The sequence below is a fragment of the Pseudomonas sp. KCJK9111 genome, from assembly GCF_046231935.1.
GTDB classification, from domain to species: domain Bacteria; phylum Pseudomonadota; class Gammaproteobacteria; order Pseudomonadales; family Pseudomonadaceae; genus Aquipseudomonas; species Aquipseudomonas parafulva_B.
The window spans coordinates 1-56,209 of record NZ_JBJJMO010000020.1; the positions used below are offsets into that span (position 1 = coordinate 1).

The 56,209-nt window shown below is 62.1% G+C and carries 51 protein-coding genes and 3 pseudogenes (1 of these 54 cut by a window edge); 34 read left to right on the top strand and 20 right to left on the bottom strand.

The window, feature by feature from the left end:
* Window positions 1-337: pseudogene (locus ACK59L_RS09555) on the bottom strand (RHS repeat-associated core domain-containing protein); the annotation flags it as partial.
* Between the two features lie 392 nt (window positions 338-729).
* Window positions 730-2,037, bottom strand: coding sequence for a mechanosensitive ion channel family protein (locus ACK59L_RS09560; protein WP_100852026.1), 1,308 nt, complete (start codon window positions 2,035-2,037; stop codon window positions 730-732).
* A 140-nt stretch (window positions 2,038-2,177) separates the two neighbouring features.
* On the opposite strand from ACK59L_RS09560, the gene ACK59L_RS09565 reads away from it, so the two are divergent.
* Window positions 2,178-3,500 (top strand): DEAD/DEAH box helicase, encoded by a 1,323-nt coding sequence (locus tag ACK59L_RS09565; RefSeq protein ID WP_058605602.1) that lies wholly within the window; start codon window positions 2,178-2,180, stop codon window positions 3,498-3,500.
* Window positions 3,501-3,559: 59 nt separating this feature from the next.
* On the opposite strand, the gene ACK59L_RS09570 is transcribed toward ACK59L_RS09565, so the two are convergent.
* Entirely contained in the window at window positions 3,560-3,832 is a 273-nt protein-coding gene (locus ACK59L_RS09570; protein WP_409273225.1) for a hypothetical protein, read from the bottom strand.
* 200 nt (window positions 3,833-4,032) lie between these two features.
* Here ACK59L_RS09570 and ACK59L_RS09575 point away from each other — a divergent pair, with 200 nt between their 5' ends.
* From ACK59L_RS09575 to ACK59L_RS09600, 6 genes and pseudogenes are all read left to right on the top strand, one after another.
* Window positions 4,033-4,440 (top strand): transcriptional regulator, encoded by a 408-nt coding sequence (locus ACK59L_RS09575; RefSeq protein ID WP_409273227.1) that lies wholly within the window; start codon window positions 4,033-4,035, stop codon window positions 4,438-4,440.
* Window positions 4,441-4,535: 95 nt separating this feature from the next.
* Window positions 4,536-5,462, top strand: coding sequence for a DMT family transporter (locus ACK59L_RS09580; RefSeq protein ID WP_409273229.1), 927 nt, complete (start codon window positions 4,536-4,538; stop codon window positions 5,460-5,462).
* Between the two features lie 190 nt (window positions 5,463-5,652).
* The gene (locus tag ACK59L_RS09585) at window positions 5,653-5,781 is read left to right on the top strand and encodes a PA1414 family protein (protein ID WP_023533827.1); all 129 of its coding nucleotides are present in this window, start codon (window positions 5,653-5,655) and stop codon (window positions 5,779-5,781) included.
* A 347-nt stretch (window positions 5,782-6,128) separates the two neighbouring features.
* Window positions 6,129-6,410: pseudogene (locus ACK59L_RS09590) on the top strand (PAS domain-containing protein); the annotation flags it as partial.
* 309 nt (window positions 6,411-6,719) lie between these two features.
* Window positions 6,720-7,694: pseudogene (locus ACK59L_RS09595) on the top strand (methyl-accepting chemotaxis protein); the annotation flags it as partial.
* Window positions 7,695-7,784: 90 nt separating this feature from the next.
* The gene (locus ACK59L_RS09600) at window positions 7,785-8,396 is read left to right on the top strand and encodes a tRNA-uridine aminocarboxypropyltransferase (RefSeq protein ID WP_409273232.1); all 612 of its coding nucleotides are present in this window, start codon (window positions 7,785-7,787) and stop codon (window positions 8,394-8,396) included.
* 17 nt (window positions 8,397-8,413) lie between these two features.
* On the opposite strand, the gene ACK59L_RS09605 is transcribed toward ACK59L_RS09600, so the two are convergent.
* The 3 genes from ACK59L_RS09605 to ACK59L_RS09615 form a co-directional block, all read right to left on the bottom strand.
* The gene (locus ACK59L_RS09605; protein WP_023533803.1) at window positions 8,414-9,772 is read right to left on the bottom strand and encodes a TolC family outer membrane protein; all 1,359 of its coding nucleotides are present in this window, start codon (window positions 9,770-9,772) and stop codon (window positions 8,414-8,416) included.
* A 310-nt stretch (window positions 9,773-10,082) separates the two neighbouring features.
* On the bottom strand, window positions 10,083-10,448 hold the full coding sequence (locus ACK59L_RS09610; RefSeq protein ID WP_409273234.1) for a YbaN family protein: 366 nt from the start codon (window positions 10,446-10,448) through the stop codon (window positions 10,083-10,085).
* 7 nt (window positions 10,449-10,455) lie between these two features.
* A complete protein-coding gene (locus ACK59L_RS09615) occupies window positions 10,456-11,043 on the bottom strand; it encodes a UPF0149 family protein (RefSeq protein ID WP_027915890.1) in 588 nt (195 codons plus the stop codon).
* A gap of 241 nt (window positions 11,044-11,284) precedes the next feature.
* Here ACK59L_RS09615 and recQ point away from each other — a divergent pair, with 241 nt between their 5' ends.
* The 3 genes from recQ (at window position 11,285) to ACK59L_RS09630 (ending at window position 14,328) form a co-directional block, all read left to right on the top strand.
* Window positions 11,285-13,432 carry a DNA helicase RecQ gene (gene recQ, locus ACK59L_RS09620; RefSeq protein ID WP_409273238.1) on the top strand — a complete coding sequence of 716 codons (2,148 nt, stop codon included), beginning with the start codon at window positions 11,285-11,287 and terminating at the stop codon, window positions 13,430-13,432.
* A 151-nt stretch (window positions 13,433-13,583) separates the two neighbouring features.
* The gene (locus ACK59L_RS09625; protein WP_058605594.1) at window positions 13,584-14,021 is read left to right on the top strand and encodes a MarR family transcriptional regulator; all 438 of its coding nucleotides are present in this window, start codon (window positions 13,584-13,586) and stop codon (window positions 14,019-14,021) included.
* A 25-nt stretch (window positions 14,022-14,046) separates the two neighbouring features.
* A complete protein-coding gene (locus ACK59L_RS09630) occupies window positions 14,047-14,328 on the top strand; it encodes a SelT/SelW/SelH family protein (protein ID WP_409273241.1) in 282 nt (93 codons plus the stop codon).
* Between the two features lie 41 nt (window positions 14,329-14,369).
* Here ACK59L_RS09630 and ACK59L_RS09635 read toward each other — a convergent pair whose 3' ends face one another.
* Complete coding sequence (locus tag ACK59L_RS09635) at window positions 14,370-14,681, bottom strand: DUF962 domain-containing protein (protein WP_058605592.1); 312 nt, start codon at window positions 14,679-14,681, stop codon at window positions 14,370-14,372.
* 152 nt (window positions 14,682-14,833) lie between these two features.
* Here ACK59L_RS09635 and ACK59L_RS09640 point away from each other — a divergent pair, with 152 nt between their 5' ends.
* Window positions 14,834-15,895 carry an AraC family transcriptional regulator gene (locus tag ACK59L_RS09640; RefSeq protein ID WP_058605591.1) on the top strand — a complete coding sequence of 354 codons (1,062 nt, stop codon included), beginning with the start codon at window positions 14,834-14,836 and terminating at the stop codon, window positions 15,893-15,895.
* Here the strand turns inward: ACK59L_RS09640 and ACK59L_RS09645 are convergent.
* Complete coding sequence (locus ACK59L_RS09645; RefSeq protein WP_058605590.1) at window positions 15,852-17,306, bottom strand: TrkH family potassium uptake protein; 1,455 nt, start codon at window positions 17,304-17,306, stop codon at window positions 15,852-15,854. The genes ACK59L_RS09640 and ACK59L_RS09645 overlap by 44 nt on opposite strands.
* A gap of 167 nt (window positions 17,307-17,473) precedes the next feature.
* Here ACK59L_RS09645 and ACK59L_RS09650 point away from each other — a divergent pair, with 167 nt between their 5' ends.
* Window positions 17,474-18,034 carry a nitroreductase family protein gene (locus tag ACK59L_RS09650; RefSeq protein ID WP_409273244.1) on the top strand — a complete coding sequence of 187 codons (561 nt, stop codon included), beginning with the start codon at window positions 17,474-17,476 and terminating at the stop codon, window positions 18,032-18,034.
* A gap of 59 nt (window positions 18,035-18,093) precedes the next feature.
* Here ACK59L_RS09650 and ACK59L_RS09655 read toward each other — a convergent pair whose 3' ends face one another.
* The 5 genes from ACK59L_RS09655 to ACK59L_RS09675 form a co-directional block, all read right to left on the bottom strand.
* On the bottom strand, window positions 18,094-19,428 hold the full coding sequence (locus tag ACK59L_RS09655) for an ATP-binding protein (protein WP_409273246.1): 1,335 nt from the start codon (window positions 19,426-19,428) through the stop codon (window positions 18,094-18,096).
* A gap of 75 nt (window positions 19,429-19,503) precedes the next feature.
* Window positions 19,504-19,920 carry a Spy/CpxP family protein refolding chaperone gene (locus ACK59L_RS09660; protein WP_058637602.1) on the bottom strand — a complete coding sequence of 139 codons (417 nt, stop codon included), beginning with the start codon at window positions 19,918-19,920 and terminating at the stop codon, window positions 19,504-19,506.
* A 134-nt stretch (window positions 19,921-20,054) separates the two neighbouring features.
* On the bottom strand, window positions 20,055-20,732 hold the full coding sequence (locus ACK59L_RS09665) for a response regulator transcription factor (protein ID WP_144964669.1): 678 nt from the start codon (window positions 20,730-20,732) through the stop codon (window positions 20,055-20,057).
* A gap of 117 nt (window positions 20,733-20,849) precedes the next feature.
* Window positions 20,850-21,149: a YciI family protein gene (locus tag ACK59L_RS09670; RefSeq protein ID WP_058605586.1), complete on the bottom strand. Its 300-nt coding sequence runs from the start codon at window positions 21,147-21,149 to the stop codon at window positions 20,850-20,852.
* Window position 21,150: 1 nt separating this feature from the next.
* Window positions 21,151-21,744: a septation protein A gene (locus ACK59L_RS09675; protein WP_027915901.1), complete on the bottom strand. Its 594-nt coding sequence runs from the start codon at window positions 21,742-21,744 to the stop codon at window positions 21,151-21,153.
* A gap of 67 nt (window positions 21,745-21,811) precedes the next feature.
* Here ACK59L_RS09675 and ACK59L_RS09680 point away from each other — a divergent pair, with 67 nt between their 5' ends.
* The 6 genes from ACK59L_RS09680 (at window position 21,812) to ACK59L_RS09705 (ending at window position 28,420) form a co-directional block, all read left to right on the top strand.
* On the top strand, window positions 21,812-22,672 hold the full coding sequence (locus ACK59L_RS09680; RefSeq protein WP_409273250.1) for a PHP domain-containing protein: 861 nt from the start codon (window positions 21,812-21,814) through the stop codon (window positions 22,670-22,672).
* Between the two features lie 13 nt (window positions 22,673-22,685).
* Entirely contained in the window at window positions 22,686-23,315 is a 630-nt protein-coding gene (locus ACK59L_RS09685; RefSeq protein WP_145255481.1) for an L-threonylcarbamoyladenylate synthase, read from the top strand.
* Window positions 23,316-23,440: 125 nt separating this feature from the next.
* Entirely contained in the window at window positions 23,441-24,166 is a 726-nt protein-coding gene (locus tag ACK59L_RS09690) for a ScpA family protein (RefSeq protein ID WP_181405494.1), read from the top strand.
* Window positions 24,153-24,929: an SMC-Scp complex subunit ScpB gene (gene scpB, locus ACK59L_RS09695; RefSeq protein WP_196136230.1), complete on the top strand. Its 777-nt coding sequence runs from the start codon at window positions 24,153-24,155 to the stop codon at window positions 24,927-24,929. Before ACK59L_RS09690 ends, scpB begins: the two co-directional genes overlap by 14 nt.
* 193 nt (window positions 24,930-25,122) lie before the next feature.
* Window positions 25,123-26,190, top strand: a complete 1,068-nt coding sequence (rluB, locus tag ACK59L_RS09700) for a 23S rRNA pseudouridine(2605) synthase RluB (RefSeq protein ID WP_196136229.1) — start codon at window positions 25,123-25,125, stop codon at window positions 26,188-26,190.
* A gap of 811 nt (window positions 26,191-27,001) precedes the next feature.
* Window positions 27,002-28,420, top strand: a complete 1,419-nt coding sequence (locus ACK59L_RS09705) for an amino acid permease (RefSeq protein WP_058605640.1) — start codon at window positions 27,002-27,004, stop codon at window positions 28,418-28,420.
* Between the two features lie 64 nt (window positions 28,421-28,484).
* Here ACK59L_RS09705 and ACK59L_RS09710 read toward each other — a convergent pair whose 3' ends face one another.
* Window positions 28,485-29,369: a LysR substrate-binding domain-containing protein gene (locus ACK59L_RS09710; RefSeq protein ID WP_409273253.1), complete on the bottom strand. Its 885-nt coding sequence runs from the start codon at window positions 29,367-29,369 to the stop codon at window positions 28,485-28,487.
* Window positions 29,370-29,519: 150 nt separating this feature from the next.
* Here ACK59L_RS09710 and ACK59L_RS09715 point away from each other — a divergent pair, with 150 nt between their 5' ends.
* Complete coding sequence (locus tag ACK59L_RS09715) at window positions 29,520-32,540, top strand: FAD-binding and (Fe-S)-binding domain-containing protein (RefSeq protein WP_409273255.1); 3,021 nt, start codon at window positions 29,520-29,522, stop codon at window positions 32,538-32,540.
* 88 nt (window positions 32,541-32,628) lie between these two features.
* Here the strand turns inward: ACK59L_RS09715 and ACK59L_RS09720 are convergent, their stop codons facing one another.
* The 3 genes from ACK59L_RS09720 to phhA all read right to left on the bottom strand — a co-directional run bounded on the left by ACK59L_RS09720 (window position 32,629) and on the right by phhA (window position 34,233).
* The gene (locus tag ACK59L_RS09720; protein ID WP_255212317.1) at window positions 32,629-32,757 is read right to left on the bottom strand and encodes a hypothetical protein; all 129 of its coding nucleotides are present in this window, start codon (window positions 32,755-32,757) and stop codon (window positions 32,629-32,631) included.
* A gap of 290 nt (window positions 32,758-33,047) precedes the next feature.
* Window positions 33,048-33,404, bottom strand: coding sequence for a 4a-hydroxytetrahydrobiopterin dehydratase (locus ACK59L_RS09725; RefSeq protein ID WP_409273257.1), 357 nt, complete (start codon window positions 33,402-33,404; stop codon window positions 33,048-33,050).
* Window positions 33,405-33,444: 40 nt separating this feature from the next.
* On the bottom strand, window positions 33,445-34,233 hold the full coding sequence (gene phhA / locus ACK59L_RS09730; RefSeq protein ID WP_058605580.1) for a phenylalanine 4-monooxygenase: 789 nt from the start codon (window positions 34,231-34,233) through the stop codon (window positions 33,445-33,447).
* A 249-nt stretch (window positions 34,234-34,482) separates the two neighbouring features.
* Here phhA and ACK59L_RS09735 point away from each other — a divergent pair, with 249 nt between their 5' ends.
* On the top strand, window positions 34,483-36,045 hold the full coding sequence (locus ACK59L_RS09735) for a sigma-54-dependent transcriptional regulator (RefSeq protein WP_409273259.1): 1,563 nt from the start codon (window positions 34,483-34,485) through the stop codon (window positions 36,043-36,045).
* A 104-nt stretch (window positions 36,046-36,149) separates the two neighbouring features.
* Here ACK59L_RS09735 and ACK59L_RS09740 read toward each other — a convergent pair whose 3' ends face one another.
* The gene (locus tag ACK59L_RS09740) at window positions 36,150-36,404 is read right to left on the bottom strand and encodes a DUF2790 domain-containing protein (RefSeq protein ID WP_027915912.1); all 255 of its coding nucleotides are present in this window, start codon (window positions 36,402-36,404) and stop codon (window positions 36,150-36,152) included.
* Window positions 36,405-36,789: 385 nt separating this feature from the next.
* Between ACK59L_RS09740 and acs the strand changes: the two genes are divergently transcribed.
* The 13 genes from acs to astE all read left to right on the top strand — a co-directional run bounded on the left by acs (window position 36,790) and on the right by astE (window position 51,295).
* The gene (gene acs, locus ACK59L_RS09745; protein ID WP_058605578.1) at window positions 36,790-38,751 is read left to right on the top strand and encodes an acetate--CoA ligase; all 1,962 of its coding nucleotides are present in this window, start codon (window positions 36,790-36,792) and stop codon (window positions 38,749-38,751) included.
* Between the two features lie 556 nt (window positions 38,752-39,307).
* A complete protein-coding gene (locus tag ACK59L_RS09750; RefSeq protein ID WP_027915913.1) occupies window positions 39,308-40,093 on the top strand; it encodes an ABC transporter substrate-binding protein in 786 nt (261 codons plus the stop codon).
* Between the two features lie 88 nt (window positions 40,094-40,181).
* Window positions 40,182-40,871: an ABC transporter permease gene (locus ACK59L_RS09755; RefSeq protein ID WP_023533806.1), complete on the top strand. Its 690-nt coding sequence runs from the start codon at window positions 40,182-40,184 to the stop codon at window positions 40,869-40,871.
* The gene (locus tag ACK59L_RS09760; RefSeq protein WP_023533799.1) at window positions 40,868-41,566 is read left to right on the top strand and encodes an ABC transporter permease; all 699 of its coding nucleotides are present in this window, start codon (window positions 40,868-40,870) and stop codon (window positions 41,564-41,566) included. The genes ACK59L_RS09755 and ACK59L_RS09760 overlap by 4 nt, the downstream gene beginning before the upstream one ends.
* Window positions 41,567-41,588: 22 nt before the next feature.
* Window positions 41,589-42,353, top strand: a complete 765-nt coding sequence (locus ACK59L_RS09765; RefSeq protein WP_027915914.1) for an ABC transporter ATP-binding protein — start codon at window positions 41,589-41,591, stop codon at window positions 42,351-42,353.
* Between the two features lie 98 nt (window positions 42,354-42,451).
* A complete protein-coding gene (gene argR / locus ACK59L_RS09770; RefSeq protein WP_058637610.1) occupies window positions 42,452-43,432 on the top strand; it encodes a transcriptional regulator ArgR in 981 nt (326 codons plus the stop codon).
* 238 nt (window positions 43,433-43,670) lie between these two features.
* Window positions 43,671-44,891, top strand: coding sequence for an aspartate aminotransferase family protein (locus ACK59L_RS09775; RefSeq protein ID WP_196136224.1), 1,221 nt, complete (start codon window positions 43,671-43,673; stop codon window positions 44,889-44,891).
* A gap of 129 nt (window positions 44,892-45,020) precedes the next feature.
* Window positions 45,021-46,040 carry an arginine/ornithine succinyltransferase subunit alpha gene (gene aruF / locus ACK59L_RS09780; RefSeq protein ID WP_196136223.1) on the top strand — a complete coding sequence of 340 codons (1,020 nt, stop codon included), beginning with the start codon at window positions 45,021-45,023 and terminating at the stop codon, window positions 46,038-46,040.
* Window positions 46,041-46,109: 69 nt separating this feature from the next.
* A complete protein-coding gene (gene astA / locus ACK59L_RS09785) occupies window positions 46,110-47,138 on the top strand; it encodes an arginine N-succinyltransferase (protein ID WP_023533743.1) in 1,029 nt (342 codons plus the stop codon).
* The gene (gene astD / locus ACK59L_RS09790) at window positions 47,139-48,602 is read left to right on the top strand and encodes a succinylglutamate-semialdehyde dehydrogenase (protein WP_409273264.1); all 1,464 of its coding nucleotides are present in this window, start codon (window positions 47,139-47,141) and stop codon (window positions 48,600-48,602) included. It abuts the gene before it with no gap.
* A 20-nt stretch (window positions 48,603-48,622) separates the two neighbouring features.
* The gene (gene astB / locus ACK59L_RS09795; RefSeq protein ID WP_409273266.1) at window positions 48,623-49,972 is read left to right on the top strand and encodes an N-succinylarginine dihydrolase; all 1,350 of its coding nucleotides are present in this window, start codon (window positions 48,623-48,625) and stop codon (window positions 49,970-49,972) included.
* A gap of 13 nt (window positions 49,973-49,985) precedes the next feature.
* Complete coding sequence (locus tag ACK59L_RS09800; protein WP_023533754.1) at window positions 49,986-50,276, top strand: type IIA topoisomerase (DNA gyrase/topo II, topoisomerase IV), A subunit; 291 nt, start codon at window positions 49,986-49,988, stop codon at window positions 50,274-50,276.
* A gap of 11 nt (window positions 50,277-50,287) precedes the next feature.
* Window positions 50,288-51,295, top strand: coding sequence for a succinylglutamate desuccinylase (astE, locus tag ACK59L_RS09805; RefSeq protein WP_409273268.1), 1,008 nt, complete (start codon window positions 50,288-50,290; stop codon window positions 51,293-51,295).
* A gap of 3 nt (window positions 51,296-51,298) precedes the next feature.
* Here the strand turns inward: astE and ACK59L_RS09810 are convergent, their stop codons facing one another.
* Window positions 51,299-52,132: a hypothetical protein gene (locus ACK59L_RS09810; RefSeq protein WP_196136220.1), complete on the bottom strand. Its 834-nt coding sequence runs from the start codon at window positions 52,130-52,132 to the stop codon at window positions 51,299-51,301.
* Between the two features lie 130 nt (window positions 52,133-52,262).
* Complete coding sequence (locus ACK59L_RS09815; RefSeq protein WP_409273271.1) at window positions 52,263-53,450, bottom strand: M91 family zinc metallopeptidase; 1,188 nt, start codon at window positions 53,448-53,450, stop codon at window positions 52,263-52,265.
* Between the two features lie 342 nt (window positions 53,451-53,792).
* On the opposite strand from ACK59L_RS09815, the gene alaS reads away from it, so the two are divergent.
* Window positions 53,793-56,209, top strand: partial view of an alanine--tRNA ligase gene (gene alaS, locus ACK59L_RS09820; RefSeq protein WP_409273273.1) — the 5' portion only. The gene runs 208 nt beyond the window's last position; the window shows 2,417 of its 2,625 coding nt (coding positions 1-2,417); its start codon is at window positions 53,793-53,795; its stop codon lies off the right edge, out of view.

The following is a 56,209-nucleotide window of genomic DNA, read 5'->3' on the forward strand; positions in this document are numbered from 1 at the left end:
GCTGGTGCAAACCTCGATGACCATTGCCCAGCATATAGTAGTTGGTAAGATAGTCTTGCAATTCGCCATTGAAACCCAAGCGATCGCGCTTGTCATGTATCAATGATCTGAATCCGTAAGGTGTATAGCTATAGGTCCGACGAACATCTTTCTCATGCACTGCCAAAATGCTGCCGCCGTTATCAGTTGCCAGTGCCTCTGTTTGCCTGGCATCTTTTTGCGCCAGAAGTTGACGTTGAGCTCTAAATACCGAGTAAAACTCTGAACCTTCTAGCTCTGTTGAGAAATGAGGCCCTTGATAAAATCTGAGTTTCACAATATTTTCTTTCTCGGACATAGCCCCTCCCCGCCTTGGGCGGCGCCACAATCTAAACGCCATTACAAAGAAGGCTATCGCCTCTGCCCAAGCCACGCACCTGATAAAAATACCAGGGGCATGTAGTCCGTTAATCACCTGACAGACCATTCAGGATCAAGTGTTTAGGCTCTGTACGAAAAGGGATGTCGCAAATACCGCATACCCCCCCCGGAGGCTGCCGTCTCCTCGGCCCCTTTTGAAGCCGAGCTTTCAACATACTTGGCGCGTCGACACTTCTCCTCCCGACTCACTGTGCAGGCTTTATGGATCGGCAAGCCTGTGGCCGCCACATTCAAGGCAGTACCGATATACGTACCTTTCTTGACCAAGTTCGACGCTTGCTTGCGAGCCTTGAGCTCCGCCTCCCTGGCTCAAGCCTCGCTCATTTCCTCAACCCGCCGCGACATCGGCGCCTGTACGGGCGCAACATGCCCGGCCAGGCCAACGCGCATATCGTTGCCACTGGGCTGCTGATACAAGCTCAACCCAAACTCCGGCAACACCGCCAGCAGGTAATCGAAGATATCCCCCTGAATGCGCTCGTACTCGGCCCACACCGTGGTGGTGGTGAAGCAGTAGATCTCCAGCGGCACGCCTTCTGCCGTGGTCTGCATCTGGCGGACCATGCAGGTCATGTTCGCGTGCACGTCCGGGTGGTTTCTCAGGTAGGCCAATGCGAAGGCGCGGAAGGTGCCGATGTTGGTCAGCTTGCGCCGGTTGGCCGAGAGTTCCGCCACCGGCCCCAAGGCTTCGTTCCAGCTTTGCAGCTCCTGACGTTTGCCGGCCAGGTAGTCACCCAGCAGGCGTACCTGACTCAGGCGCTGCTCCTCTTCACGGGTCAGGAAACGGACCCCGGCCGCGTCGATGAACAGGCTGCGCTTGATGCGCCGGCCGCCTGATTGCTGCATGCCACGGTAGTTGCGGAACGATTCGCTCATCAAGCGCCAGGTGGGGATGGAGACGATGGTCTTGTCGAAGTTCTGCACCTTGACCGTGTGCAGGGTAATGTCCACCACATCGCCATCGGCGCCGACCTGGGGCATTTCGATCCAGTCGCCGACGTGCAGCATGTCGTTGCTGGTCAGCTGCACGCTGGCCACGAATGACAAGAGCGTGTCCTTGTACACCAACAGCAGCACGGCTGACATCGCGCCCAGGCCTGACAGCAGTAGCAACGGTGAACGGTCGATAAGGGTGGCGACGATGACGATGGCCGCGAAGATCCACAGCATCATCTTGGCCAGTTGCACATAGCCTTTGATGGAGCGTGTGCGGGCGTGCTCGGTGCGGGCATAGATGTCGAGCAGGGCATCGAGCAGGCACGACAGGGCCATGGTCATGAACAGCAGCGTGAAAGCCAACGCCAGGTTGCCCAGAAAGTGCTGGGCGGTGTCGGACAACTCTGGCACCAGCTTGAGCCCGAACTGCAGGACCAGCGACGGTGTGGTCTGCGCCAGGCGGTGGAAAACCTTGTTGTGCCGCAGGTCGTCGAGCCATTTCAGGGCAGGCTGGCGTGCCAGCAGGCGAGCGCCGTGCAGCACCAGAAAGCGCGCCAGGCGCCCTAGAATCAGCGATATCACCAGCAGCACGGCCAGGCCGATGGCGGCGTGCAGCATGGGGTGTTGGTCGAGGGTGCCCCACAGGTCGAGGGAGTCGCGCCAGAAGCGTTGGATGTCCATGGGCTTGCTTAAAGTCTTGTTGCCAAACGAGGCGTTATTAGAACGCGGATGGGCAGCCCCATGCCAAAAGAAATTCGGCTAAATCGCTAGAAAACGTTACCCTATGCAGCTGATTTCCGTACTTGCCTGAGGTTACCTCCGTGTTCTCCCAATTCGCCTTGCACGAACGCCTGCTCAAAGCCGTGGCCGAGCTTAACTTCGTCGAGCCAACCCCGGTGCAGGCCGCCGCCATTCCCCTGGCGCTGCAAGGGCGGGACCTGCGTGTCACCGCGCAGACCGGCAGTGGCAAGACGGCGGCGTTCGTTCTGCCGCTGCTCAATCGTCTGGTCGATCTGCGCGAGCGCCGTGTGGAGATTCGCGCGCTGATCCTGCTGCCCACCCGTGAGCTGGCACAGCAGACCCTCAAGCAGGTGCAGCTGTTCTCGCAGTTCACTTACATCAAGTCGGGCCTTGTGACCGGCGGCGAAGACTTCAAGGAACAGGCCGCCATGCTGCGCAAGGTGCCGGACGTGCTGATCGGCACGCCGGGCCGTTTGCTCGAGCAGCTCAACGCCGGCAACCTCGACCTGTCCCACGTCCAGGTGCTGATTCTGGACGAAGCCGACCGCATGCTCGACATGGGCTTTGCCGAGGACATGGAACGCCTGTGCAAGGAATGCGAAAACCGCGAGCAGACCCTGCTGTTCTCGGCCACTACCGGCGGCGCGGCGTTGCGCGACATGATCGGCAAGGTCCTGAAAGACCCTGAGCACCTGATGCTCAACAGCGTATCGCAGCTGGCCGAGGGCACCCGCCAGCAGATCATCACGGCCGACCATGACCAGCACAAAGAGCAGATCGTGCAATGGCTGCTGGCCAACGAAACCTTCGACAAGGCGATCATCTTCTCCAATACCCGCGCCATGGCTGACCGTATCTATGGCCACCTGGTCGCCAAGGACGTCAAGGCATTCGTGCTGCATGGCGAGAAGGACCAGAAAGACCGCAAGCTGGCCATCGAGCGCTTCAAGCAGGGCAGCTCCAAGGTGCTGGTCGCCACCGACGTGGCCGCGCGCGGCCTGGACATCGACGGCCTGGACTTGGTCATCAACTTCGACATGCCACGCAGCGGCGATGAGTACGTGCACCGTGTGGGTCGTACCGGGCGCGCCGGGGGCGAAGGCCTGGCGATCTCGCTGATCACCCATAACGACTGGAACCTGATGTCCAGCATCGAGCGCTACCTCAAGCAGCAGTTCGAGCGCCGGGTCATCAAGGAAGTCAAAGGCACCTATAGCGGGCCCAAGAAAGTCAAGGCGTCTGGCAAAGCTGCCAGCACCAAAAAGAAGAAGACGGACAAGAAAGGTGGCGACAAGAAGGCCAGTGCCAAGCGCAAGCCTACGGCCAAGCCAAGGGCCAACGCACCGTTGACCAGCTCCGATGGGCTCGCACCGTTGAAGAAGCGCAAGCCGTCGGCCGAGTAAGGCCCGGTGCCTGTGCCAGGGCAGCGCTCAGCGCCGCCCTGGCAGCTACCGTCCTGGCGTCATCCTGCCTTTTTCTCGGCCGCTTTCAATTCCTTGATACGCCTGTCGATCAACTGACACTTGTCCGGCAAGTCCTTGCTGGCGGTGCCCAACTGCATGCCTTGCAGTTCCTCGTTTATTTCCTTGGCTTTCGCCGGGTTCTGTTCGGTCAGTTGAGCCACCAGCCCAGCCAGTTCCTCACGTTTTTGCGTCGCTTCTTCCGGCGTGCATGCCCAGGCAGGCAACGCGCTGAACAGTGTGACCAGGCATGTGATACGCAGCAGTGGTTTCATCCTTTGTTCCTCCGGCGTGGTTGATGGACGGTTGAGGCGCGGCGAGCCGATTGGTTCACGATCAGGGATAAGTGGCCAGGGGTCGGCGTGGCTTATTGCAGCTAAAGCACGTGACCTCCAGGCCATTTGCGCGGAACGTGCGCAGATTTGAAAGGTCCCAAACCTGTGTACATCCTCGACGCACACCAGGAGGTAATCGCATGCGTACCATCTACAACTGGGACCTGATCGAACGCTTGTTGCATGAAGTGCAGAACGGCAGTGGGCAGAAATTCACGCCCCGCCCTTATGCCGAAGCGCACGCCGCTGACCTGGCGGCCAAGGGTGAACCCGTCGGTGACCTGGATCGCCTCAAAAGCCAGGCCTGCGAATACGAGAAGCTGCTTCTGGAGCGAGGCTATATTCAAAGCCGCCCGGAAGAGGAGGGTGGTAACGGCGAGAACTTCGTGCTGACCGAGCGAGGGTCGCGCCTGATGAGCCTGATCGACAGCAGCATTCCAGGCTTCGAACACCCGCGGCAAGTGCTGGATGATCAGGACGATGCGCTGGATGAAAGCACCTTTGAACACGTCTCGTCCAAGGCGCAGATTGCCGGTGGTGCCATTTAAGGCTGGCCAGCGAGGCATGCGTGAATTGATAATCCCGTGTCCCTTTTTTCAGGTGAATCACTGCGCATGCCTTTGCACCGTCTCGAGGTCCGCCGATGAGCGTGGCCCGCAAGAACCCCGATGCCTTTGCGTTCCAGGTCATGGTGGTGCTTTGCCTGATCTGGGGCAGCCAGCAGGTGCTGATCAAAACGGCCGCCGTGGACATTGCCCCGGTAATGCAGGCAACCCTGCGCAACTGCATCGCTGCGGTGCTGGTCGGGCTGATGGTACTGTGGCGCGGCGACTGGAAACAGGTGGGGGGGACTTGGCGAGCAGGTGTGTTGGCGGGCGGATTGTTCGGGCTCGAGTTTCTGTTCATCGCCGAAGGACTCAAGCTGACCACGGCCGCTCACATGTCGGTGTTCCTATACACAGCGCCCATCTTCACCGCCCTTGGCCTTCATTTCATGCTGCCCAGCGAACGGCTGAGACTGTTGCAATGGCTAGGCATACTGCTGGCGTTCGCGGGCATTGCACTGGCCTTTGTGGGTGGGACCTCATGGGCCGACATGGACGGGCGCACCTTGCTGGGGGATGCCTTCGGGGTACTCGCCGGCTTGGCATGGGGCGCGACCACGGTCGTGGTCAGGGGGTCGCGGCTTTCCGAGGCACCGGCATCCCTTACCCTGTTCTATCAGCTGGCGGTAGGTTTTGTCGGCTTACTGCTCATTGGGCTGATCACGGGGCAGGCCGGCGATGTGGTCATGACGCCGCTGGCGATTGGGAGCGTGTTGTTCCAGGGCGTAATCGTCTCGTTCATCAGTTACCTGACCTGGTTCTGGCTGCTGCGCAAGTACCTGGCATCGAACCTGGCTGTGTTTTCATTCATCACGCCCCTGTTCGGGGTCACCTTCGGGGTGTTGATCCTGGGCGAACCGCTGACCGTGAACTTCGTGCTTGGCGCTGTGCTGGTGCTCGTGGGCGTGGTTCTGGTAAGTGCCGAACCCTGGGTACGGCAGCAACTGCGCAAATGGGTCGGGTAAGGCCAGAACCTAGCAGTAACATAGGGAAACGATTGGCGGTGCCAGGAAATCCCCCAAGCGGCTTGATCGGCGTCACAATCACCCCCATCTGTAAGATCAGACGTAGGCGTCAGCTCATACATGCGGCTATGATCTGTATAAGGCAGCGCCAAACTGATTCGCCGTTAGGCTTACCCGTAAAGGGGGCATTATGAATAAAGCACTGTACAACTGGCTCCACGACCTTGGGGTTGCCTTGGGTTTGATTCCGCCGCCCTTGCAGCCGGTGCCCATCCCGACTGATGAAAAGCAGCGCCCTCGTCAGCCACGCCGCCGTTGAGCGAGCAAAGGCCGCTCTACCTTTCGGGGCAGAGCGGCTTCTTTGTTCTAATTAGGCGTTTTTTTCCTTGGCGCACCCACTCCAGGGCTCTGGCTGTTCATAACGGCTTTCGGCAGCACTGATCGAGCCCTGCTTCTCCCTCCGTGATATCCCCATTTCACCCACTCATCCCCGCGCTTTGCGACCTGTTTCAGCCAGCTGCGACACTGGCGTAAACATTGCGTTGATGTATTTCGTCAGGATTCAATAATTTCCTTCGTATACCCCCTCCTATTTGACGGCGCTATGCTACATATCAACCTTGCGCCTACGTTTCTCCCATTTTCATCCTGCAAGGATCGCCGAAGATGCGCACAAACTTGCCCGTCACCGAGTATGAAAGAACCTTCCCCGGTGACCAGCGCCTGATCTCGACCACCGATCTCGATAGCCGAATCACCTACTGCAACGAAGCGTTCGTGGCCATCAGTGGCTTCACTTATGACGAACTGGTGGGTCAGCCCCACAATTTGGTACGTCATCCGGACATGCCCGCCGCGGTGTTTGGCCATATGTGGGACACCATCAAGCAGGGCAAGCCCTGGATGGGTATCGTCAAAAACCGAGCAAAGAACGGTGACTATTACTGGGTCAGTGCCTACGTCACGCCCATCTACGAACAAGGCCGCGTCAGTGGTTACGAGTCAGTACGTTCAGTGCCCAGCCGCGCGCAGATCGCCCGTGCCGAGCGCCTGTATGCCCGCCTGCGCAGTGACCGTGCGCCGTTGCCGTGGGTAGCACGTGTGGGCCAACGGCTAGGGACTGGATGGCCGCTTGCCGCCGCCGGAGTGCTATCGGCGTTCGCCTACGCCAGCCTGCCGGCCTACGCTGCACTGGCGGTATTGATGACCAGCCTGCTGCTGGCCTGGTACGTCATCGAGCGCCAGCACAGCCAAGCCATACAGCGCACGTTGGCCGCACACCCCAAGGCCTTCACCAGCCCGCTGGTGGCGCTGACCTATAGCGCCAGCCCCGGGCTGCATGGGCAAATGGATCTGGCCATTCTGAGTGAAGAAGCCCGCTTGCAAACCGCCCTGACCCGGCTTGAGGATGCAGGCGTGGGGGTAAAGGACCGGGCTTCACAATCCTCCAAACTGTCAGATACACAGGCCTCGATGCTTGGCCGTCAACGCAGTGAAACGGATCAGTCCGCAACCGCCATCGCCGAGATGGCGGCAACCATCCAGCAGGTCACGCAGAACGTCCAGAGCACGGCCCATGCCGCCGGTGACGCCGATCAATTGGCTCAGCGCGGCAGTGAGCTGGCCCAGCAGAGCCTGCATGCGATGGACAGCATGAGCGATGCGGTCAGTGATATTGGCCAGGCCGTCAACGCACTCGCCCAGCAGACCCAGTCCATTGGCAGCGTGGTCGATGTGATCACAGCCATTGCCGAGCAGACCAACCTGCTGGCCCTTAACGCTGCCATCGAAGCGGCCCGAGCGGGGGAGCAGGGGCGGGGGTTTGCCGTGGTGGCCGACGAGGTTCGTTCGCTGGCCCAGCGCACCCGCACTTCGACCGAGGAAATTCATCAGATCATCGCCACCCTGCGTGCCGGCACCGAGCGGGCAGTGAGCTCCGCCGGCCACGGCGAGCGCATCGCGCGCGACAGCAGGCAAAGCGTTGAGGCCGTGCAGAACGCGCTGGTCGGCATCGCCCAGGCGGTTAGCAGTATCACAAGTATGAGCCAACAGATGGCTGCTGCTTCCGAGCAGCAAAGCCATGTGGCTGAAGACATCAACCAGCAGATCACGCGCATCGCCCAGTTGTGCGATCAAAGCGCTGGGCAGGCACGGCAAGGCGCGCAGATCAGCCAGGACCTCGAACGCATGGCCGACTATCTCTACGGCCTGGCCGAGCGCTTCAATCGCTGATCGCCCACACCTGCGCAGGGCACGCTTTGTGCTGAAGGCGTGCCGGTTGATCTGCGGTTCTGTGGCACACTGCGCGGCCAAGGAGACCTCATGTCCAGACCCCGCTGCGAGCGCTGCCTGCGCCCCCTCGACCATTGCCTCTGCGCCTTGATACCTGCGATCGGCAGCAGGACCCGCGTGTTGCTGTTGCAGCACCCAAGCGAAGCGTCCCATGCGCTGAACACGGCTCGCCTGGCAGCGCTAGGCTTGATCAATGCCCAGCTGCACGTGGGTGAGGTATTCAACGACCTGGACCAATGGCTGGCAATGCCGGGTTACCGGCCAGTGGTGTTGTTTCCGGGCGAGGGGGCGCAAGCGCTCGGGCCTTACACGCAGACCGACGACACACCGTTGTTGCTGGTCGTGCCGGACGGTACCTGGCGCAAGGCGCGCAAGCTGATGTACCTCAATCCGCTGCTGGCGGCTCTGCCGAAGGTCACCTTGGGGAATGTGACGCCGTCACGCTATCGTCTGCGCAAGGCGCCCGAGGCAGGCGCGCTATCGACCATCGAGGCGGTGGTGCAGGCCTTGAACGTGCTGGAACGACCGGCCCGTTTCGACGCCGTGCTGGCGCCGTTCGAGGCCCTGATCGAAGGACAGATCCAAGCCATGGGTGCAGGCACCTACGAGCGCAATCATCGCAAGGATACGGGGGCGCCCTGAGCGACGCCCCGGTCTGGTCAGCGCATCTCGGGCAGATGGGCTTCGGTGCGCACTTCGGTGGCCGCGTAGGCGTCAGGCGGTAGCGAGATGCGCTGCTTGCTCAACAGCTCGCCCATTGTGGCCAGTACTCGGTAGCGGGAATAAGCTTCGGTGTAGCGCACCTCGGTGTAGCGACGGTCCGCGTTGTACAGCTCGTTTTCACTGTCGAGCACGTCCAGCAGGGTACGCTGGCCCAGACCGAACTGGTCCTGGTAGGCGGCGCGCACCCGTTTGGTGGTGTCGGCGTACTCGCGCGCGGTAGGCAGCTGCTTGCTGGCGTTGTTCAGGGCGTTCCAGGCCAGGCTCAGGTTTTCGGTCAGCTCGCGCAGTGCATTGTTGCGAATGTCCATGGCCTGGTTGATCTTGTGCGCGTCGGAGTTCAGGCGGGCCTTGTCGCTGCCACCGCGGAACAGGTTGTAGTTCATCTCCACGCCTGCCTGCCAGTCGTTGTTGCTGTGGCCTTTTTCACCGCCGGTATTGTTGTTGGCACCGGTGGCCAGAATGGCATCAAAGCGCGGGTAGAAGGTGGACTTGGCAACCTTGTACTGCTCTTCGGCGGCGTTCACGTCCGCCTGGGCCGACTTGATGTAAGGGTTGTTCTGGCGCATGCCTTCGCGTGCTTCTTCCAGCGTTGCTGGCATTTGCACGGCGACCGCTTGCGGATCTTCCAGCTCATCCGGCACACGGCCCACGACGCTGAAGAAGTTGGCTTCGGCATCGGCCAGGTCCACCTCGGCGGTATCGAGGTTGTTCTCCGCCAGGGCGCGACGAGCACGGGACTGGTCCAGGTCAGCTGTACTGCCGACACCCCGTTCGTTGCGCAGGCCGATCTGGTCGTTCACCCGCAGGTGGGCTTGCAGGTTGTTCTTGGCCAGGCTTACCAGTTCGCGGCGCTTGAGCACTTCCAGGTACACCTCGATGGCGCGCAAGGCAACGTCCTGAGCCACTGCCTGGGTGTAGTACGCACGGGAGGTGGAGACCGCTTGGGTGCGGCCCACTTCGCTGGAGGTGTTGAAGCCATCGAAGATCATCTGCCGCAGGCGCAGGTCGGCCTGGGAATAGTTGAGGGTTTCCTTGTTGTGACGGCCTTCGGCACGCGTGTTGGCGTTGTCCGAGCGCTGGCGACCGTAGCCCGCTACCAGGTCGACGGATGGGTAGTAGCCGCCGCGGGCGAACTTCACATCTTCATCTGCAGACAACTTGCTGTTGCGGTTCGAGCTGACCTGGGGGTGGTAATCCACAGCGCTTTGGACAGCTTCGGTGATCGACATCGCCTGCACGTGGGCGCTTGCCAGAGCCAACAGCAACGCACTGGTGATGGGGTTCAAAAGACGCATGGGTACCTCTCCCTGATCCTGGTTTTTCCTACAAATCGCCAAAAAAATGACTATATTCCGATGCCGTATAGTGTTGCAGGTTTTTAAGCCCACAGCTAAGTACATTCACTGGAATGAATAAGAAGATTTATTCATATCAACGTGCCATGTTCGACATTAATTGTCTAACGCTGGAATGGGGAGCTACTTAACCCGGTGCCATACCGCGCTGTCCAGGTGGCGCCAAGTGGCGGCTGCAGCCGGTTCCAGAACGTATCCAAATAAAAACCCGGTGAAGAAGGCCAAATTGATATTTGGCGACAAATTATTGTCACTTAGGCGGGATGTAGGTGTTTTGCCGAAGAATGTAGAACGTGACACCTACCGCACTGGCCAACATGAACAGCCGTGCCCAGGGGAACGGAACCAGATAGCAGGAAACGGCGATGCTCAACCACATCAGGCCTATGGCATAGACCTTGGCCTTGAGGGGCATACCCTCGCCGCCGAGATAGCCCCGGATCCAGGGCCCCAGGCGAGGGTGGTTGACCAACCAGTCGTGAAAGCGTGGCGAGCTGCGGGCAAAACACGCCGCTGCCAGCAGGAGAAACGGAGTGGTCGGCAGCACCGGCAGGAAGATGCCAACCACGCCCAGCGCCACGCTCAGCCAGCCGATGGCCAGCAGCAGGTAGCGCATGCCCGGCTTAGTGGTGACGGGGCTTGAGCAGGGCCGGTTTCTCTTCCGGGGCATGCAACAACAGGAACAGCGCGGTCAGGGCCTCGGGAATCTGCACGATCATGTCGTCCTGAAGGCTGGCGTTGCTGGCGATGTCGGCAAATTCAGGCTGCTCGTCGAACAGGCCCGAACCGACCATGATCGGCAGCAGCATTTCGCTCACTTCCTCTTCGGCATTCTCGAACCAGGCTTCCTCGCGCAAGAAGACCCCTTCCATGAAGCCGATGCACCAGCCGCGCAGGTCGGAGTCGTCAGGGTCATCGCCCAGATCCAGGTCGCAGGGCAGCTCGAACTCGTCATCACTGGCCAACTGGCGCGCGATATGGCCTTTGAGTGCAACCAGCGTGGCCTCGATCTCGACGCGCTGGGCCTCGCTGGCGTAGTGCGGTTCTTCGGCGAACAAGGCGTCGATCCATTCGCGCTCGGGCACCTCTTCGGCGTTGATCGACAAGGCAGTGAGGTAGCCGTGGGCGGCGACATAGTCCAGCGCTTCTTCGTGCAGCTCGTCGGCGTCGAGGAAGGCTTGCAGGCGGGTCAGTTGCTCGGCGAAGGACATTACGGGGCTACCTTGGGAATAAACGATACCGAATTCTAGCACCTTGCAGCGTCAGCGGGGCAAAGACACGCCCATCGCAACGGTGCCAGTGCAGGGAGCGGGTGCGGTATACTTGGCGGTTTCCAGCCCAGGGCCCACCGTTGTCGGGCCCTTGGCAAAAACCGCTTACGCATTCGGCGTGTGCGGCGCGGGTTTTTCGTCCAGCCTGTAGCGGGGTGGTACGGCGTTTTTGGAGTTGCACATGCTCGAACAGGCTCAGCGCGTTCTCAAGGACATCTTCGGCTACGACAGCTTCCGAGGGCGCCAGGCAGCGATCATCGAATGCGTAGCCAATGGTGGCGATGCCCTGGTGCTGATGCCCACAGGTGGCGGCAAGTCGCTGTGTTTCCAGGTACCAGGGTTGCTGCGCCCAGGCCTGACCGTGGTGGTGTCGCCGTTGATCGCACTGATGGACGACCAGGTCGCCACGCTCGATGAACTGGGGGTATCGGCCGCTGCGCTGAACTCCACGCTCAATGCCGAGCAACAACGGGAACTGGCTGGGCGCCTGCGCCGCGGCGAGGTGAAGATGCTCTACCTGGCGCCAGAGCGCCTGGTGCAACCGCGCATGCTCGATTTTCTGCGCGACCTGGACATTTCGCTGTTCGCCATCGACGAAGCCCACTGCGTGTCCCAGTGGGGCCACGATTTTCGCCCCGAATACTTGCAACTGGGCCAACTGGCCGAGCTGTTCCCGCATGTGCCACGCATTGCGCTCACTGCGACTGCAGACATGCGTACCCGGGAAGAAATCGTCCAGCGCCTGCACCTGCAGGGGGCCGAGCGCTTCCTCTCGAGCTTCGACCGGCCGAACATCTTCTACCGCATCGTCCCCAAGGAAGCGCCCCGCAAGCAGCTCATGGCGTTTCTGGGCGAACGGCGTGGGAACGCAGGCATCGTCTATTGCCTGTCGCGCAAGAAAGTCGACGAAACCGCTGCGTTTCTCTGCGACCAGGGCTTCCCCGCGCTGCCTTACCACGCCGGCCTGCCGGCTGAGACGCGCTCGGCCAACCAGCATCGGTTCCTCAACGAAGAAGGGCTGATCATGGTCGCGACCATCGCCTTTGGCATGGGCATCGACAAGCCCAACGTGCGTTTCGTTGCGCACCTGGACCTGCCAAAGTCGCTGGAAGCCTACTATCAGGAAACCGGTCGTGCCGGTCGCGACGGCCTGCCTTCGGACGCCTGGATGGCGTACGGCTTGCAGGACATGGTCATGCTCAAGCAGATGCTGCAGAACTCCGAGGGTGACGAGCGCCACAAGCGCATCGAGCAGCACAAGCTCGACGCAATGCTTGCCTTGTGCGAGGAGACACGCTGCCGACGCCAGGCCTTGCTGGCGTACTTCGATGAGACGCTGGAACAACCCTGCGGGCACTGCGACAACTGTGTCGACAACGTGCAGACGTGGGATGCCACCGAGCCCGCCCGCCAGGCATTGTCAGCAGTGTTTCGCACCGGCCAGCGTTATGGCGTGGGGCATCTGGTGGACGTGCTGCTGGGCAAAAGCACCGAGAAAGTGACCAATTTCGGTCATGACAAGCTGTCGGTGTTCGGCCTCGGCAAGGCGCTGGCCGAGGCCGACTGGCGCTCGCTGTTCCGCCAACTGGTAGCCCGTGGTCTGGTCGACATCGATCTGGAAGGCTACGGCGGCCTGCGCCTGTCGGACAGCTGCCGCCCGCTGCTGCGCGGCGAGGTCACGTTGCAACTGCGCCGTGACCTGAAGCCGCAGACCGTGGCCAAGACCTCGTCTTCTGGCGGCGGCAGCCCGGCAAGCCAGCTGGTGCGTGCAGAAGAACGCGAATTGTGGGAAGCGCTGCGCACCTTGCGCCGCAAGCTTGCCGAAGAGCATCGTGTCCCGCCTTACGTCATCTTCCCGGACTCCACCCTGCTCGAGATGTTGCGCAGCCAGCCGGTGACTCTGAGCGACATGGCGCAGGTCAGCGGTGTCGGCGCCCGCAAGCTGGAACGCTACGGGCAGGCATTCCTGGAAGTGCTCAATGGCAGCGGCGGCACCCCCGAGGCGCCGAAGGTGGTACTGGACTTGCGTCACGAACTGGTCAGCCTGGCCCGCGCCGGCATGACGCCGGCGCAGATCGCCGGTCAGCTCGACTGCACTGAAAAGAATGTCTACAGCCTGCTGGCTGAGGCCTTGGGGCGTCAGGAGCTTAACCTCGAACAGGCGCTGGACCTGCCGGAAGATCTTCTGTCGGAAATCCAGGATGCCTTCCTCGACGGCGAAGGCGAATTGCCATCCGTTTCCACCATTGCGCCGTTGTTCGGATCGCGTGTGCCAGACGGTGTCCTGCACTGCGTGCGCGCCGCCTTGGCGGCTGAGTTCGAGCTGTGACAGTGCGCGCTACCGGCTTGGCCCGAGCGGTTTGCTGATCCGTGTCACGCCAGCGCACATTTACCCTGCAGCAGCGCATCCCGACGGCTTGCCTCGTCGGGCCGCGCATGATTAGCTGCCTAACAATTAGAACTGTTCGACGAGTCGCTTTATGCCCCTGACTGACAATCAACACCGCTTCGGCATGCAGCTTGCCCAGATGTCCCGTGGCTGGCGCGCCGAGCTTGATCGCCGTCTGGCCGGCCTCAACCTGTCACAGGCGCGGTGGCTGGTGCTGCTGCACCTGGCACGGTTCGAGGAAGCGCCCACCCAACGCGAACTGGCGCAGAGCGTCGGCGTGGAGGGCCCGACCCTGGCGCGGTTGCTCGATAGTCTCGAAGGGCAGGGGCTGGTGCGTCGCCAGGCCGTTGTCGAAGACCGGCGGGCCAAGAAGATCCTGCTGTGCCCCCCAGCCAAGCCCCTGATCGAGCAGATCGAGACCATTGCCAATCAGCTACGCATCGAGCTTTTCACAGGCGTCGATGAAGCGGACCTTGAGGTCTGCATGCGGGTCCATGCCAAGATTCTGAGCAACCTGGAAAAGCCCTGATCCACCGTTTGCGAGGCGCATCACCATGACCGAGCCAAAGCCTGAAATCGTCATCACCTATTGCACCCAGTGCCAGTGGCTGCTGCGTGCCGGCTGGCTGGCCCAGGAGCTGCTCAGTACGTTTGGCCAGGACCTGGGGCAGGTGGCCTTGCAGCCGGGCACCGGTGGCGTCTTTCGCATCACCTGCGATGGCGTGCAGGTGTGGGAGCGCAAAGCCGATGGCGGCTTCCCTGAAGCAAAAGTGCTCAAGCAACGCGTACGCGATCAGATCGATCCACAGCGCGACCTGGGTCACAACGATCGCTAACCGCCCCGGCCGTGTCGATATTGTAGGCCGGCGCCTTGGCGTCAGAGGCGCACCTTGCCCAGCAGCACGTCCCTGAACATCGCGAAGTCGCCCAGCAGGCTATAGAAGGGATAGGTGAAGGTCGCAGGCCGGTTCTTCTCGAAAAAGTAATGCCCTACCCAGGCCAGGCCGTACCCGACCACGGGCACCGCCAGCAGCAGCATCCACTTGCCGCTGCCGATGGCGTAGGCCAGCAGGGCAATGACCAGGCTGGTGCCCACGAAGTGCAGGCGGCGGCACGTGGGGTTGCTGTGTTCACCGAGGTAGTAGGGGTAGAACTCGGCGAAGGTTCGGAATTGCGCTGTGCGATCCATGACACTGCTCCGGAATATTGACTGGGAATGATAGACACGGCGTGGAGCCTGATTCGAGTCTAGAGTCACTGACGGGGCGTACCAGTGACAATAGGCGCCAATTGAGTATCCTTGGGGTTCACCGCAGGAGCGGTCAGCATAAGAAGCGTGCCATGAGCGAAAGAACCACCTCCGCCAGCTGGGCATCTGGGATCGTCAAGGCGCTGGAGCTCGAAGGGCTCGATTGCCAGGCCATGTTCAAGCAGCTGGGGCTGGATTTCGCTGCTCTCGACGATCCGGATGCGCGCTTCCCGCAGGACGCCATGACCCGGCTCTGGCAACTGGCGGTGGAGCTATCAGGCAATGAAGCAATCGGCCTGAACATGGCGCGCGTGGTCAGGCCGGCATCCTTTCATGTGGTGGGCTACGCGCTGATGTCCAGCCGCACGCTGGCCGAAGGCTTTGCACGGCTGGTGCGCTATCAGCGCATCATCGCCGAGAGCTCTGACTTGAGCTTTATCCTCACCCCCGAAGGCTATTCGCTGATCCTGACCGTGCACGGCGACCACCTGCCGCCCACCCGGCACAGTGCCGAGGCGTCGCTGGCCTGCGCCCTGTCGCTGTGCAAATGGCTCAGCGGTCGGCCGGTCCAGCCGCGACGGGTGCTGATACAGGGGCCGCCGCCCAAGCACCTGGAACCCTACAAAGTGGCCTTTCATTCCCCACTGATCTTCAATGCGCCCCATGATGCCCTGGTGTTCGAGCGGGCGGACATGGAGGCGCCACTGCCCACAGCCAACGAAGCCATGGCCGTATTGCACGACCGGTTCGCCGGTGAATACCTGGCACGCTTCTCGGAGACCCGCGTGACCCACCGGGTGCGCCAGGTGTTGTGCCGCATCCTGCCCCAGGGCGAGCCCAAGCGTGAAACCTTGGCACAGGCGCTGCACCTGTCCCAGCGCACCTTGCAGCGCCGGTTGCAGGATGAGGGCACCAGCTTCCAGGCGTTGCTTGACGATACCCGGCGCGAACTGGCCGAACAGTACTTGGCCCAGCCCAACATGACCCTGCTGGAGACCGCCTACCTGCTTGGCTTTGCCGACCCTAGCAACTTCTACCGGGCCTTTCGCCGTTGGTTTGGCGTCACGCCCAGCGAGTACCGGGCTCGCCTGGGCACCGATATCGACGGAGTCAGTGACGCCAGAAAGCCGGCATGCACAACACCAGCACGGTGATGATTTCCAGCCGGCCCAGCAGCATGCCGCCGGCCAGGATCCACTTGGCGGCGTCGGGCAGCTTGGCGTAGTTACCCGACGGCCCGATCACTTCGCCAAGGCCCGGGCCCACGCCGGACACCGTCCCGGCCGCGCCGGTCAGGGCGGTCATCCAGTCGACCCCCAGTAATGACAGCAGCAACGCCATCACGCAGATGGTGATGGCGAAAAAGAAGGAAAACGTGAGGATCGAGCGTACGATTTCTTCGTCGAGGCGGTGCCCGTTGTACTTCTGCTTGATCACTGCGCGGGGGTGAATCAACTGGTTGAGGTTGGCCTTGAGCAGGATATAGGCCACCTGAAAGCGAAATATCTTGATGCCGCCGGCCGTCGAACCGGAACACCCGCCCACGAACCCCAAGTAGAAGAACAGCATCAACGAGAAGTTGCCCCACAGGCTGTAGTCACCCAACGCAAAGCCTGTGGTGGTCACGACCGAGGTCACGTTCAGCGCGACGTGCCGCAAGGCATCGAGCCAGTGCAGGTTGGTGGTGTACCAGTACCAGGTGCCCAGGATCACCCAGGTCGCCACCAGCATGCCCAGCAAGCCCTGCACCTGTTGATCGCGGATCAGGGCCCCGCGGTTGCCGCGCAACGTGGCCACGTACAGGGTGAACGGCAGGCTGCCGAGGATCATCACCACCACGGCCACCCAGTGCACGGCGGGCATGTCCCACTTGGCCAGGGACTGGTCGGAGGTTGAAAAACCGCCGGTGGAAATCGCCGACATGGCATGGTTGATCGCATCGAACGGGCTCATGCCGGCCCACCAGAACGCCAGGGCACCGAAGATGGAAAAGCCGACATAGACCCCGACGATGGACTTGGCGACCATGTGCGAGCGCGGCATCACTTTCTCGGAGCGGTCCGAGGATTCGGTCTGGAACAGCCTCATGCCACCGATGCGCAGCAGGGGAAGAATGGCCACCGCCATGGCGATGAAGCCAATACCGCCCAGCCAGTGCAGCATCGAGCGCCACATCAGGATGCCGGGCGACATGCTGTCCAGGCCGCTGAGTACGGTAGCGCCGGTGGCGGTGATGCCCGACATGCTTTCGAAAAACGCATCGGTGTAGCTGATGTGCTGCGTAAGCAGAAAGGGCAGGGCAGCGAACACGCACACCACCACCCAGGAGCACACCGTCAGCAGGTACATGTCGCGTGGACGCAGGTGCACGTGTTCGGGCCTGCCGGGCACCACCAGCAGCAGGCCCGCCACGAAGGTGATCAGGCTCGACCAGAGAAAGGACGGCAGGTCGCGGGTGTGTTCGAAGATCACCAGGGTGGCCATGGGGACAGCCATGCCCACGGCGAGCGTGATGAGGAAGATGCCGATGATGAAACCAATGATCCTTAGGGTCGGCAACGCCATGTGTTCTGCTCGGGCTCGAAACGGAAGGGCGCCATTCTACCTGTGGGGCGCAAAGGCTCAAGGCCAAGCTGCATCTTCATGCTGCAGGCCCTGGATGAGGTCGTGCTTGCAGCCTGGCGTCGGCCCCTTGAGAATGGCCGCACATTCATGTTCCAGGAGGGTAGCCGATGGAGGCTCTCGACGCATTGCTCAACCGGGTTTCGGTCCCGCGCCTGACCGACCCTGCGCCCAACGATGCCCAGCGTGAGGCCTTGTTCCAGGCTGCGCTGCGCGCCCCGGACCACGGTCAACTACGTCCTTGGCGCTTTCTGACTATCGAAGGACCGGCACGCGAGCGGTTGGGTGAGCTGTTCGCCAGCGCAGTCCAAAAGCGCGGCGATGCCAGTGAGGCTGCGTTGAGCAAGGCCCGCGCCATGCCGTTACGCGCGCCCTTGCTGATCGTGGTCATTGCCCAGTTGCACAAGCAGCACCCCAAGGTCCCGGTGCTTGAGCAGCAACTGGCGGCAGGGTGCGCGGCCCACGGCATACTGATTGCCGCGCACGCCCAGGGCGTGGGTGCCGTATGGCGCACCGGGGACCTGGCCTTCGATGCCCATGTCCATGAAGGCCTGGGCTTGGCAGACAACGAGGAGCTGCTTGGCTTCCTGTATGTGGGTACGCCCTTGACCGAGCCTCGCACGGCGCCTGTGCTCGCCACTGCCGACTTCGTCAGCGCCTGGGGCGGCTGACCCCCGCCGCGTTTGACCCAAGCCGTTGGCCATTGCGCAGACCTGCGCAGTGGCATTGGTTAGCCGCCAGGCGCTTCCGCCACCGGCAGCTCCAGCGTTGCGACGAAACCGCCTTGTGGATGGTTGGCCAGTATCAGTCGGCCGCCATGGCGCTCTGCCGCCTTGCGTGCAATCGCCAGCCCAAGGCCGTGTCCCGGAGCGTGTTGTCCCGGCGCCCGGAAAAACGGCTCGCCCAGTTGAGCCAGGTGCGCAGCTGCCACGCCGGGGCCCCGGTCACGTACGCACACCCGGAGCACGTCGCCCTCGCGCCACGCGCTCAGCTCCACAGGTTGACCCGCCGGGGTAAAGCGCAGGGCATTGCGCAGCAGGTTGTCCACCGCACGCTCGATCAGGGTTGGCCAACCCTGCAGGGTCAACCCGGGTTGCGCTTCAAGGCGTACATCATGCTCAGGGGCCGTCAGTTGCGCGTCCTTGCGCACGCTGCCCAGCAGCGCGTTGAGATCGACCGTTTCGGCATGGGCCTGGTCGGCGTCCACGCGCGCCAAGGTCAAAATCTCACTGATCAGGTCTTCCAGGCGGTCGCATTCGCGGGTCAGGCGCGGCCACAAGGCCTGACGCTGCTCCGGCTCGGCCCGTTCGGCCAGGGCCAGGGCGATGCGCAGCCGGGCCAGTGGAGAACGCAGCTCGTGGGACACATCGCGCAGCAACTGGCGCTGGCTGGCGATGGTGCTCTGCAAGCGAGCGCCCATCTTGTTGAAATCCTTGGCCAGGACCCCGAACTCGTCGCGCCTGCCGGCCAGTTGCGCCAGGCTGTTCTGCTGGTAGGTACTCTGCCCCAGGTCGTGCACCGCGCCACGCAAGCGGCTCAGGGGGCGGGTGATGGACAGTGTCACGAACAGGCTGAACAGGGTCAGCACCACCAGGGCGATGCCCAGTGCGCTCAGTGGCCAGAGCAGGCTCTCGCGGTGCCAGGCATCGAGGGCGGGGTGGGGGATGCGGTAGATCAGCAGGTAGGACGCATTGCTCTGGGGGCTGGTGTATTCCTCGGTCAGGCGGCGCCACGGCAGGCGCCGGTCATCGTTGTGCTGCCTGGCTTCGAGTGCAGCCGCGCGCCGGGGAAAGGTGCCTGGCACCACAGCGTCGCCACTGTCGTCCAGCACTTGCACGTCGATCTTGTAGCGCGCCTTGCGCCTTTCGAGAAAATGCTGCGCTGCGCCGGGGCCTTCCTGCTCGTAGTGCCTGGCCCATTGGCTGGCTAGCGTGTTCAGCCCCGGATGACGGCTTAGAATCCAGGCGTCCTGGTTGAGCATGTGCGCCAGCAGTATCGACAGCCCTGCTACCAGGGCGATGGCCAGCCAGAAGCTGGCCAGGATGCGCCAGAACAGTGAACGCACGTAGACCTCCCCAAACGATGAAAGCCCGCCGCGCGCCAGGCTAACCTGGGGCACGGCGGGCGCTGACACTGGAGCTTACTGGGACTTGCCGGCTTTTTCAGCTTTCCAGGCCTGGAACTCCTGCCACTCCGCCTTCTTGGCGGCGCGTTCTTTTTGCAGTTCGTCGAACTTCTTCTGCTGGTCTGGCTTGAGCAGGTTGCGTACCGCAGCGTCGGTCTTGTCGCGGCTAGCTTGCATCTCTTGCTTCATGGCTTTCTGGTCGGCCGCCGGCAGCTTGTCAAGGTAACGCTCGGTGATGTCGCGGCGCTGTTTCATCTGATCGCCCATCAGCTTGCCGATCTGGTCGCGCTGCTCGCGGCTCAGGTCCAGCTCGTGGAAGGCCGGGCCACCGCGATGGTGCGGGCCGTCATGGCGCGGGCCGCCGTCGGGCATGGCCATGGCAACGGTGGGCAGTGCGGCGGCGAACAGCAGGGCGGTAAGGGTCTTGCGCATGGTGTCTCTCCTGTCATGGGCCGGTGATCACCGGATGAGCACAGTCTAGGGAGAGGATCGTCAAGCGCGGTCAGCGCACGGTAAAGGGAACGTAAAGGCAAGCTCCTTTCCTGGCGTCAGCCTGGCGCAAGCGACTACAGGCAGTAGTAATAGCCGCGGCTGCGCAGGGCGATGATGCGAGGTCGACCGTCGGCGTGCGGGCCGATCTTCTTGCGCAGGTTGCTCACGTGCATGTCCAGGCTGCGGTCGTAGAGCGTCAGCCGCCGACCAAGGCCGATCTGCGCCAGCTCCTGTTTGTCCAGAGGCTCGCCCGGTTGGCGCAGCAATGCTTCGAGAATGCGGCTTTCGGACAGGGTCAGGGTCAGTTCGCGGCCGTCGATGCTGGCCACCCCGCGGGCAGGGCTGTAGACCAGGTCGCCCAGTTCCAGTTGGCTGGTGGCAGGGGCTGGATGGCTGCGGCGCAACACGGCGCGCAGGCGCGCGGTCAGCTCGCGCGGGTCGCACGGCTTGGCCAGGTAGTCGTCGGCGCCCAGTTCAAGGCCCAGGATTCGGTCCAGCGGCTCGCCGCGGGCCGACAGCATCACCACGGGCAGGTCGGCATGCTCACTGCGCAGGCGCTTGAGCAGTTCAAGCCCGCTACCATCGGGCAGCATCACATCCAGCACCACGGCCGCTGGCGCACGGTCGGCCAAGGCCTGGCGTGCAGCCTGGCCATCGTGGCAGGCCCGCACGGTGAACCCTTCCTGGGTCAGCCAGCTGCTGAGCAGCTCGCACAGCTCCTGGTCGTCATCAATCAGTAACAGCTCGCTCATGACTCACTCAATTCAACCATTGACGGCGATGCGTTGGTCCGCCAGCCGCAAAGATACCCCAGTCTTGAGGTCTGCTGCCAACTGGCGATACCGAGCACGCCTTCTAGGCGAGGTGTTTCAAGGCAGCACTTGCTTGAAGGGCTTGACCACGACCTGATCGTAGACGCCTGCAGCGATGTACGGATCGGCATCGGCCCAGGCTTGGGCGGCGCTCAGGGAATCGAACTCGGCCACGATCAGGCTGCCGCTGAAGCCGGCCTGGCCTGGGTCGTTGCTGTCGATGGCCGGGTGCGGCCCGGCCAGTACCACGCGGCCTTGGGCCTTGAGCTGCTGGAGGCGCTCGATGTGGGCCGGGCGTGCAGCCAGGCGTTTTTCCAGGGAGTTGGCGACGTCGCTGGCAATGATGGCGTAGAGCATGTCAGTCCTTGGGTTTGGAGGCAGAGGAGGTGTCTTGCAGATGGCGCGACAGGTACAGCCCTTGGGCCACCAGGAACAGCACGGTCATGCCCAGGCTGCCGAACACCTTGAAGTCGACCCAGAACGCCGGGAAGGTAAAAGCGACGAACAGGTTGGCGGCGCCGCAGAACAGGAAGAACGCGATCCAGGCGAGATTCAGGCGGGCCCAGATGGCATCGGGCAAGGTCAGCGCGTGGCCCATGATGCGCTTGATCAGTACCCGGTCGCCTATGAAGTGGCTACCGGCGAAGGCCAGGGCGAACAGCCAGTTCACCACGGGCGCCTTCCACTTGAGGAAGGTTTCGCTGTGAAAGGCCAGAGTCAGGCCGCCAAACACCAGGCAGGCAACCAGCGTCAGCCACTGGCCTTTCTCGAGCTTGCGCTGGCGCAGGAACAATGCGCCGTATACCACCAGCGAGCTGATGATCAGCATGGCAGTGGCACTGTAGATACCACCGAATTCGAAGCTGTGCCCGGCCAGCTCGACAGGCCGTGGATCCAGTTTGTAGACGATGAAGAACAGCAGCAGCGGGATGAAATCGATGAATTGTTTCACAATGGCAGCCAGAACCGGGATGTGACGGCATAATAACAAACATCGAATCCAGCGAAAGCGCTACTCCATGAATGTTGATCTGCACTGTCACAGCACGGCCTCCGACGGCGCCTTGTCGCCTTCGGCCCTGGTCGCCCGGGCCTTCGAGCACGGGGTGCGTACGCTGGCGCTCACCGACCACGATACCCTCGAAGGCCTGGCCGAGGCCCGGCAGGCCTGCCGTGAGCACGGCATGCAATGGGTCAGCGGCGTCGAGCTGTCCTGTACCTGGGGCGGCGCAACCATTCACATACTCGGTTACAACTTTCCCGTGGACGCTCCGCCCTTGCTGGCAGCGATCGAGGCCCTGCACCGTGGCCGCTGGTTGCGTGCCGAGGAAATCGACAGGCGCCTGGCGGCCAAGGGCATGCCTGGGACGCTGGCAGGTGCCCGGCATATCCAGCAGGCGCTCGGTGACAGTGGCAATGCCCCGGCCCGGCCACACTTTGCCGATTATCTGGTGCGTGCCGGCCACGTCAAAGACCGTGGCGAGGCCTTCCGCAAGTGGCTCGGCGCCGGCAAGCTCGGTGACGTCAAGCAACATTGGCCATCACTGGAGGAAACCGTTGCCACCCTGCGCCAGTCCAACGCATGGGTGAGCCTGGCGCATCCCATGCATTACGAGCTGACGCGCAGCAAGCGCAGGCGCCTGATTGCCGACTATATTCAGGCAGGCGGGCAGGCGCTTGAAGTGGTCAATGGGATGATGCCGGCCGAGCAGGTGGGCACTTTGTCCATCCTCACCCGTGAGTTCGGGCTGCTGGCAAGTGCTGGCAGTGACTTCCATGGCCCCGGCACCTGGGGCGAAATCGGTGCCTATCGGCCTTTGCCCGAGGACCTGCCACCTGTGTGGCACCGTTTCAGCCATGAACAGCCATTGCCGGTTTGAACAGGACGACGACGTGAGCCAATTTTTCCAGATTCACCCGGAAAACCCACAGCCGCGGCTGATACGCCAGGCGGTCGAGATCATTCGCAAGGGTGGGGTCGTGGTCTACCCGACCGACTCGGCGTATGCACTGGGTTGCCAGATCGGTGACAAGTCAGCCATCGAACGGGTGCGCCGTTTGCGTGGGCTGGACAAGACCCACAACTTCACCCTGATGTGCTGCGACATGTCGCAGCTGGGCTTGTATGCCAAGGTCGATACCGGCACCTTCCGGCTGCTCAAGGCCCATGTGCCGGGGCCGTACACCTTCATTCTCAACGGCACCCGCGAAGTGCCGCGCCTGCTGTTGCATGAAAAACGCCGCACCATCGGCTTGCGCGTGCCGGACCATGCCATCACCCTTGCACTGCTTGCCGAGCTGGGTGAACCCTTGATGAGCGTGAGCCTGATCCTGCCTGACGACGCCGAACCCATGACCGATCCCTACGAAATCCGCCAGCGCCTGGAACACCATGTCGACCTGGTGATCGATGGCGGCTACGGTGACCTCAAGGCCTCGACCATCATCGACCTGTCAGGCGATGAGCCCGAGCTGATTCGCGAAGGCTGCGGCGACCCCGCTCCGTTCATGGTCAACGCGTGACCGCCGAGCCATTCACCCAGGCAACGGCTGCGCCTGCCGAGCTGCCAGGCCAGTTGCAGCTGGCACTGGTCTACGGCGAGGCCGTGACCGAGCTGCCGCTGGACTTGTACATACCCCCCGATGCCCTGGAGGTCATTCTCGAAGCGTTTGAGGGGCCGCTGGACCTGCTGCTCTACCTGATTCGCAAGCAGAACATCGACATCCTCGATATCCCGGTGGCAGAAATCACTCGTCAGTACATGGGCTACGTCGAGTTGATGAAAACCGTGCGCCTTGAGCTGGCTGCCGAGTACCTGGTGATGGCCGCCATGCTGGCTGAAATCAAGTCGCGCATGCTGCTGCCGCGCAGCGTCACGGTCGAGGAGGAGGAGGGCGACCCGCGCGCCGAGCTGATCCGACGCCTCCAGGAGTATGAACGCTTCAAGGCTGCCGCCGAGGGACTGGACGGGTTGCCCAGGGTCGGTCGTGACCTGGTCGTGCCGTGCCTGGAGGCGCCCCAGGCAAAGGTACGTAAACTGTTGCCGCAGGTCAGCCTGCCGGAGCTGCTGGCATCCATGGCCGAAGTGATGCGCCGCAACGACCTGTTCGAAAGCCACCAGATCAGCCGAGAGACCCTTTCGACCCGAGAGCGCATGGGACAGGTGCTGGAACGCTTGAAAGACGGAGGTTTCGTGGCCTTCATCGATCTGTTCGCTCCCGATGAAGGCAAGCTGGGTGTGGTGGTCACGTTCATGGCTGTGTTGGAACTGGTAAAGGAAAGCCTCGTCGAACTGGTGCAAAATGAAGCCTTTGCCGCCATCCATGTGCGGTTACGCCCTGCTCCTGCTGAAGACGCCCATGAACCTGAATGACCCCCGTGATCTGGCTCCGCTGATCGAAGCCTTTCTGCTGGCCTCTGGCAAGCCACAATCGCTCGAGCGCCTGTACGAGCTGTTCGAGGAGCCCGAGCGGCCCGAGCCGAAGGCATTCAAGCGCGCACTCGAGGTGCTGGGCAAGTCGTGCGCCGGTCGTGCGTTCGAGCTCAAGGAAGTGGCCAATGGTTATCGGCTGCAGATTCGCGAGGATTACGCCCCTTGGGTCGGCCGGCTGTGGGAAGAGCGCCCGCAGCGCTACTCCCGGGCGCTGCTCGAGACCCTGGCGCTGATCGCCTATCGCCAGCCCATCACCCGTGGCGAAATCGAGGACGTGCGTGGCGTGGCGGTCAACAGCAACATCGTCAAGACGTTGGTCGAGCGCGAGTGGATACGCGTGGTGGGCCACCGGGAAGTGCCCGGGCGGCCGGCCCTGTTCGCCACGACCAAGGCGTTTCTGGATCATTTCAACCTCCGCAGCCTGGATGAGCTGCCAGCACTGGCCGAATTGCGCGAGATGCAGCCCGAGCCCTTGCTCGACCCGGACGACGCCCCGGTACCGGCGCACCTGCAGGCCCTGGCCGACGCCAGCCTGGGCGAGGACGAAGAGGCTGAGCCGGTCAAGGACGAGACCAGCTTTCGCAGCCTGCTCGTGGAGCTCGACGCCATGGAGCAGGGCCTCAAGACCGATTTCGACGACGTGCTCCAGCACGACCCTGGTGCCGAAGCATCGCTGGAGGGGGAGCGGAACGAGCAGGCCTGAACGCCGCAACGCCATCTGCTGTGGCCAGGGGCCTGGCCGTCGACCAGGGCCCGCCTGGCAGAAAGTCCTGGCAAGGGGTGTAAAAGCTTCTACCCTCCCATGCATTCATGCGGCGAACCACGTATGATGCGCGGCCTTTTGGCGCGTTCGTTGCCAGAAACCTGTTTTCATTCCTACACCGGGAGGTGCCCAGATGAGTGAGCAAGACCTGCAAGATACCCAGATCACCCCACCTGTTGGCGAGAAGCTGCAGAAAGTCCTCGCGCGCATTGGCGTGGGCTCGCGCCGTGACGTCGAGGCCTGGATCAGCCAGGGCCGCATCAAGGTCAACGGCGTTGCAGCCACCCTTGGCCAGCGCGTCGACCTGCATGACGCCATTGCTGTGGACGGCAAGCTGATCAAGCGTGAAGAGGCGGCCGAGGCGACGCGCCGGGTGATCATGTACAACAAGCCCGATGGCGAGATCTGCACCCGCGACGACCCGGAAGGTCGCCCGACCGTGTTCGATCGCCTGCCACGCCCCAAGGAAGGTCGCTGGATCAACATCGGCCGTCTGGACATCAACACCACCGGTCTGCTGCTGTTCACCACCGACGGTGAGCTGGCCAACCGCCTGATGCACCCGTCGTACGAAATGGACCGCGAATACGCCGTGCGCGTACGTGGGGAAGTGGACGACGAGATGCTCGAACGCCTGAAGGCGGGTGTCATGCTCGAGGACGGCCCGGCCAAGTTCACCGACATCCAGAAGGCACCAGGCGGCGAAGGCTTCAACCACTGGTACCACTGCGTGGTGATGGAAGGCCGTAACCGTGAGGTGCGTCGCCTGTGGGAGTCGCAGGGCATGGTGGTCAGCCGCCTGAAGCGTGTGCGCTTTGGCCCGGTGTTCCTCAACTCGGACTTGCCCATGGGCCGCTGGCGTGAAATGACCCAGGGTGAAATTGACATCCTGGCGGCCGAGGTGGGCTTGCAGCCCGTGGCGTTGCCGGCCATGAAGCTCAAGGCCAAGGACAAGATGGAGCGCCTGCAGCGCAAATCGTCCCGCCCCCTGGGCCGTGGTGAGCGCGTGCGTAGCCTGCGCCCAGCCCAGGACGGCGCAGCGGCCAGCGAGCGCCCAGCACGCCCGGCGCGCGAAGAGTCGCCGCGCAAAGGCAACCGTGGCAGCGCAGTGGCCGAGCGCCCAAGCGAAATGCGCAAGCGCCCGGCCAAGCCCGAGGGTGACAAGCCAGCTGGCCGTGGTCGCGGCAAGCCGCGCGGCTGAGGCATTCGGGGCCACTTGTCGGCCCTTGCCTGTGTACCGACGCTGAACACATTGGGGCTGCTGCGCAGCTCATTGCCGGCAAACCGGCTTCTGCACTAGGCGAGTAACTCGCGCTAAGCAGGAGTCAGTTGGCTGACGATGGGGCGCGAAGCGGCCCCAATGTGCAACCAGCTACCTGAACGGCGCTCCTGTCCAGATGCAACCCACCAGACGGTGCAATTCAGCTGCTCGCATGCAGCTCATGGACCGAGCGTAACCCATTGGGCGAAAAGCCATTTCGTTCGTTTGGCAACTTAGATTGCCAGCTTGTAAGGATTTTTTTACAAGCATCGGCCAATTCTCGCAGCAAACCAGAAAACTTCCTCGGGCGTAAAGAAAGCTTGCCGGAGCATGGGTGCTCGGTTGCGCCGTCGGTCACATCCCTGTCTTGCCTAAAACCCCGCCCCAGGGTGTTATAGCCCTCATTGCCCCGTGCAACAGCCCGCCGCAGAGCCGGTTGATAAAACAACAATTGGAGGCGCCATGTACGCCGATCACCTCGCCCACAAAGGCCATTACCCCAGGAACGCTGCGTTTTTTCCGCCGGAAACCACGCAACGCGTTGACGCCTGCGCGCTCGCAGGGTTATACAGTGCGCCGCGTTTTACCTGTGACCCCCTTGCGTACCGCGCACTCCTGACCCCGCCCGGTTGACTCGACCGCGCAGTTGCACCCTCAGGAAACAAGGTGACCACCTTGCCCATTCCGCTGCGCCACGAGCGCGGTGGGTCCGATTCCGTCACAGATAAAAACAATGCAGGTGACTTCGTTCATGAGTGGACACGACAAGCATTCAGGCGAGCTCAAGCGGGGCCTGAAGAACCGCCATATTCAGTTGATCGCCCTGGGGGGCGCCATCGGTACCGGCCTGTTCCTGGGGTCGGCAGGCGTGATGAAATCCGCCGGGCCTTCGATGATCCTGGGCTACGCGATCTGTGGCTTCATCGCTTTCATGATCATGCGCCAGTTGGGCGAAATGATCGTCGAGGAGCCCGTGGCCGGATCGTTCAGCCATTTCGCCCATACCTACTGGGGGGGCTTTGCCGGGTTCCTGTCGGGCTGGAACTGCTGGGTGCTGTATATCCTGGTGGGCATGTCCGAACTGTCCGCCGTGGGTAAGTACGTGCACTACTGGTGGCCGGAAATCCCTACCTGGGTGACAGCCGCTGCCTTCTTCGTGCTGATCAACGCCATCAACCTGATGAACGTGAAGTTCTTCGGCGAAGCCGAGTTCTGGTTTGCCATCATCAAGGTGGTGGCCATTGTCAGCATGATCGGCCTGGGTGCCTACCTGCTGACCAGCGGCAGCGGCGGGCCTGACGCGACCGTGGCCAACCTGTGGTCGCACGGTGGCTTCTTCCCCCATGGAGTCAGTGGCCTGGTGATGGCCCTGGCGTTCATCATGTTCTCGTTCGGGGGGCTGGAGATGCTCGGCTTCACGGCCGCAGAAGCTGACAAGCCCAAGACCGTGATCCCCAAGGCCATCAATCAGGTCATCTACCGTATCCTGATCTTCTACGTCGGCGCCTTGGTGATCCTGTTGTCGCTCACGCCATGGGACACCTTGGTCGCCAGCATCGATGCCTCCGGCGGCAGCTACGGCAGCAGCCCGTTCGTGCAAGTGTTCTCGTTGCTGGGCAGCGATGTGGCCGCCAACCTGCTGAACTTCGTGGTCCTGACCGCGGCCTTGTCGGTGTACAACAGCGGCACCTACTGCAATGCCCGCATGCTGCTGGGCATGGCCGAGCAGGGCGATGCGCCGGCTGCCCTGGCCAAGGTCGACAAGCGTGGCGTACCGGTGCGTTCGATTCTGGTGTCGGCGGCCGTGACCCTGATCGCCGTGCTGCTCAACTACCTGATGCCTTCCAGCGCGCTGGAGCTGCTGATGTCGCTGGTGGTGGCCACCCTGGTGATCAACTGGGCCATGATCAGCTACTCGCACCTCAAGTTCCGCCAGCACCTCAACCGCACGGGCCAGAAACCCCTGTTCAAGGCGCTGTGGTACCCCTATGGCAACTATGTGGTGCTGGCGTTCGTGGTCCTGATCCTGGGCATCATGCTGCAGATTCCGGGTATCCAGGTTTCCGTCTACGCCATTCCGGTCTGGTTGCTCTGCATGTTCGTCGCTTATGTCATCAAGTCACGGCGCAAGGGCGTTGTCCCTGAGGCTATTGGCAGCACCGCCAAATAAGCATCGTACAGCCGCATGCGAAACCCGAAGCGTTGACCGCTTCGGGTTTTTTCTTTTCTGCGTGTCAGATCTGTTCCAGCAGCCACGCCCTGAACGCCCGCAGCGACGGTAACGCCTCGTTACGCGGTGGATAGATCAGGTAATAACTGCGCTGACTGGCGAATGCCAGGCCTGGGCTGTACAGCGCTCCTTTGTCCAGCTCGTCTTCCACGAGCACGCGGGGCACCAGGCCCACCCCAATCCCCGCCTGCACGGCCTGAATCAAGTGCGAGGTCAACTCGAAGCTGGGGCCCAGGCGCATGCTTCGGTGGGGCAGGCCGTGGTGCGAGAACCATTCACCCCAGGCATGGGGATTGTTGGCCACGTTCAACAGCAACTGCTCGCTGATGCGATTGGGGCTCCAGTGCGGTTGTTCCGTGGCGGCCTGCGCCGGGAGAATCACCAGCAGCTCCTCGGCATGCAGGCGATGGCTGATCAGCCCCGGCAGGTCACGGCTGGCCACGCCAATGGCGGCGTCGATCTCGCTGGTGTCGAAGTCGATGGCCTCGATCCGCGAATGCAAGTGCACGAGCATGCCAGGGTGCGCCTTGTAGAAGTCGTTCAGGCGCGGCAACAGCCATTTGGAGCCAAAGGTGGGCAGGGTGGCCAGGCGCAGCGTGCCGACCCCGGACTGGTAGGCCAGCGCCTGGAGGGTCGCGCCCCGAATGCGGCCCAGTGCTTCGCTGAGCTCGCGCTGGTACAGCCGGCCGACGTCCGTCAACCGTACCTGGCGACCCTCGCGGCGAAACAGGGTGAGGCCCAGTTGCTGTTCCAGCGCCTGAACCTGCCGGCTGACCGCGCTCTGGGTCAGCGACAGTTCAGTGGCGGCGCGGGTGTAGCTCTGGTGCCTGGCGGCCGCCTCGAAAGCCAGCAGCAGGGACATGGACGGGGTCAGGTGGCGGTAATTCATTCATGAAAGTCATCGATAGCGGCAGGATTATCCGTTTGCCCCTGGCGCAAAACTACAGGAACATTGCCACATACGTCACTGTTGCCGGCGCCACCCATGCCGCCACGACATCTTTTCCGTGAATCAGCCCTATTCCGAGGCCGTCCATCGATGATCGCCCAGCTGCCTACCGTTGCACCTGACGCCGACTACCCGGCATTTCTCCAAGCCCTGCGTGACAGTGGTTTCCGTGGCCAGATCAGCGCCGACTACGGTACCCGAACCGTCCTGGCCACCGACAACTCCATCTACCAGCGCCTGCCGCAGGCCGCGGTGTTCCCCCTGGACGCCGATGACGTGGCGCGGGTCGCCACGCTGATGGGCGAGCCGCGTTTCCAGGCGATCAAACTGACCCCGCGCGGCGGCGGCACGGGCACCAATGGCCAGTCGTTGACCGATGGCGTGGTCGTGGACCTGTCGCGGCACATGAACGGCATTCTTGAAATCAATGCCGAGCAGCGTTGGGTGCGGGTGCAGGCGGGTGTGGTCAAGGACCAGCTCAACGCCGCCCTCAAACCCCACGGCTTGTTCTTCGCGCCTGAACTGTCCACGTCGAACCGGGCGACCGTGGGTGGCATGATCAACACCGACGCCAGCGGGCAGGGCAGTTGCACCTATGGCAAAACACGCGACCATGTGCTTGAGCTGCACAGCATCCTGCTCGGGGGGGAGCGCTTGCACAGCCTGCCGCTCGACGAAGAGGCGCTGCAGGCTGCGTGTACGGCGCCCGGTCGCGTGGGTCAGGTGTACCGCACGGCCCTGGATATCTGCGATACCCAGGCTGAACTCATCCGCACCACCTTTCCCACGCTCAATCGCTGTCTGACCGGCTACGACCTGGCACACCTGCGCGATGAGCAGGGCCGCTTCAACCTCAACAGTGTGCTGTGCGGCGCCGAGGGCTCGCTGGGGTATGTGGTCGAGGCCAAGCTCAACGTGCTGCCGATTCCCAAGTACGCCGTCCTGGTGAACGTACGGTACGCAAGCTTCATGGACGCGCTGCGCGATGCCAATGCCTTGATGGCGCAGCGGCCGCTGTCCATCGAGACCGTCGATTCCAAAGTGCTCGGGCTGGCGATGAAGGACATCGTCTGGCACAGCGTCGCCGAGTATTTCCCGGCCGACCCCGAGCGCCCCACGCTGGGCATCAACCTTGTCGAGTTCTGCGGTGATGACCCCATCGAGGTCAACGCCAAGGTCCAGGCGTTTATCGATCACTTGCGCGCCGACACCAGCGTCGAGCGTCTCGGCCATACGCTGGCCGAGGGCGCTGAGGCGGTGACCCGCGTCTACGCCATGCGCAAGCGCTCGGTCGGCCTGCTGGGCAATGTCGAAGGCGAAGTGCGGCCGCAGCCCTTCGTCGAGGATACGGCGGTGCCACCGGAAAAACTCGCCGACTACATCGCCGAGTTCCGTGCCTTGCTCGACGGCTACGGGTTGGCGTACGGCATGTTCGGCCACGTCGATGCCGGCGTGCTGCATGTGCGCCCCGCGCTGGACATGAAGGACCCGGCCCAGGCGGCCTTGGTCAAGCCTGTTTCCGATGCGGTGGCTGCGTTGACCCGTCGCTACGGCGGTTTGTTGTGGGGCGAGCATGGCAAGGGCCTGCGTTCTGAGTACGTGCCCGAGTACTTTGGCGAGCTGTACCCGGCACTGCAGCGCCTCAAAGGCGCGTTCGACCCGCACAACCAGCTCAACCCCGGCAAGATCTGCACACCGCCCGGTGCCAGCGAGGGCCTGACCAAGGTCGATGGCGTGACCTTGCGCGGCGAGTTGGACCGCACCATCGATGAGCGGGTCTGGCAGGCCTATGGCAGCGCCGTGCATTGCAACGGCAACGGTGCCTGCTACAACTACGACCCGAACGACGCCATGTGCCCGTCGTGGAAGGCGACTCGTGAACGTCGGCACTCGCCCAAAGGGCGGGCTTCGCTCATGCGCGAGTGGTTGCGCCTGCAGGGTGATGCGGGCGTGGATGTATTGGAGGTGGCGCGCAAGCCGGTTTCATGGATCAAAGGGCTGCCTGCGCGGTTGCGCAACGAGCGGGCGCGGCGCCAGGGGCAGGCTGACTTTTCCCATGAAGTTTATGACGCAATGGCTGGCTGCCTGGCCTGCAAGTCCTGCGCAGGGCAGTGCCCGATCAAGGTCAACGTACCTGATTTTCGCTCGCGGTTTCTCGAGCTGTACCACACCCGGTACCAGCGCCCTCTGCGTGACTACCTGATCGGCTCGCTGGAGTTCACCATCCCGTACCTGGCCCATGCGCCTGGTCTGTACAACGCGGTGATGGGCTCGAAATGGGTCAGTCGCCTGCTGGCCGAGCAGGTAGGCATGGTCGATAGCCCGTTGATCAGCCGTTTCAACTTCCAGGCGACCCTGACACGCTGTGGCGTGGGCATGGCCACGGTGCCGGCGCTGCGCGAACTGACGCCTGCCCAACGCGAGCGCAGCATCGTGCTGGTGCAAGATGCCTTCACCCGTTACTTCGAGACGCCGTTGCTGTCGGCATTCATCGATCTGGCGCATCGCCTGGGCCACAAGGTTTACTTGGCACCGTACAGTGCCAATGGCAAGCCACTGCATGTTCAGGGCTTTCTGGGTGCCTTCGCCAAGGCCGCCGTGCGCAATACCGCCCAACTCAAGGCGTTGGCTGACTGCGGGGTGCCGTTGGTCGGGCTGGATCCGGCCATGACCCTCGTCTATCGCCAGGAATACCTGAAAGTGCCTGGGCTTGAGGGGTGCCCCCCTGTGCTGTTGCCTCAGGAATGGCTGCTGGGCGCACTGCCCGAGCAAGCGGCAGGGTGCACGTCCACCTTCCGGCTGATGGCCCACTGCACCGAGAAGACCAACGCCCCTGCCAGTACCCGGCAGTGGGAGCAGGTGTTCGAACGCATGGGGCTCAAGCTGATCACCGAGGCCACCGGCTGCTGCGGCATGTCAGGTACCTATGGGCACGAGGCGCGCAATCAGCAGACCTCAAAGAACATCTTCGAACAGTCCTGGGCGCTGAAACTGGATAAGGAGGGGGAGCCATTGGCGACCGGTTATTCCTGCCGCAGCCAGGTCAAGCGCATGGCTGGGCGACCGATGCGTCATCCGTTGGAAGTGGTGTTGCAGTTCGCCAGGGGCTGAAGGGAAACTTGCTCGACCGAGCGGTGTGAAAACGTGCTGAAACGCAAGGCGCCAGATCAGCCGTTTTCACACAGCCAGTGTGCGCGGTCTAGTCCTGATCGGCGCTGGTCTGATCGTCACCTTCCTGCTCGCGGGCAGGTGCCGAGTCAGCGTGGGCGGTAACGGTGGGCTCTTCTGGGTTCAGGCTTGGGAAGGGAAGATTCGGGATCTCATGCATCTCGTCGTTCCTCGCAAGTGTGAGTGAAAAGGCTGCGCCAGGCGCGTGTGAAGCTTCAAGAAGCTGGGGCAGGATACACAAGTCTGCATGACAGTTTGGCTTTTTTCCTACGCACGCCGGTTGATCAAGGCCGGTCATGCTCGCCGGGCAAGGCTGATCTTGCGTGATAAAAAGCATGACTTAGGCTGATGATCACTGGGGCCGCAGAGCGGCCCCGGCGATCCTAAGTGAACACCACCATGGCCGACGGCCACGTCCGCATTAGCCTCGGGCCGACCGCCGTGGGCAGTTTACTTGCGCCCTTCGGCCGTCTCGGCCACTTTGTCGGTGCGTGCGCACATGATGAAGTCGTTACGGTGCAGGCCTTTGATCGAGTGGCTCCACCAGGTGACGGTCACCTTGCCCCACTCGGTCAGCAGTCCCGGGTGATGGCCTTCGGCCTCGGCAATTTCCCCGACGGCGTTGGTAAACGCCAGGGCATGCTTGAAATTCTTGAACAAAAATACGCGCTCAAGCTCCATGTGGCCGTCACGCACTTCGATGTTCCAGTCCGGAATTTCGCGAATCAGCTCGGCCAGCTCCTGCTCGCTGACTTTTGGTGCATCGGCGTGGCAGGCTTCGCAGTGGGCTTGGTTCAAGGCATTCATACGTTCTTATCCATGTGGCGTTGTGAGTGGCAAGCAGCGTTCAAGCGGCAACCTTGGGTGGAAACTTCGGCGCGTGCAAGCCTAGCTGCTGGGCTTGCGCGACCATGCCCATGATGTCTTCGTGAGCAAGGTCGAACAGGCGCTTGAGTTCTGGCAGCACGAAGTACACCGGCTGCAGGATGTCGATCCGATAAGGGGTGCGCATGGCCTCGATGGGGTCGAAGGCCTGATGCTCGGGTTCGCCAGATAGGCTGTAGACCGTTTCCTTGGGCGAGGACAGAATGCCACCGCCGTAGATCTTGCGGCCGTTGGGTGTGTCCATCAGGCCGAATTCGATGGTCATCCAGTACAGGCGCGCCAGATAGACGCGCTGTTCCTTGGTGGCGGCCAGGCCCAGCTTGCCGTAGGTATGGGTGAATTCGGCAAACCAGGGGTTGGTCAGCAGCGGGCAGTGGCCGAAGATTTCGTGAAAGATGTCTGGTTCCTGGAGGTAGTCCAGTTCTTCGGGTGTGCGAATGAACGTTGCCACCGGGAAGCGCTTGCTGGCAAGCAGCTCGAAGAAGGTCTGGAACGGAATCAATGCCGGAACCCGTGCGACCTGCCAGCCGGTGGTTGCCCCCAGCACCTTGTTGATCTCACCTAGCTGCGGAATGCGGTCATGAGGCAGCTTCAACTGCTCGATACCGTCGAGGTATTCCTGACAGGCACGCCCTTCGATCACCTTCAGTTGGCGGGTGATCAACGTGTTCCACACGCCGTGCTCCTGCTGCGGGTAATCGATGAACCCCTGCGCATCAGGCTCGCGTGCCACATAGTGGGTGTGCTTCATGGAGGTCTCCTGATCAGCTCTTGTCGTTATGTACAGGTAGGCATCAGAAATAACCCGTTATTGCACAGTGCACATCTACTCATGGAGGGGATGGGCCAAGGCGGGCACGCTATTTTGTAAGGATAATTTTACAAAACCTTTGAATTGTCCCAACATCAAGCTCCTGCAATGATCATCAGCGGTCATTTCGTAAGAATTTCTTTACAATTTTTCCGCTCCGGCGGGAAGTTTTTGCCAGGCGTATCCCTTATGCGTATCAAAGTGCACTGCCAGAACCGTATCGGAATTCTGCGCGACATCCTTAACCTGTTGGTCGACTACGGCATAAACGTCTTGCGCGGCGAAGTAGGGGGTGACCATGGCAACGCCATCTACCTGCACTGCCCGAACCTCATCAACCTCCAGTTCCAGGCCCTGCGCCCCAAGTTCGAGGCCATCACGGGCGTGTTCGGCGTCAAGCGCGTGGGGCTGATGCCCAGCGAGCGCCGGCACATGGAACTCAATGCGCTGCTTGGGGCGCTGGAGTTTCCCGTGCTCTCGATCGACATGGGTGGCAGCATCGTGGCGGCAAACCGGTCGGCAGCCCAATTGCTGGGGGTGCGGGTCGACGAAGTGCCCGGCCTGCCACTGGCTCGCTACGTGGACGACTTCGACTTGCCGGAACTGGTGCGCAGCAACAAGTCGCGTATCAACGGTCTGCGGGTACAGGTTAAGGGCCATGTGTTCCTGGCCGACATCGCGCCGTTGCAGTCCGAGCACGATGACAGCGAAGCGTTGGCTGGCGCCGTGCTCACCCTGCACCGTGCCGATCGCATCGGTGAACGTATCTACAATGTGCGCAAGCAGGAGTTGCGGGGGTTCGACAGCATTTTCCAGAGCTCACGCCTGATGGCTGCCGTTGTCCGTGAAGCGAGGCGAATGGCGCCGCTGGATGCGCCGCTGTTGATCGAAGGGGAGACCGGCACCGGCAAAGAGCTTCTGGCCAGGGCGTGCCACCTGGCGAGCCCGCGTGGGCAGTCGCCGCTGATGGCGCTCAACTGTGCCGGCCTGCCTGAGTCGATGGCCGAGACCGAGCTGTTCGGCTACGGGCCGGGCGCCTTCGAGGGCGCCCGCGCCGAAGGCAAGCTGGGTCTGCTGGAGCTGACGGCCGGCGGCACGCTGTTTCTCGATGGCGTGGCTGAAATGAGCCCGCGGCTTCAGGTGAAGTTGTTGCGGTTCTTGCAGGACGGATGTTTTCGCCGTGTTGGCAGCGACGAAGAGGTCTATCTGGATGTACGGGTGATCTGCGCCACGCAGGTGGACCTGTCCGAGCTCTGCGCCCGGGGCGAATTCCGCCAGGACTTGTACCACCGGCTCAACGTGCTGTCGTTGCACATTCCGCCCTTGCGCGAATGCATGGATGGGCTCGATGGGCTGGTGCAGTATTTTCTCGATCAGGCCAGTCGGCAAATCGGATGCGCCATGCCTCGCCTGGCGCCAGGGGCGATGCAAAAGTTGGCCAGCTATGATTGGCCGGGTAACGTTCGGCAGTTGGAAAACGTGGTATTCCAGGCGGTGTCGTTATGTGAAAACGGTGTGGTCAAGACTGAGCATGTGCGGTTACCCGATTATGGCGTGCGACAGCCCTTGGGTGATTTTTCACTGGACGGTGCATTGTCCGATATTGTCGGGCGTTTTGAAAAAGCCGTATTGGAAAGTTTGCTTGAAGAGTTTCCAAGTAGCCGGGCATTGGGCAAACGCTTGGGTGTATCGCATACGACCATTGCCAATAAGTTAAAAGACTATTCATTGGGCAAATCGTCAGGGCAATGATTGGACAGTGCTCAGCGTAAACTCCTGTCGCTTCAACTTGCTGCTGTTAGTTGTGTGCAGATGGCTGCGAAGGGGGTCATTCGGCCCCCTTGGTCGCCGCGCTGTCAGCCGTTGGAGCAGCCGTTGCCCATCACGCGGTATTCCAGCACGTGGGTGTGGCCCTGCGAGTCGGCGTAGGTCATGCGAGCGGGCACTACGCCGCAGACATTGGGGATTTCACTCATGGAAATGACGTGGTCGATGTCCAGGTGTTGCGAGTAACTGTACTGTTCAACCGGTGCCTGTTCGGCGGCCTGGGCTTCGTCGGCCATGGCTGTCCCGCACAGACTGCCCAGCAGTACTACCATTAAAGCTTTCATGTTTTATCTGCCTATTTAAGGTCGTGACGGTGCGCGCCGTGCATGAGGCACTACGACAACCGTTAAGGTATTGATCAAGTTTGCAGAGAAGTGACAGTTGCCTTCGTGGGGGCGGTTACAGGTTGTCAATCTTCTTGCCGTTGCTGGCGAGATCAATTCTAGAACTGTGACCCAGGCTGAAACAGTGGGGCTTTTGATAAAGTCTATTGGTGAAATTGGTAATAATCCACCAGGCCTGCACCTTGCAGGGCAGCACAATGCCCGCGCCTGAGCGGTTGCGACCCGATCGACTGGCAAATTACTACCAACGTCGAATGGCGGTTATCGCTCTGGTACAGTTACATCGGTCCCATACAAAAACAACTATTACACCGAGGTAAACACGATGAGTGCGGCTCCACTGTATCCCGTTCGTCCCGAGATCGCGGCCACTACCCTGACAGACGAGGCCACCTACAAGGCCATGTACCAGCAGTCGGTGATCAACCCGGACGGCTTCTGGCGTGAGCAGGCCCAGCGCATCGACTGGATCAAGCCCTTCACCAAGGTCAAGCAGACTTCCTTCGATGACCACCACGTGGACATCAAATGGTTTGCCGACGGCACTCTGAACGTTTCCTCCAACTGCCTGGACCGTCACCTGGAAGAGCGTGGCGATCAACTGGCCATTATCTGGGAAGGCGACGACCCCTCCGAGCACCGCAACATCACCTACCGCGAACTGCACGAGCAAGTGTGCAAGTTCGCCAACGCCTTGCGCGGGCAAGACGTGCACCGCGGCGATGTGGTCACCATCTACATGCCGATGATTCCCGAGGCTGTGGTCGCCATGCTGGCCTGCGCCCGTATCGGTGCAATCCATTCGGTCGTATTCGGTGGGTTCTCGCCCGAGGCCCTGGCAGGGCGCATCATCGATTGCAAGTCCAAGGTGGTGATCACTGCTGACGAAGGCGTGCGCGGCGGTCGCCGTACACCGCTCAAGGCCAATGTCGACCTGGCGCTGACCAACCCTGAAACCAGCAGCGTGCAGAAGATCATCGTCTGCAAGCGCACCGGCGGCGACATTGCCTGGCACCAGCACCGCGACATCTGGTACGAAGACCTGATGAAAGTGGCTTCCAGCCACTGCGCGCCGAAGGAAATGGGGGCTGAGGAAGCCCTGTTCATCCTCTACACCTCCGGCTCGACCGGCAAGCCCAAGGGCGTGCTGCACACCACCGGTGGCTACCTGGTATACGCGGCGCTGACCCATGAGCGCGTGTTCGACTACCGCCCAGGCGAGGTGTACTGGTGCACCGCCGACGTCGGCTGGGTCACGGGCCACAGCTACATCGTCTACGGCCCGCTCGCCAACGGCGCCACCACCGTATTGTTCGAAGGTGTGCCGAACTACCCGGATATCACCCGCGTGTCGAAGATCGTCGACAAGCACAAAGTCAACATCCTCTATACCGCACCCACCGCCATCCGCGCCATGATGGCCGAAGGGCAGGCGGCGGTAGACGGCGCCGACGGTTCCAGCCTGCGCCTGCTGGGCTCTGTGGGCGAGCCGATCAACCCCGAAGCCTGGAACTGGTACTACAAGACTGTGGGCAAGGAACGGTGCCCGATCGTCGATACCTGGTGGCAGACCGAAACCGGCGGCATCCTCATCAGCCCATTGCCAGGTGCGACGGCGCTCAAGCCAGGCTCGGCCACGCGCCCGTTCTTTGGCGTGGTACCGGCCCTGGTGGACAACCTGGGTAACCTGATCGAAGGCGCGACCGAGGGCAACCTGGTGATCCTCGATTCATGGCCAGGCCAGTCGCGCTCGCTGTACGGTGACCATGACCGGTTTGTCGATACCTACTTCAAGACGTTCCGGGGCATGTACTTCACCGGTGACGGCGCCCGCCGCGACGAGGACGGCTACTACTGGATCACCGGTCGCGTGGATGACGTGCTGAACGTCTCGGGCCACCGCATGGGCACCGCCGAGATCGAAAGTGCCATGGTGGCGCACGCCAAGGTGGCCGAGGCCGCGGTGGTGGGCGTGCCGCACGACATCAAGGGCCAGGGTATCTATGTCTACGTCACCCTCAATGCTGGCGTCGAGCCAAGCGAGCAACTGCGCCTTGAACTGAAGAACTGGGTGCGCAAGGAAATCGGCCCGATCGCCTCGCCGGATGTGATTCAGTGGGCACCTGGATTGCCAAAGACCCGTTCGGGCAAGATCATGCGCCGCATCCTGCGCAAGATTGCAACCGCCGAGTACGACGCGCTGGGTGACATCTCGACCTTGGCAGACCCAGGTGTCGTGCAGCACCTGATCGACACGCACAAGGCCATGAGCCTGGCCACGGCTTGACGGCACTGCGCGCGGTCCGAGATTCAAGCTTGATGGCAAGCTGATTTGGGGCGCGCCGACAGTGCGCCAGCGTCCAGCACAGGCCCCGCCGGGTTAACCGGCGGGGTTTTTGCTTTATAGACCGCTGGGCCTGTTACCCGGCAGTGATCGGTTACTTTTCTGTCACCAGCAATGCGCTATGGCGGGGCGCCTGGAAACACTTGGCGCTGTTTAGAGGCATTTTAGCCGTCTTGTAGGACGCTCCATCACGCTACACTTGCCGTCCCACAAGGGTTTGCCAATAATAGGCCCAGGATTTGCTAGATTCATGGGTTCAATTTCTTGCGCTTTTGCATATTCTGCATTGGCTGTCAACATCGCCCGCAGCGGTTTCAGGCGCTTCTGTAAGTAGTTGTCGCTTTGAAGAAATTTCGACTACCGGGCTGTCGTTAAAATGCCATTCACTCGCTCGTGGTCTGCGACCTTGGTCGAACCCTGCGCGGCTCGCGTTGTAACCATTCGCATATCGGGCAGCTGTTACCTGCCTTGTATTGCCCCGTACCGATGGAGTTACCTGATGAAGAAGCTCGCACTGCTTGGCGCCCTGGCGCTGTCCGTGTTTTCCCTGGTATCGCAGGCCGATGAAAAACCGCTGAAAATCGGTATCGAAGCGGCTTACCCTCCTTTTGCCTTCAAGCAGCCCGATGGCAGCATCGCCGGCTTCGACTACGACATCGGCAACGCCCTGTGCGAAGAGATGAAGGCCAAGTGCACCTGGGTCGAGCAGGAGTTCGACGGCCTGATTCCTGCGCTGAAAGTGCGCAAGATCGACGCCATCCTGTCTTCGATGTCCATCACCGAAGACCGCAAGAAGTCGGTGGACTTCACCAAGCGTTACTACCTCACCCCGGCGCGTCTGGTGATGAAGGAAGGTACCGCGGTCACCGACAGCCTCGATGAGCTCAAGGGCAAGAAGATTGGCGTGCAGCGTGGCTCGATCCACGATCGCTTCGCCAAGGAAGTACTCGCGCCCAAAGGCGCCACCGTGGTGCCCTACGGCACGCAGAACGAAATCTACCTGGACGTGGCGGCTGGTCGCCTGGACGGCACCGTGGCCGACGCCACGCTGTTGGAAGATGGCTTCCTCAAAACCGATGCCGGCAAGGGCTTCGCGTTCGTAGGCCCTGCCTTCACCGACGTGAAGTACTTCGGTGACGGCGTCGGCATTGCCGTGCGCAAGGGTGACAAGGCCAACGTCGATCGCATCAATGCGGCCATCGATGCCATCCGTGCCAATGGCAAGTACAAAGAGATCGAGAAGAAATACTTCAACTTCGACATCTACGGCCCAGACGCGAACTGAGTCAGCCGTCAATCGCTGTGCAATGGTGCAAACAGCAGAAGCGCTGAGGTTTGCACCATTTTTCATTCTCTAGGTCGAGGACCTCAACATGTTGAAAGGCTACGGGGCAGTCATCCTCGATGGGGCGTGGCTGACGCTACAGCTTGCCCTTTCGTCGATGGCCCTGGCCATCGTGCTCGGCCTGATCGGCGTGGCGCTGCGCTTGTCGCCCGTGCGCTGGCTGGCCTGGCTGGGCGACCTGTATTCCACGGTCATTCGCGGCATACCGGATCTGGTACTGATCCTGCTGATCTTCTATGGCGGGCAGGACATCATCAACCGCGTGGCGCCGCTGGTGGGCTACGACGACTATATCGACCTGAACCCACTGCTGGCAGGTATCGGTACGCTGGGCTTCATTTTCGGCGCCTACCTTTCGGAAACGTTCCGGGGTGCATTCCTGGGCATTCCAAAGGGCCAGGCCGAGGCGGGTGTCGCCTACGGCATGAATGCCCGGCAGGTGTTCTTCCGCATCCAGGTGCCGCAAATGATTCGCCTGGCGATTCCAGGCTTTACCAACAACTGGCTGGTGCTGACCAAGGCCACGGCGTTGATTTCGGTGGTCGGCCTGCAGGACATGATGTTCAAGGCCAAGCAGGCGGCCGATGCCACCCGTGAACCCTTCACCTTCTTCCTGGCAGTGGCGGCCTTGTACCTGGTGCTGACCAGCGTCTCGTTGCTGGCGCTGAAGTATCTGGAGCGCCGCTACTCGGTGGGTGTCAAGGTGACCGAACTATGATCTTCGACTACAACGTGGTCTGGGAAGCGTTGCCGATGTATTTCGACGGCCTGCTCACCACCCTCAAGCTGCTGGCAGTCTCGTTGTTCTTCGGCTTGCTGGCGGCCATTCCGCTGGGCTTGATGCGCGTGTCAAAGCGCCCGTGGGTCAACCTGCCGGCCTGGCTGTACACCTACGTCATTCGTGGCACGCCCATGCTGGTGCAGCTGTTCCTGATCTACTACGGTCTGGCGCAGTTCGAGGCCGTCAGGGCCAGCGTGTTCTGGCCCTTGTTGTCCAGCGCAACCTTCTGCGCGTGCCTGGCCTTTGCCATCAACACCAGCGCCTATACCGCCGAGATCGTTGCCGGCAGCCTCAAAGCCACGCCCCATGGCGAGATCGAGGCGGCCAAGGCCATGGGCATGTCGCGCATGAAGATGTACCGACGCATCCTGCTGCCGTCTGCGCTGCGCCGTGCGCTGCCGCAATACAGCAATGAAGTGATCATGATGCTGCAAACCACCAGCCTGGCGTCGATCGTGACCCTGATCGACATCACCGGTGCCGCGCGCACGGTCAATGCCCAGTACTACCTGCCTTTCGAGGCCTACATCACGGCGGGCGTGTTCTACCTGTGCCTGACCTTCATCCTGGTGCGCCTGTTCAAGATGGCCGAACGCCGCTGGCTCGGCTACCTGGCGCCGCGCAAGCACTGACCGCTCTGTGAGAATCGACAGCATGTACAAACTCCAAGTCCAAGACCTGCACAAGCGCTACGGCAGCCATGAGGTCCTCAAGGGCGTTTCCCTGGCGGCCAAGGCAGGCGATGTCATCAGCATCATCGGCTCCAGTGGGTCGGGCAAGTCCACCTTCCTGCGCTGCATCAACCTGCTGGAGCAGCCCCATGCAGGCAAGATACTGCTCAACAACGAAGAGCTGAAACTCACCCCCGGCAAGGATGGCGCACTCAAGGCAGCCGATGCGCGCCAGCTGCAACGCATGCGCTCGCGCCTGGCGATGGTGTTCCAGCATTTCAACCTGTGGTCGCACATGACGGCGCTGGAGAACATCATCGAGGCGCCAGTACATGTGCTGGGGGTCAGCCGCAAGGAGGCACTGGAGAAGGCCGAGCACTACCTTGAGAAGGTCGGGGTTGCCCACCGCAAGGATGCCTTCCCGGGGCACATGTCCGGTGGCGAGCAGCAACGTGTGGCCATTGCGCGCGCACTGGCCGTTGAACCAGAGGTCATGCTGTTCGACGAACCGACCTCGGCCCTGGACCCTGAACTGGTCGGCGATGTGCTCAAGGTGATGCAGGCACTGGCCCAGGAAGGCCGGACCATGGTGGTGGTGACCCACGAAATGGGTTTTGCCCGCGAGGTGTCCAACCAGTTGGTGTTCCTGCACAAGGGCCTGGTCGAAGAGACCGGCTGCCCCCGTGAGGTGCTGGCCAACCCGCGTTCGGAACGCCTGAAGCAGTTCCTGTCCGGCAGCCTGAAGTAAAAGCTGCTTTTTTGCACCACGATAGGGCATGCTGCGTGTCACGCGCAGCCTGACCCGGCGCATCGAATCGAACGATCTCAGGTTTCGGACCTTACCCTATGACCACCCAGCGAATTGGTTTTCTCATCTGGCCCAGCACCCGGCCACTGACCCTGGCGCTGGCCGAAGAAGTCCTGCAGGTGGCGCAGCGGGTCCATCCCGACGTGGTTTACGAAACCCTGTTCCTGCAGGCCGAAGCCCCGGTCGAAGGCAGCTGGCGCATGCCCGGCGAACCTTGGAACGGGCGCCTGGAAGGGTGCCACAAGCTGTTTTTGATGGCCGATGAGGCGCCGGGCAACATCGGGGCTGCGCTGTCGACGGCGCTCAAGCAATTGGCCCGCAGCGGCTGCATGATTGGCGGGCTGTCTGCCGGGGTCTACCCACTGGCCATGCTTGGCCTGCTCGACGGCTACCGCGCAGCCGTGCATTGGCGCTGGCAGGACGATTTTGCCGAGCGCTTCCCCAAGGTCATCGCCACTAGTCATCTATTCGACTGGGACCGTGATCGCCTGACGGCCTGCGGCGGTATGGCGGTAACCGACCTGTTGCTGGCAGTGCTGGCCCGTGACCATGGCGCGGAGCTGGCAGGCGCGGTGTCCGAGGAACTGGTGGTCGAGCGTATTCGCGAGGGCGGTGAGCGCCAGCGCATCCCGCTGCAGAACCGGCTGGGCTCGAGCCACCCCAAGCTCACCCAGGCGGTGCTGTTGATGGAGGCCAACATCGAGGAGCCGCTGACCACCGATGAAATTGCCCAGCATGTCTGCGTGTCACGGCGACAGCTCGAGCGAATCTTCAAGCAGTACCTGAGCCGAGTGCCGAGCCAGTATTACCTGGAGCTGCGCTTGAACAAGGCACGGCAGATGCTGATGCAGACCAGCAAGTCCATCATCCAGATAGGCCTGTCGTGCGGCTTCTCCTCCGGCCCGCATTTCTCCAGCGCCTACCGTAACTTCTTTGGCGCCACCCCCCGTGAAGACCGCAATCAGCGACGCAACAGCAGCCCGTTCGAACTGAGCTCCGCGCCGGCTGAAAAAGGTTAGTCGACGTGCCGGCACGCCCGGGCTGCACAACGAGGTGAACACCCGTTCACCCAGCTTCTTCTCTGCCGTACACTGCGCGATTGCGACAGTGTTTGTCGCATTGCCGAAAGCCCGCCCGAATGCCGGTTTTGCGCTGTAACAAGTTGTCGCTTGGCCGCAAGGCCACGCGCTGATCGTTCCTTACAATCCCCCCATCGCTCGCCACTTCCAGGTCAGCGATCCTCTTCAGGAGACTCAGATGTCCGTTGAGCAAGCCCCGGTGCTACGTGCCGATTTCGATCAGGTCATGGTCCCCAATTACTCCCCGGCGGCCTTCATTCCTGTGCGAGGCGAGGGCTCCCGTGTCTGGGACCAGACTGGCCGTGAATTGATCGACTTTGCCGGTGGCATCGCTGTCAATGCCCTGGGCCACTGCCATCCGGCCTTGGTCAAGGCACTGACCGATCAGGCCAATACCCTGTGGCATGTATCCAACGTCTTCACCAACGAGCCGGCCCTGCGCCTGGCTCACAAACTGGTTGAGGCCACGTTTGCCGATCGAGCGTTCTTCTGCAACTCTGGCGCCGAGTCCAACGAGGCGGCGTTCAAGTTGGCCCGCCGTGTAGCCCACGACCGCTTCGGCCCTGAAAAGCACGAGATCATCGCAACGCTCAACAGCTTCCACGGCCGCACGTTGTTTACCGTGAGCGTGGGCGGCCAGCCAAAGTATTCCGATGGTTTCGGGCCGAAAATCACTGGTATCAGCCACGTGCCCTACAACGACCTGGAAGCGTTGAAAGCGCATATCTCCGACAAGACCTGCGCTGTGGTGATCGAGCCGATCCAGGGCGAAAGTGGTGTGGTGCCGGCTGACAAGGCCTACCTGGAAGGCGCACGCGCCTTGTGCGACCAGCACAATGCCCTGCTGATATTCGACGAGGTGCAGACCGGTGTCGGTCGTACTGGGTCGCTGTACGCGTACCAGCACTATGGCGTGACGCCCGACATCCTGACCAGCGCCAAGAGCCTGGGCGGCGGCTTCCCCATCGGCGCCATGCTCACCACCAATGACTTGGCCAAGCACCTGGCTGTCGGCACCCACGGTACGACCTACGGCGGCAACCCGCTGGGCTGCGCGGTGGCCTGCGCCGTGCTGGACGTGATCAACACCCCGCAGACCCTGGCAGGCATCAAGGCCAAGCATGAGCGTTTCAAGTCTCGTCTGGAGCAGATCGGCCGCGACAATGGGCTGTTCAGTCATGTGCGCGGCGTGGGCCTGCTGATCGGTTGTGTGCTTTCCGAGGCCTGGCAGGGCAAGGCCAAGGACGTGCTCAACGCCGCTGAGAAGGAAGGCGTCATGGTGTTGCAGGCAGGGCCTGACGTGGTGCGTTTCGCACCTAGCCTGGTGGTCGAGGATGCCGACATCGACGAAGGCCTGCAGCGCTTCGAACGTGCCGTGGTCACCTTGACCCAAGGCTGAGCCGGCTCGCAGGGTTGGCGCCGCGCCGGTTGCAACACCGGCCGGTGAGCCCGGATTCCAACGCAGGCGCCTGACGCCTGCCTTTTTCACGCGCCGCCATTGGCAGCGCGTTTTCCAAGGAGTGACACCATGCTGGTGATGCGCCCGGCGCAAATGGCTGATCTGAACGAAGTGCAGCGAATGGCTGCGGACAGCCCCATTGGTGTCACCTCGTTGCCGGACGACAGCGCTCGGCTGGGCGACAAGATCGCCGCCTCCGAAACCTCCTTCGCCGCCGAGGTCAGCTTCAACGGCGAGGAGCGCTACTTCTTTGTGCTCGAAGACAGCCAGACCGGCAAGCTGGCTGGCTGCTCGGCCATAGTCGCCTCGGCAGGGTATTCCGAGCCTTTCTACAGTTTTCGCAACGAAACTTTCGTCCACGCCTCGCGGGAACTGAAGATCCACAACAAGATTCACGTCCTGTCGCTGTGTCACGACCTGACCGGCAACAGCTTGCTGACCAGTTTCTACGTGCTGCCCGAGCTTGTGGGCAGTGGGTGGGCCGAGCTCAATTCACGGGGTCGCCTGTTGTTCATGGCATCGCACCCCGAGCGTTTTGCCGAGTCGGTTGTGACGGAAATCGTCGGCTTTAGCGACGAGCAGGGCGAGTCGCCCTTCTGGGACGCCATCGGGCGCAACTTCTTCGACTTGAGCTATGCCGATGCCGAGCGCCTGTGCGGCCTCAAGAGCCGCACGTTCCTGGCCGAGCTGATGCCCCATTACCCCATCTATGTGCCCTTGCTGCCTGACGCTGCGCAGGAAGCCATGGGCCAGGTGCATCCGCGGGCACAGATCACCTTCGACATCCTCATGCGCGAAGGCTTCGAAACCGAGCACTACATCGACATCTTCGATGGCGGTCCTACCCTGCATGCCCGTACCTCGGGTATTCGTTCGATTGCGCAAAGCCGCGTGGCGCCCGTGAAGATCGAGCCGGTTGCGGCCCGCGGCACACGGCCGTACCTGGTCTGCAACGGCCAGCTGCAAGATTACCGTGCCGTGCTGGTGGAACTGGACTGGGTACCTGGCAAGCCCGTCAGCCTGAGCCAGGAGGTGGCCGACGCCCTGGGGGTGGGTGAGGGTGCCAGTGTGCGGCTGGTCGCGGCCTGAGCGCCGCCCGCCATCTTGCAGGATTAGCAGAGTTTCGCGCCGGTTGATGCCGCCGCACAAGGAGATAGCATGATCGTTCGTCCTGTACGCAGTAGCGACCTGCCTGCGTTGATCGAATTGGCACGCAGCACCGGCACCACGGGGCTGACCACCCTGCCTGCCAACGAGGAACGCCTGGAGCACCGCGTCGGGTGGGCGGAAAAGAGCTTTCGCGGTGAAGCCGAGCGCGGTGATACCGACTACCTCTTCGTGCTGGAAAACGACGAAGGGCTGGTCGTGGGCATCAGTGCCATCGCTGGCGCCGTAGGCCTGCGCGAGCCCTGGTACAACTACCGCGTCGGGCTTACCGTCAGTGCGTCCCAGGAATTGAAGATCTACCGCGAGATCCCCACGCTGTTCCTGGCCAACGACCTGACCGGCAATTCCGAGCTGTGCTCGCTGTTCCTGCGTCATGACTACCGCTCAGGGCTCAATGGTCGGCTGCTGTCCCGGGCGCGCATGCTGTTCATCGCCGAGTTTCCCGAACTGTTCGGCCAGAAGATCATGGCGGAGATGCGGGGCATGTCCGATGCCCAGGGGCGCTCGCCGTTCTGGGAGAGCCTGGGCCGCCATTTCTTCAAAATGGAATTCAGCCAGGCCGACTACCTGACGGGGGTGGGCAACAAGTCGTTCATCGCCGAGCTGATGCCCAGGTTCCCGCTTTACACCTGCTTCCTGTCCGAAGCGGCGCGCAGCGTGATCGGCCGGGTGCATGCCGACACTGAGCCGGCATTGGCCATGCTCAAGCAGGAAGGCTTCACTTATCAGGGGTACGTGGATATTTTCGACGCAGGGCCTGCCATCGAATGCGACACGGCCCGCATCCGCGCAGTACGCGACAGCCAGACATTGGTACTGGCCATCGGTACGCCTGGTGAGGATGCCACGCCATTCATCATCCACAACCGTAAGCGCGACGACTGCCGCATCACGGCCGCCCCGGCTCGGCTGGCGGCGGGTACGCTGGTGGTCGACCCGCTGACGGCCAAGCGCCTGCGCATGGGTGCAGGCGACAACGTGCGGGCCGTGCCCCTGTCGGCCGCCCGGGAGGGCCAGTAAATGACCACGCATTACATCGGCGGTAACTGGGTAGCAGGGCGCGGCGAGCACTTGGCATCGCTCAACCCGGTGAGTCAGGCGACCGTCTGGCAAGGGCAGGGGGCTGATGCAGGCCAGGTAAAGGCTGCCGTAGAGGCTGCGCGCCAGGCTTTTCCTGCCTGGGCGCACATGAGCCTGCAGGCGCGCATCGAGGTGCTGGAACAGTTTGCGGCGCAGCTAAAACAGCATGCCGACGCGCTGGCCTATTGCATTGGCGAGGAAACCGGCAAGCCCTTGTGGGAATCGGCTACCGAAGTCACCAGCATGATCAACAAGGTGGCAATCTCGGTGCAGAGCTACCGTGAGCGCACCGGTGAGAAGAGCGGCCCTCTGGCTGACGCCACTGCGGTGCTGCGCCACAAGCCCCACGGCGTGGTGGCGGTATTCGGGCCTTACAACTTTCCCGGTCATTTGCCGAACGGGCATATCGTCCCGGCGCTGCTGGCTGGAAACTGCGTGGTGTTCAAACCCAGTGAGCTGACGCCCAAGGTGGCCGAGCTAACCGTCAATTGCTGGATTGCCGCGGGCCTGCCCGCCGGGGTGTTGAACCTAGTGCAAGGTGGCCGTGAAACGGGCGTGGCCTTGGCCGCCGACCCCGGTATCGATGGGTTGTTCTTCACTGGCTCCAGTGGTACCGGTCACCTTCTGCACCAGCAGTTCGCCGGCCGCCCCGACAAGATTCTGGCCTTGGAGATGGGCGGGAACAACGCGCTGGTCGTGGACGAAGTCCAGGACCTTGACGCGGCGGTCTATACCATCGTTCAGTCGGCCTTCATTTCGGCGGGCCAGCGCTGCACCTGCGCGCGCCGTCTGCTGGTGCCGCAGGGCCCATGGGGCGATCAGTTGCTGGAGCGGCTGGTCCAGGTGAGCCGTACCCTGGCCGTGGGTGCTTTCGATCAGCAACCGGCCCCGTTCATGGGGTCGGTGATTTCCCTGCAGGCGGCGCAGGCGCTGCTGACCGCCCAGGCTGAGCTGATCGCCGGGGGCGGCGTCAGCCTGCTGGAGATGACGCAGCCGCAGCATGATGCCGCCTTGCTGACCCCGGGTATCGTCGATGTCACGGGCGTGACGCTGCGCAAGGATGAGGAGTTTTTCGGGCCGCTGCTGCAGGTGCTGCGCTACCCCGATTTCGAGGCGGCCATCGCCGAAGCCAACAACACCCGTTATGGCCTGGCTGCCGGGTTGCTCAGCGATTCCCAGGCCCGCTATGAGCATTTCTGGCTACACAGCCGCGCAGGCATCGTCAACTGGAACCGGCAGCTCACCGGTGCAGCCAGCAGCGCACCGTTCGGTGGGGTGGGCGCCAGTGGCAATCACCGGGCAAGCGCCTACTACGCAGCCGACTACTGCGCCTACCCCGTCGCGTCGCTGGAGGCCACCAGCTTGACCTTGCCGGCCACCCTGGCGCCGGGCGTCACACTATAAAGATGGTCGGAGCCTTGCCGATGAAAGCATACGAAGTGAATTTTGACGGCCTGGTAGGGCCTACCCACAACTACGGTGGCTTGTCCTACGGCAACGTGGCCTCCCAGAGCAACAGCCACCAAGGGTCCAACCCGCGCGAAGCGGCGCGCCAGGGGCTGGCTAAAATGAAGGCGCTGGCCGACCTTGGCTTCAAGCAGGGGGTACTGGCGCCCCAGGAGCGCCCCGATGTGGCCGCGCTGCGCCAGCTTGGCTTCGCCGGCACCGATGCCCAGGTGATCCAGCGCGCCGCACGGGAGGCCATGCCGCTGCTGGTTGCCAGTTGCTCGGCTTCGAGCATGTGGGTGGCCAACGCCGCGACGGTCAGCCCCAGCGCCGATACGGCCGATGGGCGGGTGCACTTCACTGCTGCCAACCTCAACTGCAAATACCACCGCAGTATCGAACACCCCACTACCAGTCGCGTGCTGGCAGCCATGTTCGGGGACGAGGCCCATTTCAGTCACCATCGCGCCTTGCCGAGCGTCGCCCAATTCGGCGATGAGGGCGCCGCGAACCATACGCGGTTCTGCCGCGATTATGGGCAGGCTGGGGTCGAATTCTTCGTCTATGGCCGCAGTGCTTTCGACAGCCGCTACCCGGCACCTCAGAAATACCCGGCCCGGCAAACCCTCGAAGCGTCCCAGGCCGTGGCCCGCCTGCACGGGCTCAGCGCCGACGCGGTGGTCTATGCTCAGCAAAACCCCGCGGTGATCGACCAGGGTGTGTTTCACAACGATGTGATCGCGGTCGGCAATGGGGAGGTGCTGTTCTACCATGAGGATGCGTTTCTCGATACCGAGGCCGTGCTCACCGAGCTTCGTGCCAAGCTGGCGGCCAAAGGCGGTGAGTTGCAGGCCATTTGCGTGCCGCGTGCCACCGTATCGGTAGAGGATGCCGTGCGCTCCTACCTGTTCAACAGCCAGCTGCTCAGCCGCGACGATGGTTCAATGCTGCTGGTGGTGCCGGAAGAGTGCCGCAACAACGAGCGGGTCTGGGCGTATCTGCAGCAGCTTACCAGCCTGGGCACAGCGGTGCGGGAGGTGCAGGTGTTCGACCTCAAGCAGAGCATGCAAAACGGTGGCGGGCCGGCTTGCCTGCGCCTGCGTGTGGCCCTGAACGAAACGGAACTGGCGGCGGTGAACCAAGGCGTTATCATGAGCGCCCCGTTGTACGAGACACTGCTGCAGTGGGTCGATCGGCACTACCGTGACCGTCTGGTCGACGCTGACCTGGCCGATCCTCTGTTGCTGCAGGAGTGCCGTACGGCACTGGACGAATTGACCCAGATACTGAAGTTGGGCTCGGTATACCCGTTCCAACGCCAACCTTGAAGAGAGAATTGCAATGACCGACGCCCTGCGCCTGATCCTGGAAGATGAAGACGGCACTCAGCTGGAAACTTCGTGCACGCGCTTTGCCGTGATGTGGCAAGGCAAGGAAGTATGGATCCAGCAGGACGGCCGCGGCCAACTGCTGATCGGGGTGGATGTGGAGGAGGGCGACGCCGAATATGCCAACCTGCTGCTGCGCCCCCTGGCGACCAACCTGGTCAGCCTGCAACTGGAAATGGAGCCGGCCGACGTCGGCGAAGACGACGACCACGTTCACGGTCCGGACTGCGGCCACCATCACTGAGGACGCCCGCCATGCTCGCCCTTGGCAAATTGCTTGAGCTGACCCTCACCGGCCATGAACCGGCCGAGAAGACCCAAGTGACGCCCAGGGGCGTGCGCCTTCGCTGGCTGGGGCAGGGAGCCCTGGAAGTGAGCCCCGGCGCCGCTGACGACTGCGGCCTGGACCTGTTGCTGTCTGCAGGTATTCACGGCAACGAGACCGCCCCGATCGAGTTGCTCGAACGTCTGCTGCATGGTGTTGCACGTGGAGACATCGTGCCTCGAGCGCGGGTGCTGTTCCTGTTCGGCAACCCGGCGGCCATCGTCAAAGGTGAGCGGTTCGTCGAACAGGACATCAACCGCCTGTTCAATGGCCGCCACGAGCAATCCAGCGGGCCGGAGGCGTTGCGCGCTGCCGAGCTCGAACAGTTCGCGCGGGTCTTTTTCAGCAAGCCTGGGCGTAGTCGCTTGCACTACGACCTGCACACGGCCATTCGAGGCTCCAGGATCGAGCAGTTCGCGCTGTATCCCTTCAAGCAAGGGCGCACACATTCCCGGCGTGAACTGGCCCGCCTGGCTGCGGCGGGCATGGAGGCGGTGCTGTTGCAGTGCAAGCCTTCGATCACGTTCAGTGCCTTTACCTACGAGCAGCTCGATGCCGAGGCCTTTACGCTTGAGCTCGGCAAGGCCCGCCCTTTTGGCCAGAACGACGCGGTGAATCTGGACAAGCTCGAAGCACGGCTAGTGCACATCCTTCAGGCCACCGAGCCCGATGACGACGGGTCGTTTGAGGGGTTGCAGTTGTTTCGCGTGGCGCGTGAGGTCATCAAGCACAGCGACGGTTTCCGCTTGCACCTGCCAGCAGACATCCAGAATTTCTCCCCGCTGGACAAAGGCTACCTGCTGGCCGATGACCTAGCCGGCGTGCGCTGGGTAATCGAAGAAGAGGGCGCGCGGATCATCTTCCCCAACCCCAAGGTGCGTAATGGCCTCAGGGCGGGAATCATCGTGGTGCCTGATGACGGTGAAAATCTGGCCTGAACCTTAGATGTCGGTACCCGGAGCCGGTAGCAGTACGCCCGGAGCCAAGGCTTCGTATGCGTCCTGCAGCAGCCTGGCAAGTGCAGTCAGGCCGTCCAAGCCCTTGGCTTGGTAAGGGTCGTACAGTACAGCGGTGTATTCACCGGGTAGCAAATCGGCGTATTTGGCTGGGATGACGCGGCTCAGGTCAAAGCCTGGTCCCTGTTGCGCCGGGCCTGCATGGCATTGCATGAGCACGATGTCGGGTACGTTGGCGTAGCCTTGACGGGCAGCGTCCAATGCCTTTTTCAAATCTGGGTAGCCCGACAGCAATGCGAGCTGCTCATACACCCGGTTCTGGAACTGCGGAGTGCCGTAGATGAAGAGGTGGTCGATGGCAGTGGTTTCGAAACGCGCATCATCGCTAGCATTGGCATCCACGCGCAGTGTGCCATCGGCGTTATCGGTCAACCCTGCTGGAATGTCCTCGCCGCTGAACAGCAAGTGCACACGCTGATCGGGTGTGGACCTGTTCAGTCTCAGCGACACCCCGTTCACTTCCAGATCCAGGCCGCACTCCTGGCTCAGGCTAACGTTCGCAGTATTGAGCCAGACCTGGATTTCATCGAGAGTGCCAACCTTCACATCGTCGTCGAAAGCCTCGATCAGCCTTCGTTGGATGTTGAACTTGTTAGCCGAATAGAGTTTGTACAGCTCGTAACCAAAATAGACACGAGACCCGAGACGTTCTTCGCCGTCTGTAGCATCGTAGGCTAACGCTTCGTCCATTTCCCCGAAGCTCAAACGCTCGCTTTTGTCGCCGCCGTCGATATTGAAGGTTTGGGTTACTGCAGTCATGGGCATGATCTCCTGTTCAAGAGCATTCAGGCTAAGCCTGCCGGCTTTGCTGGGTGCGGTAGTTATTTAGGCTCAGCCGAAGCTGTATTGAATGGGCCGGTGATCCACCGGAGTCTGTGTCCAATCCTGCCTACGGATAGGTCAGCCGGGCTGGCAAGCCAAGCTCGAAACGCAGCGCATTCTCATTGAAGGGGAAGGGGTTGCTGGTGTCTGGCGGTGTGGCCGGATCGTCATCGTAGTCGAAGCCTTGTGGCCCCGCCTCCAAACCAACGGCCTGCCGTTCCGGCTCGTCAGTGACGCTGCCGGTGACGAAATTCCAGACATGACAGAGCTCGTGATAGAGCATGACCAGTGAAGGCGTGTCAGGGCGTTGAGCCAGTGGGTTGTAGCCGATGCGGCAATTGAGTGCGCGCGCACCGCGTTTGCCGTTGCGAATCGTTGGGTCACCCTGGCCAGGGTCGAAGTCGGCATAGGCGTTGTCCAGGGCGTCTATGCTCGAGATGACCACCCGCGCATCCTTGGCCACCAGGTCTTGAAGCAATACCGAGGCGGCGGGGCTGGCCCGGAGCAGATTGAGTTGACGGTTCACCTTCTCGATGTAGTGCGCCTCGCCCTGCACCAGAAACGTCTTGAGGTAATCGGCGGGCAGAGTCGTCTGGGCAAGGTCATGAAGCACAGGCGCTGTGAAGCCGCCTTCAGGCGTGATAGCGCGTGCGTCACCGTACAAGCGGTCGTCCAGCATGCCGGTCGTGAGGCGGTTATGGCCGTCGAGTGCCTCGATCACGGCCCTGCCTTCGACAACCTTGACGGTATCTTCGCCTTCGCCTGCGTAGATGAAGGCATGGGCTGCGCCGCTGTGCACGGTGTCGTTGCCGGCACCGGCATCGATCTCCACTTGCTGCAGGCGCGTAGTTTCGATCAGGTCGTTGCCTGGGCCTGCATCGACCACCACTCGCCCGACGGCGGTGCTGGCAGCCGTGGCCACACCTTCCAATTGAATGATGTCGTCGCCATCGCCGGTTTCCACCACTACCTGGTTGGCGACCGCGGTGGCCACGTGTACACGGTCATCACCTGAGCCTGTGCGAACGTGAAGGATGTCGTCGCCCATCAGCGCCAGTTCGTAGCGCAAGCCGCTGCTGCGCAGCATCACGCCGCTGGCATGCGCTTCGACAGCCAGCGTGACACTGGGTCGCAGCGCCTGCACCCGCACGATTCGATCTTCACGCGCGATGATGAACGCCTGGTCCTGATAGGGCAGCACATGCTGCTCCACCAGGCCGGCGGGGGTATATACGACAAGATTGGCTTGAGGCATTGGCGGTATCCTTCTGGTTTCGAGGAAAGCACCTTAAGCCCCGGCCAGGGCGGCTCAGCGGTAACCGGCTACCGCATTTGCTTGATGACCCTCGGTGTTCAGGGCGCATGTTGGGTCTACCGTTGGCAGACAGCGGTTTCAGGAGTTGCCAGCCAGGAAGCCAGGGATTTAGCATCAGGCGTGATGAATGATTGATGCGTTTGACGCTGCCAATAGCCGATTCGGCCATTTCAATAGCACAAACTCACTGCACCAAGCCTGCAGGCCCGATATAATGCGGCCCTTTGCCGTCGTTTCGTCGACGCTTTGCCCTGATGGGCCGCCGTTTCCGTGGAAGATCCTATGAAAAGCGCAGAAATCCGTGAAGCCTTCCTTCGCTTCTTCGAAGAACAGGGGCATACCCGAGTCGCGTCCAGTTCGCTGATTCCGAACAACGACCCGACCCTGTTGTTCACCAATGCCGGCATGAACCAGTTCAAGGACTGTTTCCTCGGAGCGGAGAAGCGCGCCTATACCCGTGCTGTCAGCAGCCAGAAGTGCGTGCGCGCCGGTGGCAAGCACAACGACCTGGAAAACGTCGGTTACACCGCACGTCACCATACCTTCTTCGAAATGCTGGGCAACTTCAGCTTTGGTGATTACTTCAAGCGCGACGCCATCACCTTCGCCTGGACTTTCCTCACGTCGGAGAAGTGGCTGAACCTGCCCAAGGACAAGCTCTGGGTCACGGTCTATGCCACCGACGACGAAGCCTACGACATCTGGACCAAGGAAGTGGGTGTGCCCGCCGAGCGCATGGTCCGCATCGGCGACAACAAGGGCGCGCCCTATGCGTCGGACAACTTCTGGACCATGGGCGACACCGGTCCATGCGGTCCGTGCACCGAAATCTTCTATGACCACGGTGCAGACATCTGGGGCGGCCCGCCCGGCTCGCCTGAAGAAGACGGCGACCGTTACATCGAGATCTGGAACAACGTGTTCATGCAGTTCAACCGTACAGCCGACGGCGTGCTGCACCCGCTGCCGGCGCCGTCGGTCGATACCGGCATGGGCCTGGAGCGCATCAGCGCCGTGCTGCAGCACGTGCATTCGAACTACGAGATCGACCTGTTCCAGAACCTGCTGTCAGCGGCTGCCACGGCCATCGGTTGCAGCAACGAGGGGCAGGCCTCACTGAAAGTGGTGGCCGACCACATCCGTTCCTGCGGCTTCCTGATTGCCGACGGCGTGCTGCCTTCGAACGAAGGCCGTGGCTATGTGCTGCGCCGCATCATTCGTCGTGCTTGCCGTCACGGCAACAAGCTGGGCGCCAAGGGCAGCTTCTTCTACCAGATCGTCGCCGCGCTGGTTGCCGAAATGGGTGAAGCGTTCCCGGAGCTGGGCAGCCAACAGGCGCATATCGAGCGTGTGCTTAAAGCCGAAGAAGAACAGTTCGCCAAGACCCTTGAGCAGGGCCTGCGCATTCTCGAGCAGGACCTGGCCCAGTTGCAGGGCGACGCGGTGCCGGGCGATGTGGTGTTCAAGCTTTACGACACCTACGGCTTCCCGATGGACCTGACTGCCGATATCGCCCGTGAGCGCGAGCTCACCATCGACGAGGCCGGTTTCGAACGTGAAATGGAGGCCCAGCGCGAGCGTGCACGCTCTGCCAGCGCGTTTGGCATGGACTACAACAGCCTGGTCAAGGTCGACAGTGCGACCGAGTTCCTGGGCTACGAGGCCACCGAAGCCTCGGCCAGGATCATTGCGCTGTATCACGATGGCCAGTCGGTTGACCAACTGGGCGAGGGCCAGGAAGGCGTGATCGTGCTAGATCGCACGCCTTTCTACGCCGAGTCCGGTGGCCAGGTGGGCGACTCCGGTTACATCCAGGCAGGCTCGGCGCGCTTCGACGTGCGCGACACCACCAAGACCGGTGGCGCCTTCTTGCATCACGGCGTGGTCGCCACCGGTGCGCTGGTCGTAGGCTCTCCGGTGCAAACCATGGTCGACGCGGATGTGCAGCACGCCACCGCCCTGAACCACTCGGCTACCCACCTGTTGCATGAAGCCTTGCGCCAGGTGCTGGGCGAGCATGTGCAGCAGAAAGGCTCGCTGGTGGACAGCCAGCGCCTGCGCTTTGACTTCAGCCACTTCGAAGCGGTGAAGCCTGAGCAGATCAAGGCGCTGGAAGACATCGTCAACCGCGAAGTACGCCGCAACACGCCTGTGCAAACCGAGCTGACCGACATCGAGACGGCCAAAGCCAAGGGTGCCATGGCCCTGTTCGGCGAGAAGTATGGCGATACGGTGCGCGTGCTGACCATGGGCGGCGACTTTTCGGTAGAGCTGTGCGGTGGCATTCATGCCAAGCGCACAGGCGACATCAGTGTCTTCAAGATCATCAGCGAAGGCGGCGTGGCGTCGGGCGTGCGTCGTATCGAGGCCGTGACCGGTGCTGCTGCGCTGGCTTACTTGAACGCTGCCGAGGAGCAGGTCAAGGAAGCGGCGCAACTGGTGAAGGGTAACCGCGACAACCTGATCGACAAGCTGTCGGCTGTGCTTGAGCGCAACCGCCAGCTGGAAAAGCAGCTCGAGCAGCTGCAGGCCAAGGCCGCCAGCGCCGCCGGGGATGATCTCTCCAACGCGGCTGTGGCGGTCAAGGGTGCCAAGGTGCTCGCCGCCCGTGTAGACGGGCAGGATGGCAAGGCCTTGCTCGCCCTGGTCGATCAGCTTAAGAACAAGCTCGGCCATGCAGTGATCCTGCTGGGCAGCGA

Coding starts and splice junctions, on each gene's coding strand:
- ACK59L_RS09560 (WP_100852026.1), bottom strand. CDS start 2,037: ATGGACATCCAACGCTTCTGGCGCGACTCCCTCGACCTGTGGGGCACC.
- ACK59L_RS09570 (WP_409273225.1), bottom strand. CDS start 3,832: ATGAAACCACTGCTGCGTATCACATGCCTGGTCACACTGTTCAGCGCG.
- ACK59L_RS09575 (WP_409273227.1), top strand. CDS start 4,033: ATGCGTACCATCTACAACTGGGACCTGATCGAACGCTTGTTGCATGAA.
- ACK59L_RS09580 (WP_409273229.1), top strand. CDS start 4,536: ATGAGCGTGGCCCGCAAGAACCCCGATGCCTTTGCGTTCCAGGTCATG.
- ACK59L_RS09585 (WP_023533827.1), top strand. CDS start 5,653: ATGAATAAAGCACTGTACAACTGGCTCCACGACCTTGGGGTTGCCTTG.
- ACK59L_RS09600 (WP_409273232.1), top strand. CDS start 7,785: ATGTCCAGACCCCGCTGCGAGCGCTGCCTGCGCCCCCTCGACCATTGC.
- ACK59L_RS09605 (WP_023533803.1), bottom strand. CDS start 9,772: ATGCGTCTTTTGAACCCCATCACCAGTGCGTTGCTGTTGGCTCTGGCA.
- ACK59L_RS09610 (WP_409273234.1), bottom strand. CDS start 10,448: ATGCGCTACCTGCTGCTGGCCATCGGCTGGCTGAGCGTGGCGCTGGGC.
- ACK59L_RS09615 (WP_027915890.1), bottom strand. CDS start 11,043: ATGTCCTTCGCCGAGCAACTGACCCGCCTGCAAGCCTTCCTCGACGCC.
- recQ (WP_409273238.1), top strand. CDS start 11,285: ATGCTCGAACAGGCTCAGCGCGTTCTCAAGGACATCTTCGGCTACGAC.
- ACK59L_RS09625 (WP_058605594.1), top strand. CDS start 13,584: ATGCCCCTGACTGACAATCAACACCGCTTCGGCATGCAGCTTGCCCAG.
- ACK59L_RS09630 (WP_409273241.1), top strand. CDS start 14,047: ATGACCGAGCCAAAGCCTGAAATCGTCATCACCTATTGCACCCAGTGC.
- ACK59L_RS09635 (WP_058605592.1), bottom strand. CDS start 14,681: ATGGATCGCACAGCGCAATTCCGAACCTTCGCCGAGTTCTACCCCTAC.
- ACK59L_RS09640 (WP_058605591.1), top strand. CDS start 14,834: ATGAGCGAAAGAACCACCTCCGCCAGCTGGGCATCTGGGATCGTCAAG.
- ACK59L_RS09645 (WP_058605590.1), bottom strand. CDS start 17,306: ATGGCGTTGCCGACCCTAAGGATCATTGGTTTCATCATCGGCATCTTC.
- ACK59L_RS09650 (WP_409273244.1), top strand. CDS start 17,474: ATGGAGGCTCTCGACGCATTGCTCAACCGGGTTTCGGTCCCGCGCCTG.
- ACK59L_RS09660 (WP_058637602.1), bottom strand. CDS start 19,920: ATGCGCAAGACCCTTACCGCCCTGCTGTTCGCCGCCGCACTGCCCACC.
- ACK59L_RS09665 (WP_144964669.1), bottom strand. CDS start 20,732: ATGAGCGAGCTGTTACTGATTGATGACGACCAGGAGCTGTGCGAGCTG.
- ACK59L_RS09670 (WP_058605586.1), bottom strand. CDS start 21,149: ATGCTCTACGCCATCATTGCCAGCGACGTCGCCAACTCCCTGGAAAAA.
- ACK59L_RS09680 (WP_409273250.1), top strand. CDS start 21,812: ATGAATGTTGATCTGCACTGTCACAGCACGGCCTCCGACGGCGCCTTG.
- scpB (WP_196136230.1), top strand. CDS start 24,153: ATGAACCTGAATGACCCCCGTGATCTGGCTCCGCTGATCGAAGCCTTT.
- rluB (WP_196136229.1), top strand. CDS start 25,123: ATGAGTGAGCAAGACCTGCAAGATACCCAGATCACCCCACCTGTTGGC.
- ACK59L_RS09705 (WP_058605640.1), top strand. CDS start 27,002: ATGAGTGGACACGACAAGCATTCAGGCGAGCTCAAGCGGGGCCTGAAG.
- ACK59L_RS09710 (WP_409273253.1), bottom strand. CDS start 29,369: ATGAATTACCGCCACCTGACCCCGTCCATGTCCCTGCTGCTGGCTTTC.
- ACK59L_RS09715 (WP_409273255.1), top strand. CDS start 29,520: ATGATCGCCCAGCTGCCTACCGTTGCACCTGACGCCGACTACCCGGCA.
- ACK59L_RS09720 (WP_255212317.1), bottom strand. CDS start 32,757: ATGCATGAGATCCCGAATCTTCCCTTCCCAAGCCTGAACCCAGAAGAG.
- ACK59L_RS09725 (WP_409273257.1), bottom strand. CDS start 33,404: ATGAATGCCTTGAACCAAGCCCACTGCGAAGCCTGCCACGCCGATGCA.
- phhA (WP_058605580.1), bottom strand. CDS start 34,233: ATGAAGCACACCCACTATGTGGCACGCGAGCCTGATGCGCAGGGGTTC.
- ACK59L_RS09735 (WP_409273259.1), top strand. CDS start 34,483: ATGCGTATCAAAGTGCACTGCCAGAACCGTATCGGAATTCTGCGCGAC.
- ACK59L_RS09740 (WP_027915912.1), bottom strand. CDS start 36,404: ATGAAAGCTTTAATGGTAGTACTGCTGGGCAGTCTGTGCGGGACAGCC.
- acs (WP_058605578.1), top strand. CDS start 36,790: ATGAGTGCGGCTCCACTGTATCCCGTTCGTCCCGAGATCGCGGCCACT.
- ACK59L_RS09750 (WP_027915913.1), top strand. CDS start 39,308: ATGAAGAAGCTCGCACTGCTTGGCGCCCTGGCGCTGTCCGTGTTTTCC.
- ACK59L_RS09755 (WP_023533806.1), top strand. CDS start 40,182: ATGTTGAAAGGCTACGGGGCAGTCATCCTCGATGGGGCGTGGCTGACG.
- ACK59L_RS09760 (WP_023533799.1), top strand. CDS start 40,868: ATGATCTTCGACTACAACGTGGTCTGGGAAGCGTTGCCGATGTATTTC.
- ACK59L_RS09765 (WP_027915914.1), top strand. CDS start 41,589: ATGTACAAACTCCAAGTCCAAGACCTGCACAAGCGCTACGGCAGCCAT.
- argR (WP_058637610.1), top strand. CDS start 42,452: ATGACCACCCAGCGAATTGGTTTTCTCATCTGGCCCAGCACCCGGCCA.
- ACK59L_RS09775 (WP_196136224.1), top strand. CDS start 43,671: ATGTCCGTTGAGCAAGCCCCGGTGCTACGTGCCGATTTCGATCAGGTC.
- aruF (WP_196136223.1), top strand. CDS start 45,021: ATGCTGGTGATGCGCCCGGCGCAAATGGCTGATCTGAACGAAGTGCAG.
- astA (WP_023533743.1), top strand. CDS start 46,110: ATGATCGTTCGTCCTGTACGCAGTAGCGACCTGCCTGCGTTGATCGAA.
- astD (WP_409273264.1), top strand. CDS start 47,139: ATGACCACGCATTACATCGGCGGTAACTGGGTAGCAGGGCGCGGCGAG.
- astB (WP_409273266.1), top strand. CDS start 48,623: ATGAAAGCATACGAAGTGAATTTTGACGGCCTGGTAGGGCCTACCCAC.
- ACK59L_RS09800 (WP_023533754.1), top strand. CDS start 49,986: ATGACCGACGCCCTGCGCCTGATCCTGGAAGATGAAGACGGCACTCAG.
- astE (WP_409273268.1), top strand. CDS start 50,288: ATGCTCGCCCTTGGCAAATTGCTTGAGCTGACCCTCACCGGCCATGAA.
- ACK59L_RS09810 (WP_196136220.1), bottom strand. CDS start 52,132: ATGACTGCAGTAACCCAAACCTTCAATATCGACGGCGGCGACAAAAGC.
- ACK59L_RS09815 (WP_409273271.1), bottom strand. CDS start 53,450: ATGCCTCAAGCCAATCTTGTCGTATATACCCCCGCCGGCCTGGTGGAG.